A 57,671-nucleotide genomic window follows, 5' to 3' on the forward strand; every position below is an offset into this window, starting at 1 on the left:
AAGCGAAGCGACAGCAACAAATGTTTTAACTGTGCGAAAGCGAAGCGACAGCAACAAATGTTTTAACTGTGCGAAAGCGAAGCGACAGCAACAAATGTTTTAACTGTGCGAAAGCGAAGCGACAGCAACAAAGCGCCCAGCCGGAACGGAAATCACCCCCTTGTTTTGACCAAGAACTACACTTTATTTAATCATTTACAGTAGCGGAGAAATGAGTCGCATAAGAGATTCGAGCATGCGTTTTTGAATACTTCGCTTTTGAAATGTTGCCCATGTAGTTTCTATGGAGTCTTTAAAATCTTGTTCAAAATCATTTTTAATATCTAGAACCGTGTTAGATTCATATAAGACTGCAATGAGTTCATAATTTAGCTCAAAACTACGAATATCCATATTTGCTGTACCAATTGTTGCAACTTCATCATCAACAAGTACAATCTTAGCATGCATAAAAGCATCTTTAACGCGGTAAATGGAGACACCTGCTTTTAAAAGTGGTGCAAAGTATGATTGGGATGCTTGATCACTAATGATACTATCGCCTTTCCCAGGATATAAAATACGGACATCTACTCCAGAAAGTGCACTCAAACGTAATAATGTTAATGTTTCCTGATCAGGAATAAAGTATGGGGTAGCAATCCAAATGGATTTTTTTGCAGAGCCCATAATTTTCAATAAAGCATTCCGAATACTTGTATCTTCTGAGCTAGGTCCACTTGCAACGATTTGTACGGCACCTTCTGCCTGATGAGTTCCTTGACTTGGAAAGTATGAGTTATCCATAAATTGATTCCAAGACTCAGTATTTAAATTACTAGTGGCATAGAGAAAATCTTCTAGAAAAATGGACTGTAGTTTATATAATGCTTTTCCTTCAATTTTTAAATGGCTATCACGCCAAATAGGAAACTTCTTCGAACGACCAAGATATTCATCCCCGACATTGAGTCCACCTGTAAACCCAATTGCCCCATCTACAATAACAATTTTACGGTGGTTACGATAATTGACGGTTTCTAATAGCCAAGGTGAAAGAATAGAATCAAACTCGACTACTTCAATTCCTGCGTCTTTCATTGGTTGTAAGAAACTCCTACGTAATTTACTACTTCCAAGTCCATCGTAAAGAAAGCGTACAATTACACCAGATTTTGCTTTTTTTATTAAGGTATCTCGAATTGAAGTGCCGATTTCATCTGATCGATAAATATAGTATTGAATATGAATATGATGTGTAGCATTTTCAATCGCTTGTAGGATTTCAGTAAATGTTTCATCTCCGTTTGTTAAGAGTTTTGTTGCTGTACCATTAGCAAGAGGACCGCCGCCAAATTTTTGGATAACTTGTGCTAAATAGATGGATCGTTCATTTAAAGGGCAAGAGGATTCTAAATTAAAACTTCTTCCTGCTAAAAGTTCACGGAATAACTTTCTTTTTTCTTCTGAACGAGATAAATGTTTCTTTCTTCTCCAGCGACTTCTTCCGAATAGTAAGTACAGCAGTAAACCGATAACAGGGAGAATGGTTAATACTAAAAACCAAGCCAATGTACTTTGTGGGGAACGATTTTCAATAAAAATAATGAAGGCAATCCCAATAAGTGTGATAGGCCATAGTAAGCCAATTAAGGTAGATAAGGGAATAACGGACTTATTTAAAAATATGGGCATAATTGCTGCTATTGTAAATACAAATAGCAATTGGACAACGCGATTTTTCATATGTATACATCTCACCTATTCTTTCTTACATATAATAAGAGAAAGTTGTACTTTAATAGCTTTATGATAAAATGTTTTCTTTTTTTTTACAATATAGACATTTCTGCGCCAACGTATAGGTCACGTTTTTAGTATTATGAGCGAATCACATCGCTAAAATAAGGGGAAACAACCCTCAAGTATTAAAATTGGATATCCGAAATTACTTAATATAGTAATGCACGAAAGTGTAGACAGCGTTTAAAAGGACAATCATGATAAAAAGAAGCCAAAATATTAAATAGGGCTGTTTCAAAGTGTTGAACTTGCATTATTTAAAAGGGGCAAGAAAATAATCTTTGCGCTAGGGATAGTAAAGCTTTATTTTCATCAAATAAAAACGGAATCCAGAATTAAAATCTATTTTATACAAAGAAATTATTTATTTATTACATAAAAAAATTAAGAAGAAGTCCGTAAAAAAATCACTTGAGAAATTGGATTAAATTATTTTTCTGCGGTAACATTCTGTGCTTCAGGGAGTTAATGCGATAAATGAAAAAATTATACATTAATAGCAATTGGGTAATGAGGTTAAATATGGCAATTTATAAAAATTCGTTTAAATAGCTTTTATAATAAAGAAATTCTAATAAATTTAGATATTGAGAGGGAGATTAAAAATGAGTAAATAAATCATTTGCTATATTATGATAATAAAAAAATAATACTTTAAACCGATAAAGTGAAGATTGAACAAGTTTTCATTTAAGAGAAAAATAAATTTATTGAGAAAAATCGGAATAGTTGTATGGTTTATTTTGTATATAAGAATATAAGAAATGTAAAAATTCTCTTGATTATATGTGTGATTTCTATATAAAATGATAGCATGCTTAATTATCTGAATATTATATCATTTGGTACTTGTAAGAAAATCTTTATAAAGAAGAAATAATGTTTTTAAAAGTATTGTAAATTGATGATTTTTTATTTTGATATGATTGTGAAATAAGTTTATCGAAATAGACATTTTTTTCGGAATATTAAATCAATAAAACCTAAAAGTAATTTTTTGTAAAAAATCTTAGCGTGCCGTATCTAACTCACTACATTTGCAGCAATAGTTAAGTAAAAACTTTTAAAAGGTGTGATATAAAATGAGCTTAATGTTAGAAGTGAAAAACCTTAAGACTGGCTTTGATATAGATGGAGAAATATATCATGCAGTGGATGATGTTTCATTTTCAGTTAAATCAGGGCAGATCGTTGGGGTAGTTGGTGAATCTGGCTGTGGAAAAAGTGTAATGTCACTTTCTATTATGCAACTTCTTCCCAACGGAATTGGTAAAATCACTGGTGGAGAAATAAAATTCCATGGGAAAAACATAGAAAGTCATTCAATCGATGAGATGAATAAAATTAGGGGAAAAGATATAAGCATGATTTTCCAAGAACCTATGACATCTCTGAACCCAGTTTTTACCATAGGTTCACAAATTGAAGAGATTATGCTTAATCATAGTAAGATTTCTAAGGCTGAGGCTAAAGATAAAGCGATTGGATTATTAAAACAGGTTGGTATTCCAAGAGCTGAAAAAATTATAGATGAATACCCTCATCAATTGTCAGGCGGTATGAGACAAAGAGTAATGATTGCTATCGCCATCGCTTGTCATCCTAGACTTTTAATAGCAGATGAACCAACTACTGCACTTGATGTAACTGTACAGGCTCAAATACTAGATTTATTGAAAAATATTCAAGAAGAAAATAACATGTCTATTGTATTAATAACTCACGATTTAGGTGTAGTTGCGGAGATGTGTGATGAAGTAATTATTATGTATGCAGGGAAGATTGTAGAACGGACAAATGTTGATAATTTGTTTCACAATCCCAAACACCCATATACAAAACTCTTGATGGCGTCGATTCCGAGGATTGATATAGAAGTGAATGAGTTAACCACTATTAAAGGTATTGTACCTTCTTTAAAAAATATGCCTCAACTAGGCTGCCGTTTTATTGATAGATGCCCGTCAGCTATGCCTGAATGTAGCAAGGTTACGCCGCAACTTGCCTTCGTAGGTGACAATCATGAAGTATCTTGTTTACTTTTTGAAGGCTGTAATTCTAGAAAGGGTGTGAGCTGACAACATGGAGCAAACTACAATGAAACAAAATAACGAAAATTTATTGGAGTTAATTGATTTAAAAACTTATTACCCGATTAAAGGTGGATTTTTCAAACATACGGTTGGCTATGTTAAAGCTGTTGATAATATTTCTTTTTCCATAAAAAGCGGTGAAACATTAGGATTAGTTGGCGAATCGGGTTGTGGAAAATCTACAACAGGTCGCACTATTTTAAGATTGTTAGATTCAACGGATGGAAAAATCATTTTTAACGGCCAGGATATTACAAAATTACATGGGAAATCATTAAGGGAAATAAGGAAAGATATCCAAATGGTATTTCAAGATCCCTATGCATCGTTAAACCCGATGCAAATGGTAGGTAGTATCATAGCTGAACCGATCATGAATTTCCATAAAAAATCACTGAAATCTTTAAAAAATGAAGTGATGGAGCTCTTACAAAAAGTAGGTTTACCAGAAGATGCTTATTACAAGTATGCACATGAATTTTCAGGTGGTCAGCGTCAACGGATTGGTATTGCGAGAGCACTTGCACTTAGGCCAAAACTAATTATAGCGGATGAACCAGTTTCAGCCTTAGACGTATCTGTACAATCGCAGGTTCTGAATCTGCTAAAAGAGTTACAAGATGAGTTTGACTTAACATTTTTATTCATCGCGCATGATTTAAGTGTTGTAAAACATATGAGTGATCGAATCGGTGTTATGTATTTAGGAAATATTGTGGAGATTGCAGATAAGGCACATATTTATGAGGAACCACTGCACCCTTATACACAGGCATTAATCTCCGCAATACCGGTACCTGATCCAAGGAAAAAGAGTAGTCGTATAGTATTAGAAGGGGATATCCCTAGTCCGGCTAATCCACCAAAAGGGTGTCCTTTCCATCCACGGTGTCCGAAGGCAATGACAGAGTGTTCATTATCAAAACCAACTTTAAAGGAGGTGAAGCAGGGGCATAGAGTTGCGTGCCATTTATATTAAAAAATAACAAAAAGAATAGTGTAATAATTATTTTCAAAATAATATTCAAGGGGGATAAAGAATGAAAAAATCAGCATTATGGTCTTTCATGCTTATGCTAGTTATGGCTTTATTTTTAGCTGCGTGTAATAGCGACAACGCAACAACTGACAAAGATAAGGAAAAAGACAAGGGGGATTCCACGAAGACTAGTGAAACAGCAAAAGGTGGAGTTGTAACTTTTGGTACTGACCAAGCACCTGAAGGTGTATATGATCCGGCCTTTAGTGGAAGTATTGTAGATTCTTATATCCAAAATTTTACAACTGATGGTATTTATGATGTAAATGATAACTTAGAATATGTTCCTAATTTAGCAACTTGGGACATTAGCGAGGATAAGTTAACGTATACGTTTAACCTTAAGAAAGGTGTAAAATGGCACAATGGTGAGGAGCTAACTGTTGATGACTGGGTATTTGCATTAGAGACACTAGCTGATAAGGATTACGATGGCCCACGATACAATTATGTTGAGAATATCAAAGGTGCAGCAGCAAAAAAAGCAGGGAAAGCTGACAAAATCGAAGGAATTGAAGTCGTTGATCCATATACTGTGAAAATTAGTTTTGAAAAAGTGAAAATTAATAACCTAGAAAACCTTTGGCAGTATCCTATGCCAAAGAAACATTATGAAGGTATTGCTGTTAAAGATTTAAGCGAGTCGAAACAAGTTCGTGAAAATCCTGTTGGCGTAGGACCTTTTAAAGTGAAAAAGGTTGTAGACGGTGAATATTCTGAATTAGAGCGTTTTGATGATTACTGGAAGGGCAAGCCACAGCTTGATGGGATAATTGTAAAAGTAATTGACCCATCATTGGCAGCTGGTGCGTTCCAAAACGGAGAAATTGACATCATGGACATTAAACCACAAGCTGTAAAAGAATTGTCAGCATTAGATAATGTACGCATTGAAGAAACGAATGGTGTAAGTTACTCATATATCGGTCTTCGTTTTGGTCATCGTGATAAAGCTACTCTTAAAAATGTAGCAGATTTTGATAAGTTTAAATCAAAAGAATTGCGTCAAGCACTATTATACGCGATTAACCGTCCAGCAATGATCGATGCTTTCTTAGAAGGAAAAGCTGACGTTGCGAATACTGTAGTTCCACGTGCCTTCTGGACTGCTGCAAAGGAATCTGACTTAAATCTATATGAATACAATGCAGAAAAGGCTAAAGAGCTACTTAAATCTGCTGGTTATGTAGATACAGATGGCGATGGATTTGTGGAAGATCCTAAAGGTAAACCATTTAAAATTTCGTTTGGTCACTATGCAGGTCCTGCTGCCTTCGAAGGTCGCTCTCAAGCAATTATTCAAGCTTGGAATGATATCGGAGTGAAAACAGAATTAGCTACTGGTACATTAATAGAATTCAACTTATATAATGATATGAAAGATAATGACGATGCTGCACTAGAAGCATTCTTCGGTTCTTGGAGTACAGGGGCAGATCCTGACCCATCAGGATTATGGGGTAACGATGCAGAATGGAACTATGGTCGCTATGTAGATGCTAAGAATCAAGATTTATTGGAAAAAGGCTTAAATGAAGAAGCATTTGATAAAGATAAGCGTATGAAGACTTATGTGGAATGGCAAAAATACTTCAATGAAGAATTACCAGCCCTTCCATTGTGGGAAAATTTAGATTTATATGGCATTAATAATCGATTACAAGGTGTTCATATCAACGCTGTTGGTTTCCAAACAGATGTTTACAAATGGCACATTAAGGAATAAATTGTAAACTAACTAAACCTACTAACTAGGTCCACTTCATGAATTGGGCCTAGTTAGTAAATTTCTAGATAAGGAGACGTCATATGCTTCAATACACACTTCGAAGATTACTAGGCATGATCCCATTGCTACTCCTTATTTCGTTGGTGGTATTCTTTTTAGCTAAAATGATGCCAGGAGATCCGTTTGGTGGAGAAATCAATCCGTCTAATACGAATCCACAATACATCGAAGAAATGAGAGAAAAATTAGGCTATAATGATCCGGTTATCAAGCAATATGGTAGATGGATTTCTAATTTTGCACAAGGGGATTTTGGAAAATCGACTGTTTATAAAAAACCAGCAGCAGAGATTATTGCTCAGAGGATACCTAATACAATATTTTTGGCATTAACATCATTAATTTTCACGTACATTTTTGCGTTTCTTATGGGCATGTATGCGGGAAGAAAACCTTATACACTTGGGGATAATTTGATTGCGACTTATAACTATTTAGCTTTAGCAATTCCATCATTTGTTGCAGGGATTGTTGCTATTTACTTTTTCTCCTTTAAACTAGGATGGTTCCCTTTCAATGGCTCCGTAGGTGTAGGCATAGAAGCAGGAACTTTGGAATATTACCTGAGTAGGTTCCATCATGTTTTATTACCGGCACTTATATTAGGATTAATGGGAACAGCGTCCTATACACAATTTTTACGAAATGACATTATTGAAAATAGTAGAAAAGATTTTGTCAGAACTGCAAGAGCAAAAGGAACAAAGGAAACAAAAATTTATAACAAACATATTTTACGCAATTCAATCATTCCGATTATTACGTTTCTTGGTTTTGATATCGCAACATTGATCAGTGGCGCAGTAATAACAGAAACGATCTTTACTTATCCAGGAGTAGGAGCACTCTTCTTAGAATCAGTTGGAAGAAGAGATTATGCAGTGATGATGTCGATAACTATGTTACTTTCGTTTTTAACACTTTTTGGAAATTTGGTAGCGGATATATTATATGGTGTGGTAGATCCGCGTATTAGACTAGATTAAGGAGGGGGTATTATGACATTGGTAACTGATCAAGAAGTTATAACTCCAAAAACACCGAAAAAAAGCCCCTCGCCATGGGTGATAGCGAGACGGAAGTTCTTTAAAAATAAATTAGCGATGCTTAGTCTTATCTTTTTACTAATAGTTATCATTCTATCGTTTTTAGCTCCGTATATTACAACAAAAGATATTGTACGTGTCGACTTTATGAAAATTAGTCTACCTCCATCAAGCGAGCATTGGTTAGGGACAGATACGAATGGACGAGATGTTTTTACTAGAATGCTCTACGCTGGTAGATCATCTTTAACAGTTGGATTAGGCTGTATGATGTTTATTGTAGTGATTGGAACAGCTGTTGGCGCTATTTCAGGGTATTTTGGAGGAAAAATAGATCAAATGTTAATGCGATTTACTGACTTCATATTAATGTTTCCATTTTTAGTTTTCTGTATTGTTTTAAATACGATACTTTCAGGAAAAATATCTGGTCTATGGACATTAATAATTGTTATTTCACTTTTAATGTGGGGAAGCGTAGCTAGGATAGTACGAAGTAGGGTTTTAACTGAAAAGGAAAATGAGTATATATTAGCTGCTCAGTCAATTGGCTGTAAACCTTCAAAAATAATCATTAAGCACTTATTGCCTAACGTTGCATCGACGATTATTGTACAGGCAACATTATTGATGGCGGTGACAATTGTTGCAGAATCTAGTTTAAGTTTTTTAGGACTCGGGGTTCCGGCTGATACACCTAGCTGGGGCAATATGCTATTTGAGGCTAGAAACTCAGATGTACTAAAGGATAAGCTTTGGATGTGGGTACCACCTGCAACAGCTATTTCATTAGTTATTTTATCAATTAACTTTATTGGAGAAGGATTAAAGGATGCATTAAATCCAAAATCAAGAAGGTAATTGGCGCATATTGCTGCCACCTAGCGCAAGAAAATAGCGCACCAATATACGACAATTGTCTTTACGAGCTATATTTTCATCGCATGTTAAATGTGAAAAGAAGCGGATCCCAAAAGATTTGGCAATCTGTTTTATGAACACATAAGAAACATCGATTCCTGACAGCAAAATGAACAAATGGCTGGCTTTAACCTAGTTGTTTCAAGTAATGTCTGACCATTTCAGGATGCGAGAGTTGAGTATTAATTAAAGATATTTTTCATAGAATCAATTTTCTGTATATTCTAAAAGAAATAACTTGAAATCTATCTTCCTTTTTATTACAATTAAGTCATAGTTTTGTAATATCGTGTTTTTGAAGGAGGTGAATTGGTAAATGGAAAGAGATATTTTTGATTTAGATTTAAAAGTATCAGAAGTAAGCCCACAGATATCGCATCCAGAACAAGAACTACCAAGTTCTAAAGATGCTAACGCTAACCTTTCTTTTAAGCCACCTTGTCCAATAAGACCATAATTATAAATGCGGTGAAAAGTTATTTCTTTTCGCCGCTTTATATTTTTGCTAAATCTGAAATTTTAATAGAATAGGGAGGTTAAATTATGAAAAAGGACTGGAATATATTAGATTTAAGTGTTGTGAGAACCCCATTATTCCCACTTTCATTTTATATGAGTAAATTATCCTTAGAAACAAATCCAGAAAATATTATAAATTTAGTTCTGAATAATCAAATTATTAAAGAAGCAATATATTTTGCTAATCCAAATCTCTTAAATGAAATAGAAAAATATAACAATAAAAGTGATAAGAAAAAAAGAAATATTATAACCTCTTTATATAAATACCTTGCAAGAATTTCTACAAAATCAACTCCTTTTGGACTTTTTTCAGGAGTTCAAGAAGTTTCGCAAAAAAATACTTCATATACCTCATTTTATAATCAAACAGAAAAAAATAATAATAAATATATAAGAGTAGATTCAATGTGGTTACTAGGTGTAATAGAGAAAATAGAAGTTCAGGAACAATTGTGGGATTTTATAAATGTTAAATTTGTGGATATGTATTTATTTGAGGGAGATAGGATATTCTTCCCGTACAAAACGATGTACGGACAATTTGATAGATATAAAGAACAAGGTGAAAAAAATGGTTTCTCCATTCGGAATAACGAGCTAATTGGTAAAATAAGGTTAATTGCAACTGACTTTATTCCACTTTCTGTTTTGTTATTTGAGCTAAAAAATATTTATACGGATATTAATGTGATTGAAATTAAATCTTATTTGAAACAATTAATATCTCTTGAAATATTACATACAAATTTGCGTCCAAATTTAACAAATGCAAATAATCTAGATGATTTATTATTATTTTTTAAAAGATTTAATTTATCAGATCAGCCAATGTTTCAATTGCTTTATAAAATACAAGAATGTATTTCGGAATATTCCGATTTAGAATTAGGTAAGTTTGAAAGTATTGAGTTATTGAATGAAATAAAGGTGAAAATGGAGGATTTATATAAATGCAAAGATTACTTACATATAGATTTAAAATTTGAAAGTGATTATGAGCTTCCAAGAAACTTTAATGAGGATATAAAGAAAGCAATTGATATACTAAGTCTTTTTTTAATTCATCACAATCACAATCACAATCACAATCAAAGTTTAGAAACTTTTAAAAAAGTATTTATTGAAAAGTATGGTTACAATACAGAAATAAAATTAGTTGAATTACTATATTCTCTTGAAATTACTGATTATACGACAAAGAATATAACGACAAGAACTTTAGATGAGATAGAGGATCATACAATTTATAATTATATGGAAAGCTTAATCACTAGTGCTTTATTTCAAGGACTTGAAGAATTGGAGATTACTGATAACGAAATAATAAAGTTTAAACAGTATCAAAAAATAGACTTCTCTTATGTATATGAGTCATTTGATATGCTATTCTCAATAGTCAAAAATAATAATCATGTTTATTTGACAGTTAATAATGATAATTTTTCTGATAATGCAGGACAATTAATAGGAAGATTTTTCCCTTTATTAAGCGATAAATATACAAGGGAAATTGAAATATTAAATGATTTTGAAAAGAATATTTATGGAGATAATTATGAGATAGCTGAAGTTAGTTGTCAAAGTGTTTACGGAAGAGCTTCTAATATACGTTCAACTATAAATCCTAGGGATCATGAATTACCTATTCTTTCAGGTTTCTCTAAATTTAAAAATAATATTAAAATTGGTTCGATTCTTTCTGGAATTAATGATTATGGAGAATTATATTTGAAAAATTCTGATACAAACAACTATATCGTTCCTAAAACAACAAATATGTTAAATGGCGTAAATTATTTTCCTAAGGCATATAAATTTTTATTAGACGTAGGAAAAGAGGGGGAGATTCCTTTTCAAACTTTCTTTCCGATTTTTTATAATAAATTTGTATTTACTCCTAGAATCAGATATAAAAATATTGTTTTGTCTAAAAAACAATGGAGAATTGATATGTATATCCTGCAATTAGAGAAGCAGTTCAAATATGAGGATTGGGAATATGCAATTTCCAAATGGAGAGAAACGTACAAAGTTCCAAGAATAGTTGAAATGAAAAATTTAGATTCGACAATTTATTTTAATTTAGATAATTCATTACATTTAACAATTTTAAGAAAAGAATTTTCTAAATTAAATAAGCTTATTTTTACTGAAGTAGACTATGGAATTGATATTAACTCTATTAACGAAAATCAATTTAAAGAAGAATTAACAGTATCTGTATTGAATAAAAGGAGTATTAAAAAGAAATTTAGTACACTGCATAATAATTCGGAAATTAAGAGGAAGATTATTCCTGGTGATGATTGGATTTATTATAAACTTTATATTAAAGAAGATTATCAAGATGAGCTATTAATAAAGTCTATATTACCATCTATGAATAAATTATTGAAAGAAAATAAGATATATTCTTATTTCTATGTAAGATATATTGATTCTTGTCCTCATATTAGGCTGCGAATAAAAGTAGACTCAACAAATTTTAATTTTGTATTTTCATTTATGTATGATTGGATAAAAAAATATATTGAAGAAAATTTTATTGATAGTTTAAGTATTGATACGTATTATCCAGAATATATGAGATATGGTGGACATCGATTGGAAGAACAATTTCATGAAGTATTTTTTGCAGACAGCCAATATTGTTTAGAGTTATTAAATCTAAACAATAAAATTGGGGAACCTATTGAAAAAATAATTTTTTATTCGGTAAAGTGTTTATTACAGGATATTGGTTTCGAAAAAGATAAGCAAATTAAACTTCTAAATCGATATTTATACCTTCATAGGTTAAATAAAAAAATATTGAAATTGAATTTCAAAGATAATATTTTAGAAAACTCAAGGATAGATGTTTCTAATTTCGAAGCTGAAGAAGTTTCAAAATTTAGAGCATGTGCGCTTAAACAATTCTCTAAAGAGTTAGAAATTGCACAATTAGAGGGGTTTAACATAAATGATATTGTCCTATCAGTAATTCATATGAATGTAAATAGATTAATGATTGTAGAAAAAGAAAAAGAAAATCAACTAATGTATAGTTTATTAAAATTTCTTGAGAAAAATTAAAAACTTTACGTGTGAGTTATCTTCCAACATCATATTACATTTTTTCATAATCTTTATTATTTGGGGGTAAAACCAATGCATACTTCTTCTTTAGAGCTTCAAAAACAATGTTCAATACTTTTTGAAGAACATCTGAAAAACTTTGCTAACAATACTTTGAAAACAAATTTTGAAGATAAAAGTATTCACACCCTTAGTGATGGAATTCCGGGACTTTGTATTTTTTATGCAAGTTTAGATAAGTTGTATCCGAAAAATAATTGGGACTATTATGCACACAGGCATTTAGAAATATTAAATAAAAAGATAGACTTTAATAGTATAGATGTATCACTTTACAGTGGAATAAGTGGAATTGGGGCATCAGTTTTATCTTTAGCAAAAGAAGGTAGATACCAACAATACTTAAAATCATTAAATGAAGTTTTAGAAAATCGAATTAGAAAATTACTAAATGAATTCCCTTCAGAATATGACGTCTCAATATATGATGTATTTTCTGGAATAACAGGTGTAGTTAGATATATGATATTTTTTAAAGAAAATAATAATATGAATCAGCTAATAAAGGAACTAGTTAGTAAGATAATATTATTTGCAGAATATGAAATGGATAGACTTTCTGGTGATTCTGCAAATAAAAATGGTTCTGTTAACTTGGGAACCGCGCATGGTTTATCAGGCATGTTATCAATTTTATCAATAGTCAAACTAGAAAAATTTGAAGTTGAAAATTTGCATCAAACTATAGTTAATCTAGTAGCATTTTTAGAAAAAAATACATTCAAAACCTTAGGTGTACTTACTTTCCCTGAACGCTTACCTTTTATAAATACACCTAGACATAAAAAATATATTAATTCCTCTTGGTGTTACGGTATAACGGGGATTACTAGATCAATGATTTTAGCATCTAAGGCAATAGATGATATGTTACTTAAAGAAAAATATATTAATAATTACAACATGTTCCTCAACTCTTTAAATTTAGAGAAAGGAAAGGTTTCCACCGTATTTTGCCACGGTGTTTCAGGGATAATTTATGAAACCTTCTTGATATATAAAGAATCTGGAAATATCAAATTTATTGAACACATTTTAAAGTTACTAACTATATTACATGTCAATTCAGATTTTAATAATTTCAATTCATTTCCGGATCGCTCGTTAGAAGAAAACTATATTGAATACAAGGAGGGGATTGTAGACGGAACTATAAGTGTATACATAGTAATATTAGCTATTTTGCAAAATGAGAGAGAAAATATGGATTGGATTTTTTTGAAAAGTTAATTTTAATAATTAATACAAGATTGTAGGAGTTAAATCACGCATTCGGAAATTAAAGTGTGTATTAAACCCTAAATCAAGAAGGTAATTGGCAAGCTTAGAATTGGTTATTATAGAAAAAAAGGCACCTTTAAAAGTAATAAATCTCTTACTTTTGAACTGCAATCTGTCAAGTAGACAGTGGAAATAATAAGAAGCTTTTAAGCGGCTTGAGCCCTCGTATTCTAATGGGCTTAAGCCGTTTAATCTTTCTTGCTATCTATCGTTATTGTAAAACTGGATATAATTCTTTTATGTTTGTAGGTGGGGGAAGATGAGTTTCAGTTAAATCCTTGGATTGAATAATTTGCTACGTTAATGTTTGCGCTCAAATCTCTATCCAGCTTTAATCCAAAAATCAAATATATAATTTACATTTAAATGTTCCATAACAATACGAGATGGCCTGGTTTTCACAAACTCATTAGAACACGGATGTAAATGATTTGTTCGAATGTCGTAAAGCCCATGAAGCCAAATACTGATTTTTTTTCGCTCTCAGATAACTGATTATATAGCTGTAACAATCAGAAATCATCACTCATTAGCCATTCAAAACCTTTCTTATCTCCAAAATTTGAACTTTCTTAACTGGTTTCGCGCCTTTGTGAAGCTGATAACGTTCTCGTTTTTTTCTCAGTCTCTAATTCCGAACGATAATGTGCTATTTCCACATCAATTTCATCAACAGTAGCTGTAGTCTCTGCATGTTTTCCGAAAATCTGTTGTGCGGTGTTAAGAATGCTTTGACGCACTTCTTTATTTAAATCCATATAACTCTTAATGATATCCAGTTCTAATTCAGTGAGCTGGTTTTTTTGTGCGTATTCATCTAAGGAAAAAGTAGCGGATTGGACAAACATATCGCCTTCGCCAGTGTGTAGCCAATTTTTGTTTACATTGAATACTCGACAAATATCAGAAATTATTCTATCCGTTAACTCTCTAGCCCCGTTTTCTAAAGAAGAAATGTGCGTTTGTGAAAGTTTCAGTCTGTAGCCCATTTCTTTTTGATTTAAACCAAGACTCTTTCTTAGTGACTTTAAGCGCTTATTCAAAAATATTTCCCCTTTCTTACAGTTATCGTATATTACTTTTTAACTCATTGCAATATTTTTTTAATTGAAACACATTGACTTTTACCTCAATAGAATATATATTCAACCCAATGAGGTGATAAGGCGAAAACTTATTCAAGTTTAAAGCTTATGTGACGGTAGCAACGTCAATCGAATATGAAAGGGATGAGTGAAATGAGTGATCGAATCCTTGCAGTAGAAGAAAAAGAAGTTGTTGAACAAGTAGATGCTTATTTAAAAATGTTGACACCTCAACAAAAGCGTGAATTTGCATTGTTGATTAGAGGAGCAATGGTGGCTATGCAGTCAGTTGAACGGAAGGATAAACAATTTGAAACATTAACTTAATTTTATTATTAAGAAAGGGGGGATTGTTTGAATACAGCAAATGACTTATTAACAATTAAAAATCTCACTACAAGTTTTCGTATAAAAGAAACTTACTACGCTGCTGTAGAAGATGTCTCGCTTTCGCTTAAAAAGAATGAAGTATTAGCAATCGTTGGGGAATCAGGTTGTGGTAAAAGTACATTAGCAACTACTATTGTAGGTTTGAACGATGAAATTAACACAAAGGTAACAGGGGATATTCTTTACTATAATCAAAATTTAGCGCAACTAAATGAACAGAATTTTAATAGATTGCGTGGTAATGATATAGGTTTTATTTTTCAAGACCCACTTTCAGCTCTAAATCCATTAATGCGCATTGGAGAACAAATTGCAGAGGGGCTAATGTATCATACAAAGCTTTCAAAGCAACAGCGTGCGGAGAGAGTATTAGAATTATTGAATCAAGTAGGCATCGCTAAACCAGAGCGTGTGGCAAGACAATTCCCTCATCAATTGTCAGGAGGGATGAGGCAGCGTGTCATGATTGCCATTGCATTGTCATGTAAACCATCTATTTTAATTGCAGATGAACCGACAACGGCTCTAGATGTGACTATTCAAGCTCAAATACTTGATTTATTAAAAGCACTACAGTCAGAAACCGAAACAGGTATTATCTTAATTACACATGATTTAGGCGTTGTAGCAGAAATGGCTGATCGGGTTGCGGTAATGTATGCAGGTGAAGTAGTAGAAGAAGCACCTGTTCAAAAATTATTTACAAATGCTAAACATCCTTACACTCGTTCATTATTGAATTCTATTCCACAAACACATAGTGAAAATGAAAGGCTTGAAGTTATTCAAGGTATGGTGCCATCGCTGGTGAATTTACCTCGGAAAGGTTGCCGATTTTCAGCACGAATACCGTGGATTGATACATCTGCACATGAAAGAAAACCACAATTACATGAAATTGCACCAGGTCATTCTGTTAGATGTACCTGCTGGAAACACTTTCATCTTGAAGGTGAAGAAGGAGGCGGGGCTATATGAGCTTTATGCAAATTAATGATTTAAACGTTCATTACCCAATTCGAGGAGGCTTTTTTAATACAGTAATCGATAAGGTATATGCGGTTGATGGTGTCACAATGGAATTTGAAAAAGGAAAAACATATGGTTTAGTAGGAGAATCAGGTTCTGGAAAATCGACAACAGGGAAGGCCATTATAGGTCTAGAAAAAATCACCTCTGGTCAGATTCTCTATGAAGGTGAGAATGTTACAAACAAGCGTAGAAATCGTGATTCACCTTATAACAAAGATATTCAAATGATTTTTCAAGATTCTCATTCAAGTATGAATCCTAGAAAACGTGTATTAGATATTTTAGCAGAGCCTATTCGGAATTTTATGAAGCTTAGTGATCAAGAGGAACGTAAGCGCATTAAAGAGTTACTTGCAACTGTAGGTATGTCTGAAGATGTATTGTTAAAGTATCCGCATGAATTTTCTGGTGGTCAAAAGCAACGTCTTGGAATCGCGCGTGCTGTTGCCTGTAATCCAAAAATGATTATTGCTGATGAACCTGTATCTGCACTGGATTTATCCGTACAAGCACAGGTGCTAAACTTTATGAAAGATATTCAAAATGAGTATGGACTTACTTATTTATTTATTTCACATGATCTAGGTGTTGTAAAACATATGTGCGATCATATATCCATTATGTATAAAGGACGCTTCGTGGAAACAGGGACGAGAAGTGATATTTATATGGAGCCGCAACATATTTACACAAAACGTCTCTTGTCTGCCATTCCAAATATTGCGCCAGAGACACGCTTGGAGCGTAAATTAATTCGGCAAAAAGGAGAAGAGAACTATCAGAATGAGCAACATCATTATTATGATGAGCATGGAAAAGTATACCCGCTAAAATCCATTTCAGAAACGCATATGGTTGCGATGTCAGGGGGGATTTAAAATGTGGAAAACGATTGCTAGACGAACAATTTTAATGATTCCTCAAATGTTTGTGCTAAGCCTAATTATCTTTATTCTGGCGAAGCAAATGCCGGGTGACCCATTTACAGGGCTGATTACACCAGAAACAGATCCTACACGTATCGAAGAATTGCGAATTCAGGCAGGCTATTACGATCCTTGGTATGTGCAATACTACCATTGGATCACAAATGCTTTTCAAGGTGATTTTGGACAAAGCTATACATATAAAATTGCGGTATCCACGCTGATTGGTGAGCGCGCATTAAATACATTTTGGCTCGCTCTATTAAGTGCGATTCTAGTTTATACGATTGCTATACCATTAGGAATGATTGCTGGCCGCAAGCAAGATACTTTGTTCGATAAGTCGATTACACTATATAGCTTTATAAGCTACGCGATACCCACTTTTGTATTGGGGCTAATTTTTTTATATATTTTTGGTTATCGTTTAATGTGGTTCCCGACGAGTGGAACAGTTGATGTAGGTGTAGAACCAGGAACGTTTGAATATTACTGGAATCGTCTCTATCATTTAATTTTACCTGCAATGACATATGCAATTTTAGGTACAACGACGATTATTCAATATTTGCGTTCGGAAATTATCGATGCTAAGACACAAGATTATGTTAAAACCGCACGTAGTAAAGGTGTACCGATAAAAAGAATCTATAGAAGACATATTTTTCGCAATTCCTTATTGCCCATTGCAGCCTTTCTTGGCTTTACAATTACAGGTTTATTGGGTGGTTCGATTTTCATAGAAACAATTTTTGGCTTCCCAGGCATGGGACAATTATTCATCCATTCTATAACGAGTCGTGATTATAGTGTGATTACTGCTCTCGTTATGCTTTATGGCTTCTTAGCATTATTAGGTAGTCTACTGTCAGATATTATTATGAGCATTGTTGATCCACGTATCCGCATAGACTAACCGTTAAATTTAATGTTTAAGGAGAGGTGAATAAAAATGGAACAAAAAAATGACAAAATGACAGTTGAAAGTACCCCGCCAACAGGGATACAAGTTATCATACGTGAATTTCGAAAAGATAAGCTAGCGTTATTGTCATTCTTCGCCATAATTTTACTGATTATTGCGATATTAATTATGGCAATGTTTATGAACCAAGATGAAATATTAAAAATTAAATTATTAGAGCGTTTTACCAAGCCAGGTATAAATGGTTATGTTCTTGGGGCTGATGAAGCTGGTCGTGATATGTTTGGACAGCTTATAATCGGTGCGAAAAATTCCATTTTAATTGCAATAGCTATTACGCTTATCGCCAATACAATCGGGATTGTACTCGGTATTATAATGGGCTATTATGGCGGCTTTATTGATAATTTTTTTATGCGTATCATCGATTTTCTCATGACATTACCAACCTTAATGATCATCATCGTGCTAGTTACAATCATTCCTAAATATGATGTTGTTGAGTTGGTTCTGATATTAAGTGCGTTTCAATGGATAGGGACAGCGCGTTTAATCCGTAGTAAAGCCTTATCAGAAGGACGTCGTGATTATGTGAATGCCTCTAAAACAATGGGCACTAGCGATTTTGCCATTATGTTTAAGGGGATATTACCAAATTTGAGCTCGTTGCTTATTGTAGAATTAACCTTAAATTTTGCAGGGAATGTTGGTATTGAAACAGGTCTATCATTTTTAGGCTTTGGTTTACCCCCAACTACACCTAGCTTAGGGACTCTCGTAAGCTATGCAACGAATCCAATTGTGTTATCTACTAAGTGGTGGATATGGTTGCCTGCATCATTTTTAATTTTAATATTGATGCTTGGTATAAATTATGTCGGTCAAGCGCTACGGCGTTCGGCTGACGCAAAACAACGATTAGGATAAAAGGGAGGATTTACACATGAAGAAGAACTGGTTATTCTTGTCCGTGCTGTTTGCATTCATGCTTATTTTAGCGGCCTGTACGGGCGGCGGTGGGACTGATAAAAGCACAAAATCTGATGGCAAAGAGAAAACAGAAGAAAAAGAAACAACTAAAGAAAAGGAAAGTTTACTACCAACAGAAGTGACAAATGAAGGAGAGGCAATTCAGGGCGGTACATTGCGAGTAGGTCTTGTCACAAGTTCTCCATTCCAAGGGATTTTTAACAGAGAACTATATGAAGATGGATATGATTCAGAAATAATGGGTTATATGACTAACTCTATTTTTAATGTAGATGGTGACTTTATAATTAATGATGAAGGGGCTGCAAAATTAGAGGTTGATACGGAGGCGAAAACAGCAACAGTAACCATTCAAGGTGATTATAACTGGTCTGATGGTACACCATTAACTGCAGATGATTTAATATACCCATATTTAATTATCGGACACCCAGATTACCCTGGTGTACGTTATGATGGTGATTTCAAAAATATTGTCGGTGCAGAAGAATATCATAACGGTAAAGCAGATACAATTTCAGGTATTACAAAAGTAAACGATAAAGCAATTCAAATTCAATTAAAGGAAGTATCACCAGCCATTTATTATGGTGGTGATGGTTTATGGGGAGCTGCGGAACCGAAGCATCAATTAGAGTCTATTCCAGTAAAAGATTTAATTTCTTCCGACGCGGTACGAAAAACACCTGTAACGCTTGGACCATTTAAAATAGATAAACTTGTTAATGGTGAGTCTGTACAATTTGTAGCAAATGAGCATTATTTTAAAGGAAAGCCAAAAGTTGATAAAGTTGTGCTTGAGGTTGTACCACCAGCTTCAATTAGTGAAGCATTACGAACAGGGAAATATGATTTTGCATCAAGTTTCGATACAACCCAATATGATAATATTAAAGATTTAAACAATTTAGCTGTACTAGGCCGAGCGGAACTAGCTTATGATTATGTCGGTTTTAAATTAGGGAAATATGATAAAGAAAATAAAGTTAACATATTTGATGAAAATTCAAAAATGAACAATGTAGAGTTACGTCAAGCAATTGCTTATGCAATGGATATTGAGGGTGTTGCAGAGAAGTTCTATCAAGGTTTACGTGAGCGTGCGAATTCTTTAATTCCGCCAGTATTTTCATTCTATGATGAAACGTTAGAGGGCTACCATTATGACCCTGAAAAGGCTAAAAAATTATTAGATCAAGCTGGCTTTAAAGATGTGGATGGCGATGGTATTCGTGAAGATAAAGATGGCAAAAAATTCACAATTCGTGTAGCTACAAAGGCTGGTTCTGAAACGGACGAGGCGATTGGTGAATATTTCCGTCAAAACTGGAAAGAGGTTGGCTTAGATGTGCAATTAACAACAGGTCGTCCAATCGAATTTAATGCTTTCTATGATAAAGTCCGAGCGGATGATCCAGAAATCGATATGTTTATGGCAGCGTGGGGCACGGGGACAAACCCATCTCCAGCAGGTTTATATAGTGTCGATGCTGAATTTAACTTTAGCCGTTTCGTATCTGCCGATTTAACAAAATTATTAAAAGATATCGACTCTAAAGAGTCGATGGATTTAGAAAAACGTACAAAAGCATTCCGCGCTTGGCAAGAATATATGAGTGAACAAGCGATGGTATTCCCAACATTCTTCCGCACTGAAGTTATTCCGGTGAATAAGCGTGTAAAAAATTATAATGTTGAGTATGGAAATTCGACAGAGCTGCAAGAAATTGAATTAACAGCAGATGCACCATTGAAATAATTGAATGGAAGGAACAGTCTTTCTTTATATGAGAAAGAATATTTTTCATAAAGCAAACATATATACAATTCTAGGCGTAACATATGGCAGAAAAGGTAAAACCAAATGACAGCCATAATAAAAATTAACGTAGCATTATTATCAAGCATAATTAATATCTATTAAAATAGTCCATTCTATGAAACAAAAAAATCCGCCCATTGGAAAATACTAATGGGTGGATTTGTAAGTTATTATCGACTAGCAATCCAAGTTTTCACAAGATCGGCAGTACCATAAACGTAATGCTGCTCGCCTACTTCGTGGTAAGATGCGCTATCGTCAACTTCCGTATGCTTGTACGGAATACGTTGACGGCGTTTTTCTGACAATGGATCAGGAAGTGGAATTGCTGATAATAATGATTTTGTATACGGATGAACAGGGTGATTGTAAATATCATCTGCTTTACCGATTTCCATAATTTTACCACGGTACATAACAGCGATACGGTCGCTGATATACTTAACCATCGATAAGTCATGGGCAATGAAAAGATATGTTAGGCCACGTTCTTTTTGTAGTTGCTTTAATAAGTTAACAACTTGCGCTTGGATCGATACGTCAAGTGCTGATATCGGTTCATCGGCGATAATAAACTTAGGATCTAAGCTAAGCGCACGAGCAATTCCAATACGTTGACGTTGGCCGCCAGAGAATTCGTGTGCATAACGGTTTGCGTGCTCTTTGTTTAAGCCAACAGCCTCTAACAGCTGATTAACTTTTTCACGACGCTCTTTTTTATCTTTGTAGAGACCGTGAATCGTAAAGCCTTCACTAATAATTTCTCCAGCTGTCATACGCGGATTTAATGAAGCGTATGGATCTTGGAAAATCATTTGCATTTCACGATTAAATTTCTTTAAATCATTTTTAGATTTTTTCCCTTGGACGCTTTCACCATCGAAAATAATTTCACCATCTGTAATGTCGTACAGGCGGATAATGGAACGACCAGTTGTCGATTTACCACAGCCGGATTCTCCAACAAGACCAAGTGTCTCACCTTCGTATACATCGAAGCTAATACCATCGACAGCTTTAATAGGGTTACCTGCTGAACCAAAATGCTGCTTTAAATTTTTAATTTCAAGAATTTTTTTTGTGCCTGATTTAGTCATCTGAATGTGCCTCCTTTGCTAAATATCCTTCAATACGTTTAGCAACCGCATCAGGAAGCGGGATTTTTGGTGCGTCAGGATGCATCAACCAAGTTTTTGCAAAGTGTGTTTCACTTACTTGGAACATCGGTGGTTCTTGCTCATAGTCAATAGCCATTGCAAATTCGTTACGAGCGGCAAACGCATCGCCCTTTGGAGGGTTAGTAAGATCTGGTGGTGAACCAGGAATCGTGCGTAGTAGCTCATCAGTATCGTTATCTAAGTCTGGCATTGAACCAAGCAGCCCCCATGTATATGGATGCTTAGGATTATAGAAAATATCATTAACAGTACCATATTCGACGATTTGACCTGCATACATAACTGCAACTCGGTCGGCAATGTTTGCAACGACGCCTAAATCGTGAGTAATGAAAATGATAGATGTTTTCGAATTTTTTTGGATTTCTTTCATTAGCTCTAAAATTTGCGCTTGAATTGTAACGTCTAACGCTGTTGTTGGTTCATCGGCAATTAGAAGCTTTGGATCAGCTGCAAGTGCGATGGCAATAACAACACGTTGACGCATACCGCCTGAAAATTCATGCGGGTATTGGTTATAACGTTTTTCAGGGAAGGGGATACCTACCTGCGTTAAAAGTTCGATTGCACGTTTTTTAGCCTCAGCTCTTGATACTTTTTTATGTTGTAAAATAACTTCAGTTATTTGACGTCCGACCTTCATCGTCGGGTTTAAGCTTGTCATTGGATCTTGGAAAATCATTGCAATTTCATTTCCGCGTACTTTTGACATTTCTTTATCACTTAAAGGAACCAAATCACGACCGTTAAATAAAATTTGTCCTGACTCATAAATACCAGGTGGCTGTGGAATTAGTTTCATCAATGCGTTACTCGTAACACTCTTACCAGAACCGGATTCACCAACGATAGCTAGTGTTTCACCTTCTTTTAAGTCAAAGTTTACACCACGAACAGCATGAACAAGTCCTGCGTACGTTTTAAAGTTTATTTTTAAGTCTTTTACTTCTAAAATTGTTTTACTCATTTTCGGCCACCTCCTTATTTACGTAGTTTTGGATCTAATGCATCACGTAAGCCGTCACCAACTGCGTTAAACGCAAAGATTGTTAGTGAAATGAACAATGCAGGGAATATTAAACGCCAAGGAGCATTTGCAATTGCACCATTACCTTCAGAAGCCATTGTTCCCCAAGATGCAAGTGGAGCAGGAACTCCAAGCCCTAAATAACTAAGGAAAGACTCTGTAAAAATAGCGGATGGTACTGTTAATGTCATTGTTACTAAAATTACACCAAGTGCATTTGGCACTAAATGTTTTAAAATTAAATGCCCTGTGCGTGCACCTAAAGTACGTGCAGCAAGTACATATTCTTGGTTCTTAATAGCTAAAACTTCACCGCGAACAATACGAGCCATTTGAATCCAACCTGTAATAGATAATGCGATAATCATTGGTACAATACCTGGTTTTAATACTACTAAAAGTACAATAACAACTAAAAGATAAGGTATAGCTGTTAGAACATCTGCAATACGCATCATTATATTATCAACACGACCGCCTGCTAAACCAGAAATACTTCCCCATAATACGCCAATAATCAAATCAATAATGGCAGCAGCAAAACCGATGAGTAAAGAAATACGAGCGCCAGCCCATACTCGAACGAAAATGTCTCGACCTAAATCATCTGTACCAAACCAAAATTCTGCCGATGGTGGAGCATTATACGAACCTAATTGCTCACTATAGTGGTATTGTGAAAACATTGGCACAAAGGTAGCCATTAAAACAATACCTATTAAAGCGATTAAGCCAAAAATCGCCATTTTATTATGGGAAAAACGAAGAAATACTTCTTTCCAAAAGGAGACAGATTTATCAGCTAATTTATCAGTTGCTTCATGATTTCCGCCAACGATTTTAAACTTATCTTTTTCGATTTGTTGTTGTGTCATTACTTTTTCGCTCCTTTCAGCTTAATTCGCGGATCGATTACACTATATAAAATATCTACGATGAATACCGCAAATAAAAGAATGATTGCGTAGAACACGGTTGTCCCCATAACAACTGTATAGTCACGGTTCGTAATACTTTGTACAAAGTGCTTACCTAAACCAGGAACCGCAAAAATTTGCTCTACAATGAAGCTTCCTGTAACAACACCGGCTGTTAATGGACCTAAATGGGTAACAACTGGTAAAAGGGCGTTGCGTAAAGTATGGCGGAAGACGACTGTCCATTTGCCTAAACCTTTTGCACGAGCCATTTTTACATAATCGCTATTGTTTTGTTCAAGCATACTTGAACGTGTCAGTTTAGCGATAAAGCCCATATGCGAAAATGCAATAGCTAAGGCTGGCAATATACTATAACTAAAGCCTTTCCATCCACTAATCGGGAATAACTGGAGTTTGTATGCAAGGAAATACTGCATGAGTCCAGCTAAAATGAAAGATGGAACGGAAATTCCGAGCACCGCAAAGGTCGTTGCCAAATAATCTGGGAACTTATTATGATAAAGCGCTGCCACTACACCGATTAATACACCAAATCCAATAGCTAGCAGCATAGCTTCAATCCCTAAAGTTAAAGATACCGGGAAGCCTTCTGCAATCATATCATTAGTAGAACGCGCTTTATATTTCATAGATTCACCGAAATCAAAAGTGGCCGCATCGATTAAATAATCTTTGTACTGAATATACCAAGGGTTATTTAATCCATACGTTTCGTTTAACTTTTCCTCTATTTGAGGAGGGAAATTACGTTCAGATGCAAATGGGTTACCAGGAGCAAGACGCAAAAGGAAAAACGTAGCCGTTACGATGACGAAAAGCGCGAGAAGTATATACATCAGCCTTTTCAAAATATATTTAATCACATAAAACTCCTCCTTCTACTTGTCAATTATCTGACAAATAAGTGCCTTCGTATTTTAAAAAGAGCTGACTCGCGCCGAAGTGGCCACGAGGCAGCTCTCCGCTTAGAGCTTAAAAAGAAATTATTATTTCATCTTTACATATTTAAGATGAATATCACCAGTTGGATTTGGATCTAAGTTTTCGATACCATCTTTAACTACTGACAAGTTAGTGTAGTAGTAAATAGGTGCAACTGGAAGTTCCTTCATAATGACTGCTTCTGCTTGTTTTAAGTAGTCAATACGTTTAGCTTCATCTACTTCAGCAATAGCTTTATCTAAGAAGCCTTTGTATTCAGCGCTTTCCCAACCTGTATCGTTATTACCGTTTTTAGCCGTATCGAACATTTCAAGGAATGTATATGCGTCTAGATAGTCAGCTACCCAACCCATACGAGCTACTTGGTAGTCACCAGTGTTGATTTTTTCTAGATAAACTTGCCATTCTGAATTATCTAACTGAGAAGTAATACCAAGTTTTGTTTTCCATTCTTCTTGAATATATTGAGCGATTGCAGCATGCGCTTCAGAAGTGTTGAATGAAATATTTACTTGAATATCTTTAGCATCTTTAATGCCAAGTTCTTTCATACCAGCTTCAAGAGCAGCTTTTGCTCCTTCAACATCGTTATCTTTCATGTAACCACGGTCATCTTCAAAATTAGGAACTGCTATAGGAACCATACCTGTAGCCGGTTTTTGCTCACCTTTAGTTACGTTATCAATAAGTTTTTGACGATCGATTGCTAGAGTAAGAGCTTTACGGATATTTGCGTTAGACATAACTTTGTCTTTTGTATTGAATTTGTACCAATAAATAGATGCTTGGTCTTTGATTCTTAAAGATTTATCTTTTTTGAACCCATCAATTGCATTAAGATCTACTGTTTGGAATGGTGCACCGATATAGTCAAGCTCGCCACCTTTATACTTAGTAGCAACAGTTGCTTCTTTTTCAACCATATCAATATTTACAGTATCAACATCAACATTTGATGCATCCCAATAATCTGCATTTTTTGCAAGAACGATAGATTCATTATGTTTCCAATCGCTTAATTTATAAGGTCCATTTGTTACGAAGTTTTCACCTGCGTCTGTGTACCATTCTTTATTAGCTTCAGTCACTTTTTGGTTAACTGGTAAATAAGTTTTGAATCCTGTTAATTCTAAGAAATACGGAGTTGGATTTTCTAAAGTAACGACTAAAGTTTTGTCATCTTCAGCTTTGATACCAACAGCATCAATAGAACCTTTTCCTTCGTTGTATGCTTGAGCCCCTTTAATTGGGTAGAAAATAGAAGCATACTCAGAAAGATTTTCTGGATTTAGCGCCCATTTCCAAGAATATTCGAAGTCACCTGCTACAACTGGATCACCATTTGACCATTTTGCATCACGTAAATTGAACGTATAAGTCTTTTTATCTTCACTTATAGTCCATTTCTCAGCCATACCTGGAGTAGGTTTACCCTCAATGTCTGAAACAGTCAGACCTTCAAGAACGTTAATTAAGATTGCGCTAGATGTAGTATCTGTTGCAAGTTGTGGGTGTAAAGATGGTGGTTCTGAAGTGATTGCTAAGTTAATTTCTTTAGCTTTTGAACCAGAATCTTTTTTGCCGTCTGAAGATGAAGAATTATCAGACGAATCACCACCGCCGAAGCCACATGCAGCTAATACCAGTGAGAATACTGCAAGGACAGTTAATAATAAAAACTTTTTGTTTTTAATCATGTGAATCCCCCTTATATAATTTTAAGCCTTTTGTGAAGCTCTTATTTAATATACCAAAAAATCATTGTGTACAAAATAAAAAAGATTCAAATTTATATAGTATTATCTGACATTTAAGAAGATAATAAATTTTTTCTATTCATCACACTAAAGAATAAAAGCGCTTTCATAACAAAAATTTGATATTAATTCGTTCTGAATATCAAAAATAAAATAAAAATATAGAAATTACTTACTATACCGAATATTCGTATTGTTTAGATAATAATATTGTTATAGTAAAAATGAGTCAAAAGTCACAGGGGTGTGCTATGAGTGGTTTGTGTGGATTTGTAGAAAATTATCGCAAAATCGAGTAATTTTGATTCTTGGGAAGGTGTTTTTTTGCAAATTATAATCTCGAAAGATGAATATTTTTATCTATTAATGATATATAAGAAACTTGTTTTGTATTTTTTTAAGAATATCCGGTATAAGAGAGAACAAAGAAGAAGAAGAGTATATATATGACAAAATGTGCCGCTCTTAAAGAATAAATGTACGTTGGTTAATGCAAATATGTTTTTTTGAAATAATTTACACATTACTTGTATATTCAATATTGTATAAATAAAACGTTGCATGGAATCAATTATATGTGTGTAGGGTTGAATTCATACTAAATGAAAAAAATACATAATTATCATTACTTTTATGCTGTTGTTTTATGGAGAAGTCCATTTGTCTTGCTTAGGAGGAAAGCTTCTACATATAGTTACTAAAAATTACGTAAGTAGAACTTAATGCGTAGGAAATTACTTCGTCTATATACGTGGTTAATCCTACCATATTTTAATTGCTAAATGGAGATTTTCCTAAAAATAAACAGTGAAGTAATTAGAATCAACAGTTATAGGTGGACGATTTCTTAAGTAAGTAGGGGGTTACCTAAGTGCTAAACGATATTAGTCTCTACTGTTGTCCTCTCGTTACACTCACGCTTTTGATCAGAAATGCGAACTAGGGACAAAAACAAGCAGAGAATAAAGAACTCTCTGCTTGAATGTTTAAAGCTTAAACTGATTAATTTGGGTTTGTAAGTCTGAGGATTTTTCACTTAAATCTGTAGCAACGTGATTTATTTGTTGCATTGTTGCTGCTTGTTCTTCACTAGCTTCGGCTATGATCTGTGTATTAGCAGCACTAGAAGAAGCACCATGAGCAATTTCTGAAACAGAAGCTGCTACTTGCTCAGCGCTTGCAGAGATTTCTTCAGAAGTAGCTGAAATGTCTTCTATTTGATTTGTCATCATATTGATCGCTTTTACGATTGCTTCAAAAGAGTTGCCAGCATCCCCAATGATTTTTACACCATCTGTAACAGATTGTAGCCCATCTTCGACAGCTTTTTCTACATTTTGGGTATCTTCCTGGATTTCTTGTGTTAAGGTAACAATTTGATTGGCTGATTGCTTTGATTCTTCTGCTAGCTTGCGAACTTCGTCAGCTACGACAGCGAAGCCTTTGCCATGTTCACCTGCACGTGCCGCTTCGATTGCAGCGTTTAACGCTAATAAATTCGTTTGATCTGTAATGGCTGTAATGACTGTAGTAATATTGCCTATTTCTTCTGATTGCTTACTTAATTTTTGAACGAGATTGTTAATCGTTTGTGTAGAATCATAAATCACGTTCATTTGTTGTTGAGCCTCATCAACTGTACTATTACCGTTATTCGCCAATTCAGTTGTTGTCACTGCGTTTTGGTGGAGTTGTTGAGTAGCCTCTGCTATTCGCTGTACACCTACGGCTGTTTCATCCATAGCATGTGCACTCTCATTGGCAGCAATTGTAGCAGTAGATGCCGTATTTGCCGTCCCGTTAATTCGTACAGTAATTTCATCAGCAGAAGCAGAAATCTCTTCGATAGAAGCGGATAGTTCTTCCGCAGAAGCTGATAAATGTTCCGCATTACCTTGAATATGTGTTAATAAACCTCGTAGGCTACTTTTCATTACGTTAAATGCTGTAGATAGCTGTCCAATTTCATCTTTAGATTGATGGGAAATATCTTGATGATATAATTCACCATTCGCAATATTATTGGCAGCAAGAACGACGGATTTTAAAGGTCGTGAAATTGTACGCTGTACATAAAACATTAAGGATATTCCAAGTATTACACCAATGATGATAGCAATGATTGAGATTATTTGTGAATTTGATACTGCTTCTTTAGATTCTTTCGTGACAATATCAAGTTGATTTTTTTGATAACTTACAATTTTCTCTGATACTGCTAACAAACCTGTATTTGCTTGTTGGACATCTCCATTAACTTTTTGTATTGCTTCTTTTAATTTTTTGGCATCATAAAGTGCTAGTGCTTCTTCAGCGGCTTTGTTAAAAGCTTCATTATATGTATTTAAATCTTTTGCATAAGTCTCCATTTCGGATGAATCAGATTTTTCCATCGTCTCAATTACATACGAATCTAGCATTTTAGCATACTTTGTAAAGTTATCTTTATTAGCTGCTGAGTCTTCGATGAGTATTGCCCGAATGTAAAGACCTTGCATTGCTCGAGCAGTTTGAATATTATTAGCTAATTCTACTAGAGCTACACGATTTTCTAGCGCATTTTCTACCTTCTTATCAATATTTGAGAATTGAATAAACATAATTACTAATGAAATAATTAAGGTCAGGATGATGGTGATAAATCCAAAGCTTAATTTTTTACCTACAGACATAGAAATACGCCCTTTCTAAAATACCATTTATAGTTTATTTAAATTTAGCCATTAAGAGAGGAGGAAGTCAATAACGCTCGGAATAAACAGTTCGGATTATTCACGAGTTTTTTAGCGTTATTACAATAGGAAACAATAGCTATAAAGTCAATCAAGTTAAAAGGGGAATTAATAGATGTATAGTCCAGATTACGTGGTCATCGCCATTAAAAAGGAATACGATACAATTCGTATCGTATTCCAACTATTAAGACTGTTTTTTTAATTGTAAAATGACAGCTTCATCTGGATCGATGTATAAAGTTTTTTGTTCAAAGTAAATAACAAAACCAGGTTTAGCACCATTTGGTTTTTTTACTTGACGTATTTCTGTGTAATCTACTGGAACAGAGGAAGAGTCTCTTGCTTTTGAAAAATAGGCAGCAAGCGTTGCGGCTTCTCGTAATGTTGTTTCGTCAGGTTCACTTGTATGGATGACAACATGTGAGCCAGGAATATCCTTCGTATGCAACCAGGTATCTGTACGCTTAGCAATTTTAAATGTAAGCATGTCATTTTGTTTGTTATTTTTCCCAACAGAAATCGCTACACCTGTAGAAGAGACATAACGTTCAGGCTCTGGTTTCGTTTGTTTTTTCTTTTTTCTTGCATGACGTAATTTCAAGTAACCTTGTTCTGCTAATTCTTCGCGAATTTCTTCAATATCTCCAGGAGCAGCTTGTTGTACTTGCTGAGCAAGCATTTCAAAATAAGCTATTTCTTCCTTCGTTTTTTCTAACTGTTCTTGTACCATAATAAGGGCATTTTTTGCTTTTGTGTATTTAGTGTAATAGCTTTGAGCATTTTCAATAGGTGTTTTACGTTCACTCACTGGAATGGTGATTTCTTCATCTCCAGATTCGCTATAATAGTTAGTGACAGTTACTTCCTTTACACCTTTTTCAAACGCGTAAACATTCGCCATCAGTAACTCCCCATATAATTGGAACTGATCTAACTTTGATGCGCGTTCGTAGTCTTTATTTAACTTTTTAGTTTTTAATATAAGTTTGTCAATTTCATTTTGCAACCATCGTTCCAAATCACCAGCCTGCTGTTTGACACGATCACGCTCAGCTCGAGCAAAGAATACGCGGTCAAGTAGCTCATGGACATTCGGATAAATCGTTACATCTCCTTGTAAATGAGTTAGAGCGATTGGGGAGAAGTAAGTTTTATTATTAGCGACTACATACATTGGCTTTGCCTCACCATTAGTAAAGGAAGCTATAAAATTTTTAAAGCAAATTACACGATCATCTGTGTCTGTAAATCTGAATAATAATTCCTCAGCATGTATAGGTGAGAAACCTGTAAATTGTGAAACAATTTCCTTAGCCGTTTTTGGTTCTGAGAAAAATAGTGTAATTTGTTCGTCGGATACTGCTAAAGGGTGCCATTTATTTTGTGCGGGTGGTGCGATATAAGGTTGACCAGGTAATACTGTACGGAAGCTATTTACGGATGGTGGTAAATGCTTTAAGCTGTCGACTATTTTTCCCTGCTCTTTATCTATTAATAATAGGTTACTGTGACGGCCCATAATTTCAGCATGTAACTCCCTTACAATCGGGTCGCCAATTTCATTTTTACTTTCGATTTCTACTATTATAATACGATCAAAATCGTGCTGTTTAATAGAAGAAATAAAACCACCCTCTATATGCTTTCTCAACAGCATACAAAACATTGGGGGTTCTGCTGGATTTTCAATAGAATGCTCAGTAAGGTGAACACGTGCGTATGAAGAATGAATCGAAAAAAGTAATTTATGATTGCTTCCGTTTGCACGAATATGTAGAACAACCTCTTGAGCGTTTGGTTGATGTATTTTAGTAATTCGACCTGTTACTAATTGTTGTAGGTCGGCTGTCATTGAATAAGTAAATAAGCCGTCAAATGCCATGTGAATTCCTCTTTCCAACGATATAAGCATCCTTGGTCTTTCGTATTTATTATTTTAATGGTGTATTAGCTTTGCACTCTAAATTTCGTGTAGTAGTCACTGCTATAGAGTAGCAGGCTTTTCTACCATGTTGTGTGGTTGATTTCCGTTCCAGCTTGCCGCTACGCTTTCGCGCAGAGCAGAGCTTCCTGGGGGCGTCCGATGAGCCGCTTCACTCGCGTTCCTCTATCGCCGATCCCTGAGGAGTCGCCTGTTCTTCACTTTAATCAACTTCTAGACATGGCATACATTTTAACAAATGCCATCTCTAAGCTTTGCTAATGAGTTTTTTCTTATGTTTATCATAGCATTTTTTAGGTGAATATTAAAATATAGCTTCAATTGTGGTAGAATTAGCTTTTGCTCTATCTTCATTCAGCAGAAAATTCTCACCTCTGAAGGCGGTGAGATGAATGCGGATGTGGTTCCTTTTCAGTGAAAGTCCAAACACCTGTAGCTGGCGCTTCGCTTTCGCTACAAAAAAACACTTGCTGAATGAAGATAGAGCCTCCGGCGGATGTCACGGATATTGAAAGGAATGAATAAAGGATGTTAGCCTAAAACCTTCGCATCCTGCGAAAACGGCTAACTGACCTGCGTCGTGCAGGCCTGGGCACAATTCAAAATACGGACGCATTGTTTATCTGTGCGAAAGCGAAGCGACAGCAACAATTACGCCAAGGCGAAATTGATCTATTTTTTTACGTCATAAATGACAGAGCTTATGTTATAATAATCCCAGTATGCAAAGAAGGGTGTGACGAACCTTGGTGCGTAGTATGACTGGTTTTGGCAGAGGTGTCACAACAACAAGAGACTTTCAATTAACAGTAGAAATGCGCTCGGTCAACCATCGATTTTTAGAAATTAATGCGAAATTCCCGAAAGAATGGCTTGAAGCAGAAATTTTCGCAAAGAAATTAATTTCGAAAGCTTTGTCACGTGGCAAAATTGATGTGATGGTTTATGTTAAGGACTTAGATAACGTCGAGCAATCTATTGAAATTAATTGGTCATTAATTGAAGCGTATCGTAAGGCAAAAGAGCAATTAGCAAATAAAGTACCACTAGAAGAAAAATGGACGATGCAAGAGCTACTATCGCTTGAACAAGCGCTTGTACAGGAAAAGCCACAGCTTACACCTGAGGATTTACTTTGTGTTGTTGAAAAGGCTATTATGCAAGCACTGGAACAGCTCATTCAAATGCGTGAGCGTGAAGGGCAAGAATTGCATGATGTTGTTGTACAATATAAAGAACAGTTAAAAGAACAAGTGAACCAGATTCGTTCTTGTGCTTCCCTAGCTGTAGAAAAATATCGTACCCGATTATTGGAACGAGTTACTGAAGTGGCGAACGGAGCATTGTTAGAAGATCGCCTACTTGCCGAAGTAGCGATATTTGCAGAACGTGTGGACATCACCGAAGAATTGGACCGATTAGATAGTCACTTTAATCAACTAGAAGAAACATTACAAGAAACGATTTCGGTTGGCCGTAAATTAGACTTTTTAATGCAGGAAATACACCGCGAGATCAATACGATTGGGTCAAAAAATCAATCAACAGAGGCGGCCATTGCGGTAGTTCAGGCGAAAACAATTTTAGAAAAGATGCGCGAGCAAGTTCAAAATATCGAATAGCTTGCATGTATCTGTTATAAATTAAGGGAGATATAGAGAATAAATGATAAAAGAACGTGGATTATTAATTGTTCTGTCTGGCCCATCTGGTGTAGGTAAAGGGACAGTGCGAAAAGAATTATTTTCTCAGCCGAATACGAATTATGAGTATTCCATCTCGATGACAACACGAAATCCTCGCGAAGGTGAAGTAGATGGTGTAGACTATTTTTTCAAGAAGCGTGAAGAATTTGAAACGTTGATTGAACAGGGTGGCTTATTGGAGCATGCTGAATTTGTAGGGAATTATTACGGAACACCGTTAGCCTACGTAAATGAAACACTGGATGCAGGGCGTGATGTGTTTTTGGAAATCGAAGTGCAAGGTGCTGCACAAATCCGCCAAAAGGCACCAGATGCCTTATTTATTTTCTTAGCCCCACCAAGCTTAACGGAATTAAAGGACCGTTTAGTTGGTCGCGGGACGGAAACAGCAGAGGTTATTGCAAAACGTATAGCAACTGCAAGTGAAGAGCTTGAAATGATGAGCCTTTATGATTACGTAGTTGAAAATGATGAAGTGACAAATGCTTGTGATCGTATAAATGCGATTATTAAAGCCGAGCATTGTCGTAGAGAACGTGTTGAAAAAAGATACTTGTCAATGTTGAGAGGAGAATAAATCTATGTTATACCCATCAGTAGATACATTAAAAAAAGAAATCGATTCAAAATACTCGTTAGTGAGTTTAGCATCTAAACGTGCTCGTCAAATGCAAGAGGAACAAGACACTGAACGTTTACACAAGTATGTTTCTCATAAGTACGTAGGGAAAGCACTTGAAGAAGTAGCGGCAGGTGTACTTACGAAGGTATCACAGGATGAGTCAACTGTGTACGAAGACGAAATCTAACATTAATGTAAATAAGCTTTTGCGAAAATGTTAACGTCTGCAGTGGATTTTTGATTATACAGAATGCCGAGAGCTCCCGAGGAATTTTCCTTTGGGAGCTTATCATTTGAAAGGACGATTGTGCATGAATAAAAATATTTTACTTTGTGTTTCAGGTGGTATAGCGGTTTATAAGGCTGTCGCTCTAGTTAGCAAGCTATCTCAGGCTGGGGCAAATGTAAAGGTCATCATGACAGCATCAGCAAGACAATTTGTAAATCCATTGAGCTTTCAAGTTATGTCCAAAAATGATGTTTTTTTCGATACTTTTGATGAAAAGGATTCAAGTGTTATTGCCCATATTGATTTGGCAGATTGGGCAGATTTAATTTTAGTTGCACCAGCTACTGCAAATGTTATAGGGAAGCTGGCAAATGGAATTGCGGACGATATGGTAACGACGACCTTGCTTGCAGCAACTGGTCCTGTATGGCTTGCACCTGCGATGAATGTACATATGTATGACCATCCAGCGGTAAAACGGAATTTGGCTCAGCTACAATCTGATGGCTATCAATTTATTGAGCCTTCAGAAGGATTTTTGGCATGTGGCTATGTTGGTAAAGGTCGTTTAGAAGAACCTGAAAAAATAACAGCAATCGTTCAAGATTTTTTTTCAGAGAAAGCAAAGCCGTTAGCTAGTAAAACAGTAGTGGTCACAGCTGGAGCGTTTTATGTACCATTAGATGAGCGTCATGTTATTAGCACACAGTCGAATAGTAGAATTGGACAGGCGATAGCTAAAGAGGCACAAGCACTTGGAGCAAATGTAATCCTACTAGATGAGAAAGCAACAAGCGTGTATAAGCTTTTTGAACAGCTTGAGGATTATAAAAAACAATATCCATCCGCATTTTTTATCCATGCAGCAAATACGCCTACAACTGAAGAGGCACCGATATTATCCGTAGAAGGAATGACCGCAATAACTTTTGGACAAAAGGTTATAGGTGAACCGATGGTAACAATTATGTCAGACAAGTGGATTGATTTTAGTGACACGGCAGAAGTAAATGGTCAAATGTGGGATGCGACAGATGCCAAGCAATTTGCCCAAGCATTTTGGACATATATATTACAGGGTGAGAGGCAATGAGTTTTTTGATTGCAGAAGTTATAGTGGATGTTTCGACTTACCATGTAGATCGTCCGTTTGACTATGAAGTTCCTACAGAATGGGCACATGTTATAGAGATGGGCTGTCGTGTAAAAGTACCGTTTGGGCCAAGAAATGTTCTCGGCTTTGTAGTCGGATTAAAAAATGAAACAGATGTACCATCTAACAAAATAAAGTCTATTGCACAAATTTTAGATATTGAGCCTGTATTGACCGAAGAAATGCTGTTAATGGCTAAATGGCTGAAAAACGAAACGATTTGCTATGAAATTGATGCCTTACAGGTTATGCTTCCGTCAGCGCTTCGGGCGAAGTATGAAAAAATCATCACGCTACAAGCGGAAAAAGATGTTTTACCAGATGAGGTTAATGCTATTTTTGGCAAGCGACAACAGGTTAATTTCAAAGAATTCGAACGTGCTGAATTACTTCCTTTATTAAAGCAGCTTATAACTGATAAAATCGTAAAAATTGAAAATGTTGTGAAGCAGCAAGGAAATGTAAAAGAAGTGCGTATGGTCAAAATTTCCGATCTTCAGCAAGATATCGACAAGGCTATGGAAGGTGCAACGAGAGCAGCCAAACAGCGCCAGTTGATTGAATGGATGGGCAAACACCTTGGAGAGGTTCTTTTGCCGCAAAAAATCTACGAGGAAACAGGTGCATCTTCCACGGTATTACAGTCAGTTATCGAAAAAGGAGCCGCTCACTTTATACAAGAAGAGGTGTATCGAGATCCCTTTACGAAGGAGGTTTCTCGTACTCAATCTTTACAATTGACGGAAGAGCAGCACATAGCATTAAAGGCTATTACTGGATCGATGGAAGAACAAACTGCGAAAACTTTTTTACTACACGGCGTTACCGGGAGTGGTAAAACGGAGATTTATTTGCAAGCAATTCAAAAGGTGTTAGATGAAGGTAAGGAAGCCATTATGCTAGTACCTGAAATATCATTAACACCTCAAATGACAGAGCGTTTTCGTAGTCGTTTTGGTGAGATGGTAGCTGTCATGCATAGTGGCTTATCTGTCGGTGAAAAGTATGATGAATGGCGTAAAATTCAACAAGGTAAGGTAAGCGTTGTTGTTGGAGCTCGTTCGGCAATTTTCGCACCTTTTACAAATATAGGTCTTATCATTTTAGATGAAGAGCATGAAACAACATACAAGCAAGAAGATTCCCCACGTTATCACGCTAGAGATGTGGCAATATGGCGAAGTGAATTTTACAAATGTCCTGTTATTTTAGGCAGTGCAACGCCTGGACTGGAATCATTTGCGAGAGCAAAGAAGGGCGTGTATGGATTGCTATCATTAAAACAACGTGCTTTGCATCAAGCATTACCGACAGTTTTTATTGCGGATATGCGAGAGGAGCTTCAAAATGGAAATCGTTCCATGTTTTCCGAGCAACTTGTTGATGCAATACGTGTAAGACTAGAGAAAAATGAACAGATGGTCATGTTTTTAAATCGTCGTGGCTATTCTTCTTTTGTGCTTTGTCGTGATTGTGGAACGGTTGTACAATGTCCGAACTGTGACATCTCGTTAACATATCATCGGACAACAGAGAAATTAAAATGTCATTATTGCGGTTATGACGAGCGTGTTCCTCAAATATGTCCACAATGCCAGAGTGAGCATATACGTTATTTTGGAACGGGAACGCAAAAAGTCGAGGAAGAAATTTATAAGCTATTTCCTGAGGCAAGGGTTCTCCGAATGGATGTTGATACAACCAAGCAAAAAGGTGCACATGAAGAAATTTTGCAGGCGTTTGGGGAAGGACAGGCAGATATTTTATTAGGTACGCAAATGATTGCTAAAGGTCTTGATTTTCCTAATATTACGCTTGTTGGTGTACTTAGTGCTGATACATCTCTGCATCTGCCCGATTACCGTGCAGCAGAGCGTACATTCCAGCTATTAACGCAGGTTAGTGGTAGAGCGGGACGTCATGATAAGCATGGTGAGGTTATTATTCAATCGTATACACCAGAGCATTATGCAATTGAGTTAGCAAAAATTCAAGATTACGAACCGTTTTACGAACGTGAAATGTTTTTACGTCGTCGCTCTAGCTATCCACCGTATTATTATGTAGCGCTTGTTCAAATATCTCATGAAGATGTCATGATGGCTGCAGAGTATGCTGGACGTGCGGCAGATTGGCTAAAGGGAAATTTATCAGACCGAGTTGCCATTATAGGTCCAACGACTGCTAGCATCAGCCGTCTCCAAAATAGATATCGTTATCAATGTTTGATAAAATATAAAATTGAACCAAATCTCATTCCAGTATTACAACGGCTTCTTGCCATGTATCGCTCGGAATGGATAAAACAGGGTATTTTAATGACGGTAGATTTAGATCCGTCAACTATATAAAATGATTCAAAATCGCCTAAATTTGAGCATAGCTTTTTGTTGAAACGTATGTCATGGGGATAAGTTGAGTGGAGGCTGGGCGACTCCTCGGGGATTAGCGATAGAGGAACGGAGGCTAAGAGCATCACATCCTGTGATAACGCCTCCGTGACCAATATCCTGCTGCCGCCGCTACGTTAGCACTACGCTTTCGCGCAAAAAACATCTGTCGGCCCGAGACCCTGCAACGAAGCGAAGCGGCAGCAACAAAGCGCCTAGCCGGAACGGAAATCAACCCCACATTATGATGTAGCGTTACAATTAGATAAAGAATAAGCCTTAAATATAGAAATGAGGAACATAACATGGCAATTAAAAAAGTTGTAGAACATCCAGCAAAGGTATTATCAACACCATGCGCGGAAGTAACAGAAATTAATGAAGAAATTATTACATTACTAGATGATTTATATGACACAATGGTTGAATACGATGGCGTTGGTATTGCAGCACCTCAAATAAATGTAGGATTACGTGTTGCAATTGTCGAGCTTGGCGAAGAACGAGATGTTTTAGAAATGATTAATCCAACTGTTATTGAAACGGATGGAGCTGAAGTAGATATTGAAGGCTGCTTAAGCTTCCCGGGATTATACGGTGAAGTTGAACGACCTGATTATGTGAAGATTGAAGCATGTGATCGTGAAGGGCGTGTATATGAGTTAGAAGCGGGAGGCTTTGATGCACGAGCAATTTTACATGAAATCGACCATTTAGATGGCGTGCTATTTGATTCGAAAATTAAACGCATTTTAACTGAAGAAGAGCTTGAAGCAATGTACGCTGAAGAGGAGGAATAATATGACTTCAATTATTTTTATGGGGACACCTGATTTCTCCGCGCCAATTTTGCGTATGCTACATCATGAAGGTTTTGATATTAAAGCTGTAGTTACACAACCAGATCGTCCAGTTGGACGCAAGCGTGTGTTAACACCACCTCCTGTAAAAGCAGCAGCGATGGAGTTAGGTTTACCTGTTATTCAGCCTGAAAAGCTACGTGGTTCTGAAGAATTACAGCAAATTATTGATTTACAGCCAGACCTAGTCGTAACAGCTGCTTTTGGACAAATTTTACCGAAAGAATTGCTAGATGCACCACCGCTTGGTTGTATTAATGTCCATGCGTCACTTTTACCGAAGTATCGTGGTGGGGCACCTATTCACCAAGCGGTTATTGATGGTGAAAAAGAAACAGGTGTAACGATTATGTATATGGCGCAAAAGCTAGATGCTGGTGATATCATTTCCCAAAAGGCTATCCCAATTGAACAGGAAGATCATACAGGTGGACTATTTGATAAACTAAGTGCTGTAGGCTCTGATTTATTAAAAGCTACACTTCCTTCTATTATAAATGGAACAAATAACCGTACAGTGCAGGATGAAGCACAAGTAACCTTTGCAAGCAATATTTCACGTGAGCAAGAACGTATCGATTGGACAAAGGATGCTACTACTTTATACAATCAAGTGCGTGGTCTTCACCCGTGGCCAGTTGCCTATACAACATTTGAAGATGGCAACTTTAAAATTTGGTGGGCACAGGTTGGTAACTCAAAGCATGATACTGTTCCTGGCACAGTCGTTGCGATTTCAAAGGATCATTTTGAAGTTGCTTCAGGAAATGGTACAACACTTGCCCTGTATGATGTACAACCAGCTGGTAAAAAACGTATGACAGCAGAGGATTATTTACGTGGTACAGGTTCTAAATTACAGATTGGGGACCAATTTAAATGAGTAAAAAAAGTGTAGTAATTTGGGATGGAAATGTGCGTGACGCCGCACTTTCTATTCTGTTAGCAGTAGATAAAAATCAAGCCTATAGTAATTTGCTTTTAAACGAAACGATTAAGCGACATAAAATTGAAGCGAAGGATCGTGCGCTTTTAACAGAAATTACGTATGGCACTCTCCAATATAAAATGACACTTGATTACTATTTAGAGCCATTTATTCGTGGTTCAGTAGATCATGGGGTGCGCTGGCTTTTACGTTTATCTTTATATCAAATGCATTATTTAACACGTATACCACCTCATGCTGCGGTGAATGAGGCTGTCGAAATTGCTAAGCGTCGAGGTCACAAAGGGATAGCTTCAATGGTCAATGGTGTTTTGCGATCTATTTTACGTCAAGGTGTAGCTTCTACTGATGACATTAAAGATCCGATTGAGCGCCTTGCTATTGAAACGAGTCATCCGGAGTGGTTAGTACAACGCTTTGCCGATAACTATGGTATTGAAGTAGCGGCTCAAATGTTACATGAAAATAATATACCTCCAGTGCAAACTGTCCGTGTAAATACGACGAAAGCAAGCGTCGATCAAGCGATTGCCAGTATAGAAGCGGAAGGTTTAACAGCGAAAAAAAGCGATCTAATGCCTGAATGCTTACATGTAACAAATGGTCAGCCAGCTAGAACAAAGGCTTTCCAAGAAGGGCTTATTACTATTCAGGATGAAAGCTCCATGATTCCAGCAAATGTGTTAAATCCATCTCCTGGCATGCGCGTTTTAGATATGTGTGCAGCGCCGGGTGGAAAAACTACACATATAGCTGAGATTATGAAGAATGAAGGTTCGATTTTAGCGACCGACCTTCACCCTCATAAATTAGATTTAATCGACCATAATACGGATCGTCTAGGGATTGATATAGTAGAGACTGCTCCTATTGACGGACGTAAGGCACCGGATTTTCTACAACTAGAATCATACGACGCTATTTTAGTCGATGCCCCTTGTAGTGGTTTAGGTGTTATGCGCCGCAAGCCAGATATTAAATATACAAAACGTGAAGAAGATTTAGAAAACCTTCAAAAAATACAATTGGCGCTATTAGATGCTGCAACAAAAGTATTGAAAATAGATGGCAAGCTTGTGTACAGTACATGTACAGTAGATAAAAGAGAGAATGAAGGTACTGTAGAGGCCTTTTTATCAACGCATCCAGAAATGGAAGCTATACAACTAGAATCTTTACCAACAAAATTAGCGGAAAAGCAAGCAAATGGCATGCTTCAAGTCTTTCCACAAGACTTTGGCAGTGACGGTTTCTTCGTTGCCGCCTTTCGTAAAAAAGGAGAATCCAACTAATGGTGGATCAAGAGAAATTTAATGAGCGTATAAGCGACTTAGTTGAAGAAGCAGAAGACAAGCCTGTTCGACGCGCAAAAAAAGAAAAACCAAATTTAAAGGAATCGGTATACTCATTACAGCCGAAACAACTAGAAGAATGGTTAAAGGAAAATGGTGAAAAACCGTTCCGTGCAGCACAAATTTTTGATTGGCTTTATAATAAACGCGTTAAAACGTTTGAAGAGATGTCTAACCTTTCAAAAGGATTACGTGACAAGCTTGAAGCAAGTTTTTCATTAACGACATTATCAACAATTATTAAACAGGAATCTAAAGATGGTACAATCAAGTTTTTATTCCAATTACAAGACGGCTATTCTATTGAAACTGTATTAATGCGTCATGAATATGGGAACTCTGTTTGTGTAACAACACAAGTAGGCTGCCGAATTGGCTGTACGTTTTGTGCCTCAACTTTAGGTGGTTTAAAGCGACACTTATTAGCAGGGGAAATCGTGGAGCAAGTTGTAAAAGTACAGCAGACTTTAGATGAAGTGGACCAACGTGTATCACATATCGTCATTATGGGTATTGGAGAACCTTTCGATAATTATGATGCGATGATGAACTTCTTAAAAGTCATCAACCATGAAAAAGGGTTAAACATTGGTGCTCGTCACATCACTGTATCAACATCAGGAATAGTTCCGAAAATTTATGAATTTGCTGATGAACAGCTACAAATTAACTTTGCGGTTTCCTTACACGCACCAAACCAAGAGAATCGTCAAAAACTAATGCCAATTGCACGTGCTTATAAGTTAGATGAATTAATGGAAGCCGTTCAATACTATACTAAAAAAACAGGCAGACGTGTTACTTTTGAGTATGGTTTAATGTCTGGTGAAAATGATTCAGTTGAAATTGCAGAAGAATTATCTGCTTTAATAAAAGGAATTAAATGCCACGTGAACTTAATTCCTGTAAACTATGTACCAGAACGTGATTATGTTCGTACATCTCGAAGTCAAATTTTTGCCTTTGAAAAAACATTAAAGAAGAATGGTATTAACGTAACGATCCGCCGAGAGCAAGGTGCTGATATTGCAGCAGCGTGTGGTCAATTACGTGCGCAAGAGAGATCTGAAGAGACGAGGTGACCAGTGTTGGAATACACAGTCGAAAGTGATATTGGGCTAAAACGGGCAATTAATGAAGACCGTGCGGGATTTTTTAATCGTCAAGACGGGTTTGCACTAGCACTTGTAGCGGACGGCATGGGTGGTCATAATGCTGGCGATGTAGCGAGTGATATGGCGATGAAACAGATGGAAACCGTTTTTTTACAGGCAGAGGCACATCGTTTTGCGTCAACAACATCAAAAAAAGAGTGGTTATTACAAGCAGTCAAGCAATTGAATAAAAGTATATATGACTATTCTTTATCACATGAAGACTGTAAAGGAATGGGCACGACGTTTATTGCAGTGTTAATTGAAAAAAATCATTGCTTTATCGCACATGTTGGTGATAGTCGTGTGTATTATTTCTTTGAGGATGGTGCACAACAAATAACAAGAGATCACTCCTATGTAAATGTTCTGGTTGAAAATGGTGAAATTAGTGAAGAGGAAGCGTTAACGCATCCTAAGAAAAATTTCATCTTAAAAGCTGTTGGTACAGAAGAAACGATTGAACCAGACTTTTATGAAGTTGATTTAGCATCAGAATCGTATTTACTCATTTGCTCTGACGGTTTAAGCAATAAACTTACAGTGTATGAAATGGCATCAATTATTACGTATCCAGATTCAGTAGAAGAAAAAGGACGAAAACTTGTGGAATTAGCAAATGCAAGCGGGGGGGAAGACAACATCTCCCTCGTGCTACTCACAAGGCAAGATGAGGAGGTGTAAGTATGCTTGTAGGTAAACGAATTAGTGACCGCTATAAAATTATAGGTCTTATTGGTGGCGGTGGTATGTCTAATGTTTATTTAGCGCATGACATGATTTTAAACCGTGATGTAGCGATCAAAATATTGCGCTATGATTTTACCAATGAGGATGAATTGTATCGCCGTTTCCAACGTGAAGCACTTTCTGCTACAAGCCTTACACATCCGAATATCGTTAGTGTTTATGATGTAGGTGATGATGGTGATCTACATTATATAGTGATGGAGTATGTCCAAGGAAAAACATTAAAGCAGTACATACAGGAATTTGCACCAATTTCTCCTGCCAGATGTGTGCATATTATGAAGCAGTTAACGTCAGCAATTGCCAATGCCCATGAAAATCATATTATCCACCGTGACATTAAACCTCAAAATATTTTAATGGATGCGGAAGGGAATGTGAAAATAACTGATTTTGGTATAGCGATGACGCTTAGTGCAACATCATTTACACAAACGAACTCCGTGCTTGGAACAGTGCATTATTTATCACCGGAGCAGGCTCGTGGTGGTACGGCAACAAACCGATCTGATATTTATGCACTTGGCATCGTTTTATATGAATTGTTAACGGGGGAATTGCCATTTTCAGGCGAGTCAGCTATTTCTATCGCGCTTAAACATTTACAATCAGAGACGCCATCAGTTCGCGCCTTTGATGCTACAATTCCACAAAGTGTGGAAAATGTTGTGCTAAAAGCTACAGCAAAGGATGCTTCTCACCGTTATTCGACTGTAGAGGAAATGCAAGCAGATTTAGAAACAGTTTTATCGCCGAATCGTATGAATGAACCGAAGTTTGTTATACCGGTAGATAATGATGTGACAAAGGCTATTCCGATTATAAAAGAACCAATTGCACGTCAAGACGAAGATTTAATGCAGACAAGGGCAATCGAACCAATTCTACATTCAACGCCGAAACCCGAAGCGAAGAAGCCTGTTGAAAAAACAGTACCTGTAAAGAAAAAGAAAAAGAAAAAATGGCCAATAGTTGTTGCTGGGTTAGCAATAGTAGCCATCGCCATTTTCCTATTCGTTTTTTTTGGAACAGATGCATTTAACCCAAAAAAGATACCTGTACCTAGTGTTGCTAATATGACAGTTGAAGAAGCTACTAAGAAATTAGAGGCTGAAGGCTTTACGGTTGGTCAGTCGCCGCAGGAGCGTTATGACGAGGACGTCGAAAAGGATAAGGTTATAGAAACTGACCCTACAGAGGGTACGGAGCGTGTAAAAGGCACAGAAGTAGACTTAATCGTGAGTCTTGGGATAGAAACGACGAAAGTGGAAGATTATAGAGGCCAGCAAATCAGCCAAGTTCAATCAATGCTAAAGGATAAATTTTTAGATTCTGAAGTTAGCTATGTGAATTCAAAAGAGCCTGAAGGACGAATTATTGAACAAGAGCCAGCACCACAAGAAGAGGTAGTCGCTAAGAATACAATAATGAAATTTACGGTAAGCGCAGGTGTAAAAATGATCACCGTAGATGATGTTGTGAATTACACTAAAGCTCAAATGGATGAGTATGTAAGAAGAGAAGGCTTGACATGGCGTATTGTTCGTGAAGAAAATGATGATACAATACCAGCTGGAAGTGTTAAATCACAATTGACAAGAGCAGGAACGCAGGTTGAAGCGGGTACTGCAATCCCTGTTATTTTAAGTAAAGGACCTGCAGCAAGGCCTGATAAAACTTGGGTGAAAACTGTGAAAATTGAATATAAACCAAATGAGGAAGGTTTAGAGCAAACTATTCGAATTGATATTCAAGATAAAAACCATAAAACGTTAACAACAGTTGAAACATTTACTATTACGGCTGATCAAGAGCACCGAATCCAGCTTGTTATTGCAGATGGTCAGGATGCAGCCTATAAAATTATTCGTGATTCAGAAATTATTGCTGAAGAAACATTCAACTACGATGATGTCAAATAAGGGGGAATTGGATGGCGCAAGGCCAAATTCGTAAAGCATTAAGCGGTTATTACTATGTATATGATGGAGAAGAACTAATTCAATGTCGAGGACGTGGGGTATTTCGCAATCGTGGGGAATCCCCACTCGTTGGCGACATCGTAGAATATACTCTAGAAACAAAAGGCTCGGACGGTACTATTCAAAAAATTATGGAACGCCAAAATGAATTAGTACGTCCCCCTATAGCCAATATTGATCAAGGCATTCTTGTGTTTTCTGTAAAAGAACCTAATTTTAATACAATTTTACTCGATCGTTTCTTAGTTGTTTTAGAGTCATTTCATGTTCATCCGATTATTTGTTTAACAAAGATGGATCTGCTAGAAGACCATGGACGTGAGGAATTGCAAGGCTATATAGCAGATTATGAGCGTATGGGTTATACCGTGCTACAAACCTATAAGGGTGAGGAAGAATTAGTTGAACGTCTACAACCTATTTTAAAGGAGAAAACCTCCGTATTAGCAGGGCAATCTGGAGTTGGAAAATCTACACTACTAAATACATTGATTCCAGATTTAAATTTAAAAACAGGCATTATTTCACAAAGCTTAGGGCGTGGTAAACATACAACTCGCCATGTTGAACTAATCGAAGTATGTGACGGTTTATTAGCAGATACTCCAGGATTTAGTTCATTTGATTTTGATGAAATAGAAAAAGAAGAATTAGGCGCATGTTTCCCCGAAATGGCCCGTATGGCAGATGATTGTAAATTTAGAGGCTGTTTACACTTGAAGGAACCGAAATGTGCAGTAAAAGCAGCGGTGGAGACGGGGGAAATTCGTGACTACCGCTATAAACACTACGAACAATTTTTACAAGAAATTATGGATCGAAAGCCGAGGTATTAATGATGATACAAATAGCACCATCAATTTTAGCAGCCAGCTTTGCTAAATTAGGAGAAGAAGTTAAGGAAGTAGAAAAAGCAGGTGCACAGCTTATTCATATCGATGTTATGGATGGTCATTTTGTGCCAAATATTTCATTTGGCTCTATCGTATTAGATGCCATTCGTCCTTTAACGGATTTACCGTTAGATGTACATTTAATGATCGAAAATCCTGATCAGTATATTGAACAATTCGCCAAAGCCGGGGCCGACTATATTACGGTGCATGTAGAAGCTTGCCGCCATTTACACCGTACAATCCAATTAATTCGTTCATTTGGAGTCAAACCGGGTGTTGTATTAAATCCACATACACCAATAGAATCCATTCAACACATATTAGAGGATATTGATATGGTGTTGTTCATGACTGTGAATCCAGGGTTTGGTGGGCAAAAATTCATTCATTCTGTAGTGCCAAAAATTGAAGCGTTAGCAGCTATTATTAAAGAACGTAATCTTGATATTGCTATTGAAATCGATGGTGGAATTAATGCAGAGACTATTGTTCCTTGTGCAAAAGCAGGAGCAACTATTTTTGTAGCTGGTTCAGCAATTTATAGTAAAGAAGATCGTACAGCGGCACTTCAAGAAATTTTAGCTGCTGGTGAGGCAGCGATTCAAGGATGACCAAAGTCGTTGTTTGTGCAGGTGGACCAAAAGAGGAACTCTGTTCATTTAGTCCGTTTAAAGAGCAAAGTGATGTATTATTTATCGGAGCTGATCGAGGAGCGCTATATTTAATCGAGCAAGGCATCACACCACATGCCATAGTAGGAGATTTTGACTCTTTATCAAAAGAGGAATACGAACTGGTGATGGCACATACAAATGATAGACAACGATTCCAAGAAGAAAAAGATGAAACAGATACGGACTTAGCGTTATTAAAAGCCTTGACCTATACACCACTAGAAATTGTTCTTACAGGTGTTACGGGTGGACGTTTAGATCATTATGAGGCGGCAGTTCGTTCGATTTATCGTTTACAAAAAGAGTATCCGCACGTAGTATTGAAGATTATTAATCATGCAAATATGTTGCAATTTTTAATGCCAGGCAAGCACATCATAGAAGCAGATAAGCAATATCGTTATTTATCTTTCTTTGCACATGAAGAGCCGATTAAAGATGTGACATTAAGGCAAGTAAAATATGAAACAACAAATGAAGAAATTTCTCTTGGTACATCCCGCTTTACAAGTAATGAAATAATAGATAATTCAGGGTCTATATCTTTCTCACAAGGCATATGTTTAATGATAAGAAGCATAGATTAGCGTAAGGGGGAGAGAGTCCTGAAAGTATATACATTCCAGCTGCCGAAATTTGTAAGCAGTATTACGCGTACGTGTATCAACATTTTCAAAAAAGATAAGAAAGTAAAAAAATCCGACTAATACTAGTCGGATTTTTTACTGTTTTAGAAAAATAAATGTGCCATGAAATTAATTGGGAATGTGAAAAATATGGTTCTTCGGCAAAGCGAGGGACTGATTTCCGTTCCTCTATCGCTGATCCCCAAGGAGTCGCCCAGTCGTAACGAAGATCAACCACTTCACATAGTATGTATCTTCTAGCATGTCACTTTATAATGATAAAACGAAACATCAAAAGTAACTGTATTATGTGCGAAAGCGAAGCGACAGTAACAATAGATGGACAATCTCATTGCTGCCAGAAGTTTTTCTGTATAAAATGTTTCTCATAAAACTGATAAAAGTTGAAGATTCTTATTTTCTACAGATAATAAGCTTATTTGTTGAGCTGGACAGCTAAATATAAGGCTGTTTTTCGAAAAGATTGTTGCTATTTATGCAAGAAGTAACTGTTTCTAGTTGTAAAATTGTTCAAAAGTAAGGTGGAAAGGAGAAAGGATGCAAAAAACTTTTAATAAGTTAGATAAGATCCAAATCGTTATTGCTATCGTCGCATTACTTCTAGCTATACTTGGGTTTATTTACGATAATTTAACAGAAACTGCATTCATATTAATAGCAATAAATTTACTTGTTAATCAAATTCGAAGTTTTAGAAAAGACAAAAAATCCATTTTTTCATATTTGATAATAGTGATGGCGATACTAATCATCATCCTTTCAATTCATAAGTTATTGTACTAACTGTGGCTTACTTTACACGTTTTGTAGATTAAATCTGCCTTTTAATTTTAACAGCAACAAACTTTGGGAAAATAGCTATATGTAAAGAGAACCGCTAGCAATTCCGTTTCCTTGTCATTGCTAGCGGCTTAGTCATTTTATTGTATTTATGGTTGGTCAATCCACTAGTAGGATGATTAATTACATCTTTTACATTTAAATAAATATTTACAAAGGCGGTTGGAGCTTGCCTCGTTATTAAGAAAGAAAAAAATCGATTTGCGCCAAATGCGAAATCGATTTTTTGGAAGCGACGATTAAACGCGCTCGATTTTACCTGATTTTAATGCACGAGCAGAAACCCATACACGTTTTGGTTTACCGTCTACTAAGATACGAACTTTTTGAAGGTTAGCACCCCAAGAACGTTTGCTAGCGTTCATAGCGTGGGAACGGTTGTTACCAGTACGAGCTTTACGCCCAGTGATTACACATTGTTTTGGCATGTTGTATTCCCTCCTTACTGTCAATGCTGAAAGATTATTATTTCAGTTCGGTATTTCACATACCATAATAATTTAACATACGATGACGTTCAGTGCAATAGTTTTCACATAACCTTTCAAGAAAAAAACCTTTACAGTCTAAAAACACTTGTTAAATAATGGGTGTAAATTCCTAGTTGAAACAATTATTAGGAGAAATAATTGGAAGTTTTCAATTATCCCGCCTGGTTTAGAGAAGCCTCTTAATCAGTAGGGGATAAAGAAAACCCACTTCCATCTCGTTTTATTTTCCTCGGTAGCCAAGCTTCATGGAAATACGTTTACCAGTTTCCACTAAACGCTCTGTAAGCGTATTAGTATGTTCTGCTGAAACGTTAAAGCTAACAAAACCTATACTTATCGCACCGACTATTTCATTGAAACCATTTACAATGGATACTGCGATTGAGGATGTTCCAGCTGTTCTTTCCCCATGACTAATGGCAAACCCTTGTAGTCTTATTTGATCAAGCTGTGACTCTAATTCAGAGATTTCTTCATGAGGAATAAGCTGTTCAATAATTTCCCTTGCTTGAGAAATAGGCATTGTGGCTAAAATTGCTTTATTTGCAGCCCCGATATTCATCGGAATACGAATACCTAACTGATCGTAAATTCGAATCGGGTTAGTTGTACTGTCAATTCTTTCAATGATAATTGTATCTAAACCAGCGGGCTTACTTAAATAGACGCTTTCCTCGACTTCTCTTGCTAAACGTTCTAGTTCGGGCCTAATTTTACTAATGTAGTCCATCGTATCATACACTTGTAAGCCAAGTTCCATCCATATTGTACCGAGACGATATTGTTTAGTTTGATCGTCTTGTTCAATCATTCCCTCTTTAATCATCGCTTTTAAAATTCTATGTAGTGTGCTAAGTGGTAAATTGCATTTTGCCGAAAGCTCTGAAATGGACAAACTGTTTTCATTTGCTTCAGAAGCCAAAACTTTAGCGATTGTCATAGCTCGTTCTAATAATTGCATTCATACCCCACCTCTCTTTCATTTATTTTATTTTTATTCATTGTCTACGTCTAGCTACATAATCGTGGATATTTGTTTTGTTCCCTTTGAAAAGAACGAATATATAAATTTTTCTAAATATATTGACATTATACCTTAAAGCACATATATTTTTCATATAAACTTTCCTCTTAACGGAAACGTTTTCCACTACGCGGAAAAGAGGTGAAAGGAATGCAATATTGTTCATCAATGTATGCACCTTTGAGACACGTAATAGTAAAACATCCAAAAGATGCTTTCCGAAACCAAGAATATCTTAGCGATGAATGGAAAACATTTAACTACTTATCGGAACCTAGCTATAATGAGGCTCTTAAAGAATATGCACAATTTATGAGCATTCTAGAAAAGTATGTTGAAAAAATTGATTTTTTACCAGAATCAGATGAAGTAGGGCTTGATTCGCTGTATGCGCATGATCCTGTAAAATTCACACCAAATGGTGCTATTATCTTAAAATCCGGCAAAAAATCAAGACAGCCAGAAGCAGCTGTTTATAAAGAGTTTTTACAGGAAAAGGGTATTCCGGTTATCGGAGAATTGACTGGAGAGGCTGTATCAGATGGTGGCGATATTGTTTGGCTTGATGATCGTACACTTGTTGTAGGTCGAGGCTATCGAACGAATGATGAAGCTATTCGTCAGCTAAAAGACATGACGAAGGATTTTGTTGATGAATTCATTGTTGTGCAACTACCCCATGATTTAGGTGAAGCAGAATGTTTACACTTAATGTCTTTCATTAGTATGGTAGATAAGGATTTAGCGGTTGTACATTCACGATTAATGCCAGTTTTCTTTCGTCAGCTTCTAATCGACCGAGGTATTCAATTAATTGAGGTCCTGAAAGATGAATATGATGCGCTAGGCTGTAACGTTCTAGCACTTGCGCCTAGAGTATGTATTGTCCCAATTGGAAATCCAATGACCAAGCAACAATTACTTCATGCAGGTGTAACAGTTTATGAATACAAAGGAAATGAAATTTCGATAAAAGGGACAGGTGGACCAACATGTTTAACCTGCCCAGTAGTAAGAGAAAAAAGGGAGATGAAGTAAAATGTTTAAAAATGTAATTGTAAAAAACCCAGGAAATAATTATGTAAATGGTTTAACGACTAGCGACTTAGGAAAACCAATTTTAGAAAAATTATTTGAACAGCATGAAAAATATGTTGAGGCCTTAAAAAGATGTGGAGTGGAGGTTACACAGCTTCGAGCGAATGAAGCCTTTCCAGATTCAACATTCGTAGAGGATACGGCTGTTTTAACATCTGAATTTGCCATTATTTCAAATCCAGGGGCTGAAGCTCGTAATCGTGAGATTGAGGAGATCGTACCTGTAGTTCAAAAGTTCTATGAAAAATTATATTATATCGATGGCCCAGGAACACTTGATGGCGGAGATGTATTGCAGGCAGAAAAGAAATTTTATGTCGGCATCTCTGATCGTACAAATGAAGAAGGGGCTCGACAATTTAAAGAAATCGTAGAAAAAGAAGGCTATGAGGCAACGATTGTTCCGCTAAAAGAATTTTTCCATTTAAAGACGGGCATCGCGTATGTTGGAGAAAATCGTATGGTAGTAGCAGGGGAGTTTATCGATCATCCTGCATTCGAATCCTATGAAAAAATTATTATTCCAAAAGAAGATGAGTATTCTGCAAACTGTATTCAAGTAAATGATTATGTCATTATTCCAGCAGGCTATCCAGAAACAAATCGTAAATTAAATGATCTAGGCTACCAAACAATTGAGCTTGAAATGTCGGAATTTAGAAAACATGATGGTGGGCTAAGTTGTTTGTCATTACGTTTTTAGTTCAATAAAAAAATACCCAATCAATATCAATTATGACTTAGCATAATTCCATGACACCCGCTGAAAGAAGTCAAATAGGATAAATTGATTGGGTACTTTAGTAGAGTTGATATCAGAATATTCGATATATTGATTACAACTAGAGAGTGGGGATGGATGATGAGTAAAGGAGAACAACGGCAAGATCATCAATTAAACCGTTCAATGAAGAGTCGTCATTTATTAATGCTATCGCTCGGAGGAGTTATTGGAACAGGGCTATTTTTAAATGTTGGCTTTACAATTAATCAGGCAGGTCCTGGAGGGGCATTAATTGGTTATTTATTTGGTGGCTTAATATTGTACATGGTTATGAATTGTCTTGGAGAATTAGCGGTTTATATGCCTGTAACGGGTTCTTTCCAAACCTATGCAACACGTTTTATCAGTCCTTCAGCAGGATTTTCTTTAGGATGGATGTATTTTGTCGGCTCAGCTGCCACAGCAGGGGTGGAATTTACAGCAGCGGGAATTTTGATGCAGCATTGGTTCCCGCATGTCCCTATTTGGATTTGGTGTGCCGTATTTATGGTCCTGTTATTTACTTTAAATGCATTAACAACAAGAGGCTTTGCGGAAGCGGAATTTTGGTTTGCAAGTATTAAAGTCATTGCGGTGATAGCATTTATCGTTATAGGGGTGGCAGCAATCTTTGGAATGATTCCGTTAGCTGATCGTCCGACACCACACTTTACGAATTTAGCACCGTATGGTTTATTTCCGGCAGGTATTTCAATCATCTTCGTCACAATGATGAATGTTATCTTTTCTTATCAAGGTTCTGAGCTTGTTGGTATTGCTGCAGGAGAAACTGAAAGTCCGGAAAAAAATATTCCTCGGGCAATAAAGACAATTCTTTTTAGGATTATTGTTTTCTATATTGCTTCTATTATTGTTTTATCTGCGATATTCCCTTCATCGGAGCTTGGACTATTGGAAAGTCCATTTGTCACATTGATGAATTTAGCAGGTGTTCCATATGCAGCTGGCATTATGAACTTTGTTATTTTAACGGCGATATTATCAGTAGGTAACTCATGTCTATATGCGTCCACACGTTTATTATGGTCGATGTCAAAAGAGGGAATGGCGCCAAAACTATTTGGACGACTAACGAAAAATAAAGTGCCATTCAATGCACTTGTTTTTACGATGCTTTTCTCGCTGCTTTCTTTATTAACGGGCGTGATGGAAGCAGATGCAGTATTTGTTTTACTCATGTCTATTGCAGGAATTTCTGTAACAATTTCATGGATGGGAATTTGCGCATCTCAATTGATGTTCCGGTATCGTTATGTGAAAGCAGGGGGGGATGTGGCTAATTTAAAATTTAAAACGCCATTTTATCCATTGATTCCGGTGTTCTGTATTATTTTTTGTATGCTAATTCTTGTCTTTTTAGCATTCGATCCAACACAAAGAGCGGGTTTATTATATGGAGTTGGGTTCTTTATTGCTTGCATGATTTTCTATAAATTGAAATTGAGTAAATCAAATACAGTTTCTTCTGAGATTAGCTCATCGCCATAATATGGTGTTGATTTCCGTTTCGACTGGGCGCTTTGTTGTTGCTGTCGCTTTGCTTTCGCACAGATAAAACATTTGCTGCCGCTACGCTTTCGCACAGATAAAACATTTGCCGCTGACGCTTCGCTTTCGCGCAGAGCAGAGCTTCCTAGGGGCGTCCGATGAGCCGCTTCACTCGCGTTGCTCGCTCCAAGTTCTCGGGACAACAGATGTCTTTTGCGCGAAAGCGTGAGTGCAACGTAGCGACAGTAGCAGGATGTTGGTCACGAAGGCGTTATCACAGGAAGTGATGCTTTTAGCCTTCGTTCCTCTATATCGCTGATCCCCAAGGAGTCGCCCAGTCTCCACTCCAATCAACTTATATTTATGGTATATGTTTTTTAAAAATGTCATTCCTAATTATTGGTGATGAAATTGAAATGAAAAAAGAGGAATCATTTGATATACATTTAAATGCAATTGATTTTGAGGAAATAAAGGAGAGTTTTTATGAATGTTTATCTTTGGAATACACCTGAAAAGCTACGTGCATTATTATGTGAAATTGTCAGTTGGGAAAGTAGGACATTAACTAAAGGTGAACATGAATTTGCCTATAAATTAAAAAATAAATTGCAAACGCTTTCTTATTTTCAGGAAAACCCGGAATTTATTGAATTACATGATGCGGGCCTTGAACGTAATGCTGTAACTGCCTTGTATAAGCACCCATCTGCAACCGAAACGGTTGTGCTAATTAGTCACTTTGATACGGTCCATACTGAAGAATATGGCGAGCTGGAACCATTAGCCTTTTACCCTGAAGTGCTGACAAAAAAGCTAATGGAACCTAAATACAAAAAGGATTTACCTGAAGCGGCAAGAATTGATTTGGAATCAGGTAACTATTTATTCGGTCGTGGGACGATGGATATGAAAATGGGGCTTGCTTTGCATATGCAGTTGATTGAAAAGGCAAGTATCGAAGAATGGCCCATCAACCTTATTTTAACGGCAGTGCCAGATGAAGAAGTGAATTCTGCTGGGATGCGTGCAGCAGTTGTAGAGCTTGTCAGACTTCGCGAACAGCACGGACTCTCTTATAAACTATTTTTAAATAGTGAGCCTTCTTTTTCACAAGGTCCGGCTGATATTAATGAATATATTTATTCAGGAACTATCGGTAAAATTATGCCTGCTGCCTTATTTTACGGAAAAGAGACACATGTGGGTGAGCCATTAAAAGGAATGACCGCAAATTTTATTGCTTCCTACATGACGCAGCATATGGAGTGGAATCCTGTTTTTCGTGAGACAGATCTCGGTGAAAGTACGCCATTACCTGTATCCTTACAATTAAAAGATTTAAAAATGGAGTATTCTACACAAACACCATATCGTGCAGCAGCCCTTTACAATGTGTTTTTATTAAAGCGCACAGCATCGCAAGTAATGGATATTTTTGAACAAGTTGCATTGGAAGCAATGTCAGCTTGTAATGAACAATATAAGCGAATTTGTGAGCGTGAAAAGGTACAAGGTGTAGGCGAAGTAAACGTACTTCGTTATGAGGCACTTTTAGAGTATGCGATTAATAAATTAGGCGCCCAGGAAGTAGATTTAATTAAAAGTCAAGTTATTGAAAATAGCGCATGGGATGATCGAGAGAAATCTATTCGCATTGTGGATCAGCTAATGATTCGTTGCCAGGAACTATCACCAGCGACAGTGTTGTTATATGCACCACCTTACTATCCGGCAATCAATTCATCCAATGATCCTCTTGTTATTCGATCCATTGAATTGATGAAGAAGACAGCCCAAACATTTAATATTGAAGTGGAGCAAATTCATTATTTTAATGGAATTTGTGATTTGAGCTATGTCAATTATTCGGATAACTCTAATGAATGGATAGCATTCGAACGCAACACACCTGTATGGGGAGAAACGTATAGTATTCCGTTTGAGGCAATGTCTGCATTACAGGGCCCTGTTTTAAATGTTGGACCGTTTGGGAAGGACGCTCACCAAAAGACGGAAAGACTACATGTGGATAGTGCATTTAAGGAAATGCCAGTGATGCTTGATTCGCTTATTAAAAGCCTGTTTTAATTGAAGGAATAGAATGGCATCAAGGGTTGTACAATCGAAGCGTTGTTATAAAGTTATTCTGTTCGAATATATGGTGAGGAGCCGTAATATTCACTTTGAACTTTTGGGAGTTTATAAAAATTATAATCGTTCAATTTTTTAAAAAAAGTTGGTGTATATAAACATCAGCTTTTTTGTTGTTTCGAGATTTTATGCAGCGAAAGTGGAATGTCGGATTTAGAAGTTTTGTTTTTGACTACGAAAATCAGCCACGGTAGAGTAGTTCTTTTTTCACCAATTTTGTAAAGACTACTTGTATTTTTCGTTATTTAGACGATAAAAATAGAACAAATTATCTTCATTCAGCAATGTTTTCTGTGCGAAAGCAAAGCGACAGCAACATGGTTTTAACTGTGCGAAAGCGAAGCGACAGCAACATGGTTTTAACTGTGCGAAAGCGAAGCGACAGCAACATGGTTTTAACTGTGCGAAAGCGAAGCGACAGCAACAAAATGTTTTTGCAAGTTTGTTTTATTAGGAGCGGACATTATGGAAAATCAAGAAAAGCTAGTTCTCTCTATACAGAAAGAAATGATTCAATTTAATTTAAAACGGATGCGAGCGGTAGCATGGACATTGATGTATATATCAGCCATCATTACGATTATTCATTATGGTGAGGTCTTCTTTTCGAATTCAGAAAGAGCGATGGTGTCAGCATATATAGCTATTCACACAATAATGTTTTATATAGATTTAGCGGTGTTAGTATTTGTAAAAGAGAAGAAATTTCAGGTTACAACGCTTAATATGCGAAAATATGAATCTATCTTACTTGCTTATATCTATACGATATTGTTATTGATTACTGTAATAACTGTAATGGACGTTTATTTCTTTAAACATGCAGCTCTTTATGAGGTACTATTTTTAATGATTTGCACTGTTTTTTCCATACCTTTTCGGAAAATTTTTCGGATTATGGTAATAACAGTACCACCGATTTTAATAAGTGCTTATCTGAGTGTTGGGGTATCAGGTGAAGGTATTAAAATACTTTTACCGATGTCCCTTATTATTCCTATAGGGCTAGTTATTCAGCGACATATTTATAAAATGCAAAGACAATTTACGAAGGAACATATTTTATTGCAAGAAGAAATGACAAAATCCAAGAAATTGTCAAAATTATTAGCTGAGAAAAATAATGAGCTATCAGAGCAAGCGCTTCGGGACACGTTGACCAATTTACCAAATCGACGGGCTTTAAATAATAAATTGACACATATAGGGCAACAACTTAGTAAACCAGAATCTTTATCTGTCATGATGATTGATATTGATTTCTTTAAAAATTTTAATGATTATTACGGTCATTTACAAGGTGATGATGCATTAATAAAAGTGGCGACTCTTTTAGAGGAAATTGCAGAAAAGTATAATGCATTTGCAGCACGTTGGGGAGGCGAAGAATTCGTAATCGTTAGCCAACATACGGCCAAGTTTTCAGAGCATGTTTGTGAGGAAATTTTAGAGGAAGTACGCAACTTAAACATTCGTCATGAGCATTCGATAGTAGCTGATATTGTAACGGTCAGCATAGGGATGTGTCATGTTAAACTTACAAATAGCGAGCAATTGAAAACATGCTGTGAATTAGCTGATCAAGCATTATACTCAGCAAAGCAACAAGGTCGTAACAACTTTTACAGCAAAAGTGGAAATTTCGATGAAGATGTATGTTTGCCTTTGTAATGTCAGAAAAACGTTGATACAGTGCGCTTTCATGCCTTCCAAGGTTGCTTAATGTATAACGAAAGTGTTACAATATCATTTAGTCAAAAAGAGCCAAGGGGGCATTTCTATGTCAATTGAGTTAAACAATGAATTCGGCCAAATTGATATTTCAACAGATGTACTTGCACAAATAGCTGGTGGCGCTGCTGTTGAATGCTACGGTATTGTTGGCATGGCATCTAAACATCAAATTCGTGATGGTCTAACTGATATTTTACGTAAAGAAAATTTTGCAAAAGGTGTTGTAATTCGAAAACAGGGCGACGATTTACATATTGATATGTACATTATTGTTAGTTACGGGACAAAAATTTCGGAAGTTGCTTATCAAGTACAATCGAAAGTGAAATATACAGTGGATAAAACATTAGGTATGAGCGTAAAATCTGTCAATATCTTTGTGCAGGGCGTTCGTGTAGCGAATGATTAAGAGGAGGAACTAAATCTAATGCAGTCTTTAGACGGAATAAAGTTTGCAGAAATGGTGCAAATGGGTGCCCATCACCTATTCCAAAATGCAAATTATGTTGATTCATTAAATGTATTTCCAGTACCAGATGGTGATACAGGAACGAATATGAACTTATCGATGACATCTGGAGCAAAGGAAACGGAGCAATATGTTTCAGAACATATCGGCAAAACATCCCAAGCTTTATCAAAAGGTTTACTTATGGGAGCACGCGGGAATTCTGGCGTTATTTTATCGCAGTTATTCCGTGGCTTTGGTAAATTTATTGAAAAAGAAGCGACAATTGATGCTAAGGGCTTAGCGGATGCTTTCCAAGCTGGCGTTGAAACTGCCTATAAAGCAGTAATGAAACCGGTTGAAGGTACAATTTTAACAGTTGCACGTGAAGCGGCGAAAAAAGGCGTGGAAGTGGCAGAAACTGAAACCGATATCATTGCAGTAATGGAAGCATTTACTGCTGAAGCACAGGCTTCATTAGAGCGTACACCTGATCTTTTACCTGTTTTAAAAGAAGTAGGTGTTGTAGATAGTGGCGGCCAAGGTCTATTGTTTGTGTATGAAGGATTTTTAGCATCCTTAAAAGGTGAGCCATTACCGGTGAAAAATGAAGCAACTTTAGATGATTTAATTAATGCAGAACATCATAGAGCGCAAGATTTCATGGATACTTCGGATATTGAGTTTGGGTATTGTACAGAAATCATGGTACGTTTTGAAGAAGGAAAAGAGCCGTTTAGCGAGGATCAATTCCGTAATGAATTAAACCCACTAGGTGATTCTTTACTTGTTATTTCAGATGAAGAGATCGCAAAAGTGCATATTCATTCTGAGCAACCAGGCTCTGTTTTAGCAATGGGTCAAAAATATGGTAGTCTTATTAAAATTAAGGTCGACAATATGCGTGAACAGCATTCTGCCATTGTTGGTGAGGATCATAAAG

Annotated in this window: 47 protein-coding genes (1 of these 47 running past the window's edge); 36 read left to right on the plus strand and 11 right to left on the minus strand. The window is 36.2% G+C overall.

Annotated features, from left to right (window positions below):
* Positions 1–195: 195 nt before the first annotated feature.
* Complete coding sequence (locus B1B04_RS05775) at positions 196–1,725, minus strand: cardiolipin synthase (protein ID WP_079560384.1); 1,530 nt, start codon at positions 1,723–1,725, stop codon at positions 196–198.
* Between the two features lie 1,139 nt (positions 1,726–2,864).
* Between B1B04_RS05775 and B1B04_RS05780 the strand changes: the two genes are divergently transcribed.
* From B1B04_RS05780 to B1B04_RS05810, 8 genes are all read left to right on the plus strand, one after another.
* Complete coding sequence (locus B1B04_RS05780) at positions 2,865–3,860, plus strand: ABC transporter ATP-binding protein (RefSeq protein ID WP_079560385.1); 996 nt, start codon at positions 2,865–2,867, stop codon at positions 3,858–3,860.
* 4 nt (positions 3,861–3,864) lie between these two features.
* Positions 3,865–4,854 (plus strand): ABC transporter ATP-binding protein, encoded by a 990-nt coding sequence (locus B1B04_RS05785; protein WP_079560386.1) that lies wholly within the window; start codon positions 3,865–3,867, stop codon positions 4,852–4,854.
* 61 nt (positions 4,855–4,915) lie between these two features.
* Positions 4,916–6,640 carry an oligopeptide ABC transporter substrate-binding protein gene (gene opp4A / locus B1B04_RS05790; protein ID WP_079560387.1) on the plus strand — a complete coding sequence of 575 codons (1,725 nt, stop codon included), beginning with the start codon at positions 4,916–4,918 and terminating at the stop codon, positions 6,638–6,640.
* An 83-nt stretch (positions 6,641–6,723) separates the two neighbouring features.
* Positions 6,724–7,689: an oligopeptide ABC transporter permease gene (opp4B, locus tag B1B04_RS05795; RefSeq protein ID WP_079560388.1), complete on the plus strand. Its 966-nt coding sequence runs from the start codon at positions 6,724–6,726 to the stop codon at positions 7,687–7,689.
* Between the two features lie 12 nt (positions 7,690–7,701).
* On the plus strand, positions 7,702–8,610 hold the full coding sequence (gene opp4C, locus B1B04_RS05800) for an oligopeptide ABC transporter permease (RefSeq protein WP_079560389.1): 909 nt from the start codon (positions 7,702–7,704) through the stop codon (positions 8,608–8,610).
* Between the two features lie 376 nt (positions 8,611–8,986).
* On the plus strand, positions 8,987–9,127 hold the full coding sequence (locus B1B04_RS25565) for a hypothetical protein (protein ID WP_170938911.1): 141 nt from the start codon (positions 8,987–8,989) through the stop codon (positions 9,125–9,127).
* A gap of 86 nt (positions 9,128–9,213) precedes the next feature.
* Positions 9,214–12,267, plus strand: a complete 3,054-nt coding sequence (locus B1B04_RS05805; protein ID WP_079560390.1) for a lantibiotic dehydratase — start codon at positions 9,214–9,216, stop codon at positions 12,265–12,267.
* 75 nt (positions 12,268–12,342) lie between these two features.
* A complete protein-coding gene (locus B1B04_RS05810) occupies positions 12,343–13,560 on the plus strand; it encodes a lanthionine synthetase C family protein (RefSeq protein ID WP_079560391.1) in 1,218 nt (405 codons plus the stop codon).
* Positions 13,561–14,183: 623 nt separating this feature from the next.
* Here the strand turns inward: B1B04_RS05810 and B1B04_RS05815 are convergent.
* Positions 14,184–14,654: a helix-turn-helix domain-containing protein gene (locus B1B04_RS05815; RefSeq protein ID WP_079560392.1), complete on the minus strand. Its 471-nt coding sequence runs from the start codon at positions 14,652–14,654 to the stop codon at positions 14,184–14,186.
* 195 nt (positions 14,655–14,849) lie between these two features.
* Between B1B04_RS05815 and B1B04_RS25570 the strand changes: the two genes are divergently transcribed.
* From B1B04_RS25570 to B1B04_RS05840, 6 genes are read left to right on the plus strand one after another with little or no spacing between them, the layout of a single operon-like run.
* A complete protein-coding gene (locus B1B04_RS25570) occupies positions 14,850–15,023 on the plus strand; it encodes a hypothetical protein (RefSeq protein WP_170938912.1) in 174 nt (57 codons plus the stop codon).
* 27 nt (positions 15,024–15,050) lie between these two features.
* Complete coding sequence (locus B1B04_RS05820; RefSeq protein WP_079560393.1) at positions 15,051–16,064, plus strand: ABC transporter ATP-binding protein; 1,014 nt, start codon at positions 15,051–15,053, stop codon at positions 16,062–16,064.
* Positions 16,061–16,996 (plus strand): ATP-binding cassette domain-containing protein, encoded by a 936-nt coding sequence (locus tag B1B04_RS05825; RefSeq protein WP_079560394.1) that lies wholly within the window; start codon positions 16,061–16,063, stop codon positions 16,994–16,996. Before B1B04_RS05820 ends, B1B04_RS05825 begins: the two co-directional genes overlap by 4 nt.
* A 1-nt stretch (position 16,997) precedes the next feature.
* Positions 16,998–17,960 (plus strand): oligopeptide ABC transporter permease, encoded by a 963-nt coding sequence (opp4B, locus tag B1B04_RS05830; RefSeq protein ID WP_079560395.1) that lies wholly within the window; start codon positions 16,998–17,000, stop codon positions 17,958–17,960.
* Between the two features lie 36 nt (positions 17,961–17,996).
* Positions 17,997–18,896, plus strand: coding sequence for an ABC transporter permease (locus tag B1B04_RS05835; protein ID WP_079560396.1), 900 nt, complete (start codon positions 17,997–17,999; stop codon positions 18,894–18,896).
* A 16-nt stretch (positions 18,897–18,912) separates the two neighbouring features.
* The gene (locus tag B1B04_RS05840) at positions 18,913–20,718 is read left to right on the plus strand and encodes an oligopeptide ABC transporter substrate-binding protein (RefSeq protein ID WP_079560397.1); all 1,806 of its coding nucleotides are present in this window, start codon (positions 18,913–18,915) and stop codon (positions 20,716–20,718) included.
* Positions 20,719–20,951: 233 nt separating this feature from the next.
* Here B1B04_RS05840 and B1B04_RS05845 read toward each other — a convergent pair whose 3' ends face one another.
* The 7 genes from B1B04_RS05845 to B1B04_RS05875 all read right to left on the minus strand — a co-directional run bounded on the left by B1B04_RS05845 (position 20,952) and on the right by B1B04_RS05875 (position 31,243).
* Positions 20,952–21,878 (minus strand): ABC transporter ATP-binding protein, encoded by a 927-nt coding sequence (locus tag B1B04_RS05845; protein ID WP_079560398.1) that lies wholly within the window; start codon positions 21,876–21,878, stop codon positions 20,952–20,954.
* Entirely contained in the window at positions 21,871–22,926 is a 1,056-nt protein-coding gene (locus B1B04_RS05850; RefSeq protein WP_079560399.1) for an ABC transporter ATP-binding protein, read from the minus strand. The genes B1B04_RS05845 and B1B04_RS05850 overlap by 8 nt, the downstream gene beginning before the upstream one ends.
* 14 nt (positions 22,927–22,940) lie before the next feature.
* A complete protein-coding gene (locus B1B04_RS05855) occupies positions 22,941–23,861 on the minus strand; it encodes an ABC transporter permease (RefSeq protein ID WP_079560400.1) in 921 nt (306 codons plus the stop codon).
* Positions 23,861–24,790, minus strand: coding sequence for an ABC transporter permease (locus tag B1B04_RS05860; protein WP_079560401.1), 930 nt, complete (start codon positions 24,788–24,790; stop codon positions 23,861–23,863). Before B1B04_RS05860 ends, B1B04_RS05855 begins: the two co-directional genes overlap by 1 nt.
* A gap of 123 nt (positions 24,791–24,913) precedes the next feature.
* Complete coding sequence (locus B1B04_RS05865) at positions 24,914–26,566, minus strand: peptide ABC transporter substrate-binding protein (protein WP_079560402.1); 1,653 nt, start codon at positions 26,564–26,566, stop codon at positions 24,914–24,916.
* A gap of 1,046 nt (positions 26,567–27,612) precedes the next feature.
* Positions 27,613–29,298: a methyl-accepting chemotaxis protein gene (locus tag B1B04_RS05870; RefSeq protein ID WP_079560403.1), complete on the minus strand. Its 1,686-nt coding sequence runs from the start codon at positions 29,296–29,298 to the stop codon at positions 27,613–27,615.
* Positions 29,299–29,545: 247 nt separating this feature from the next.
* Positions 29,546–31,243: an Rqc2 family fibronectin-binding protein gene (locus tag B1B04_RS05875; RefSeq protein WP_079560404.1), complete on the minus strand. Its 1,698-nt coding sequence runs from the start codon at positions 31,241–31,243 to the stop codon at positions 29,546–29,548.
* An 806-nt stretch (positions 31,244–32,049) separates the two neighbouring features.
* On the opposite strand from B1B04_RS05875, the gene B1B04_RS05880 reads away from it, so the two are divergent.
* The 15 genes from B1B04_RS05880 to spoVM all read left to right on the plus strand — a co-directional run bounded on the left by B1B04_RS05880 (position 32,050) and on the right by spoVM (position 46,727).
* Positions 32,050–32,925, plus strand: coding sequence for a YicC/YloC family endoribonuclease (locus tag B1B04_RS05880; RefSeq protein ID WP_079560405.1), 876 nt, complete (start codon positions 32,050–32,052; stop codon positions 32,923–32,925).
* Between the two features lie 43 nt (positions 32,926–32,968).
* A complete protein-coding gene (gene gmk, locus B1B04_RS05885; protein ID WP_079560406.1) occupies positions 32,969–33,586 on the plus strand; it encodes a guanylate kinase in 618 nt (205 codons plus the stop codon).
* A gap of 4 nt (positions 33,587–33,590) precedes the next feature.
* Complete coding sequence (gene rpoZ, locus B1B04_RS05890) at positions 33,591–33,818, plus strand: DNA-directed RNA polymerase subunit omega (RefSeq protein ID WP_053483349.1); 228 nt, start codon at positions 33,591–33,593, stop codon at positions 33,816–33,818.
* A gap of 124 nt (positions 33,819–33,942) precedes the next feature.
* Positions 33,943–34,953 (plus strand): bifunctional phosphopantothenoylcysteine decarboxylase/phosphopantothenate--cysteine ligase CoaBC, encoded by a 1,011-nt coding sequence (coaBC, locus tag B1B04_RS05895; RefSeq protein ID WP_079560407.1) that lies wholly within the window; start codon positions 33,943–33,945, stop codon positions 34,951–34,953.
* Positions 34,950–37,364, plus strand: coding sequence for a primosomal protein N' (gene priA, locus B1B04_RS05900; RefSeq protein WP_079560408.1), 2,415 nt, complete (start codon positions 34,950–34,952; stop codon positions 37,362–37,364). The genes coaBC and priA overlap by 4 nt, the downstream gene beginning before the upstream one ends.
* A 344-nt stretch (positions 37,365–37,708) precedes the next feature.
* Complete coding sequence (def, locus tag B1B04_RS05905) at positions 37,709–38,203, plus strand: peptide deformylase (RefSeq protein WP_079560409.1); 495 nt, start codon at positions 37,709–37,711, stop codon at positions 38,201–38,203.
* Between the two features lies 1 nt (position 38,204).
* The gene (gene fmt, locus B1B04_RS05910; protein ID WP_079560410.1) at positions 38,205–39,146 is read left to right on the plus strand and encodes a methionyl-tRNA formyltransferase; all 942 of its coding nucleotides are present in this window, start codon (positions 38,205–38,207) and stop codon (positions 39,144–39,146) included.
* Complete coding sequence (rsmB, locus tag B1B04_RS05915) at positions 39,143–40,504, plus strand: 16S rRNA (cytosine(967)-C(5))-methyltransferase RsmB (RefSeq protein ID WP_079560411.1); 1,362 nt, start codon at positions 39,143–39,145, stop codon at positions 40,502–40,504. The genes fmt and rsmB overlap by 4 nt, the downstream gene beginning before the upstream one ends.
* Positions 40,504–41,646, plus strand: coding sequence for a dual-specificity RNA methyltransferase RlmN (gene rlmN, locus B1B04_RS05920; RefSeq protein ID WP_094075075.1), 1,143 nt, complete (start codon positions 40,504–40,506; stop codon positions 41,644–41,646). Before rsmB ends, rlmN begins: the two co-directional genes overlap by 1 nt.
* Positions 41,647–41,652: 6 nt before the next feature.
* Entirely contained in the window at positions 41,653–42,402 is a 750-nt protein-coding gene (locus B1B04_RS05925) for a Stp1/IreP family PP2C-type Ser/Thr phosphatase (protein WP_079560412.1), read from the plus strand.
* A 2-nt stretch (positions 42,403–42,404) separates the two neighbouring features.
* Positions 42,405–44,390, plus strand: a complete 1,986-nt coding sequence (gene pknB, locus B1B04_RS05930) for a Stk1 family PASTA domain-containing Ser/Thr kinase (RefSeq protein WP_079560413.1) — start codon at positions 42,405–42,407, stop codon at positions 44,388–44,390.
* Between the two features lie 11 nt (positions 44,391–44,401).
* Positions 44,402–45,286, plus strand: coding sequence for a ribosome small subunit-dependent GTPase A (gene rsgA, locus B1B04_RS05935; protein WP_079560414.1), 885 nt, complete (start codon positions 44,402–44,404; stop codon positions 45,284–45,286).
* Between the two features lie 2 nt (positions 45,287–45,288).
* Positions 45,289–45,957, plus strand: a complete 669-nt coding sequence (gene rpe, locus B1B04_RS05940) for a ribulose-phosphate 3-epimerase (RefSeq protein ID WP_079560415.1) — start codon at positions 45,289–45,291, stop codon at positions 45,955–45,957.
* Positions 45,954–46,607 carry a thiamine diphosphokinase gene (locus B1B04_RS05945; protein WP_079560416.1) on the plus strand — a complete coding sequence of 218 codons (654 nt, stop codon included), beginning with the start codon at positions 45,954–45,956 and terminating at the stop codon, positions 46,605–46,607. The genes rpe and B1B04_RS05945 overlap by 4 nt, the downstream gene beginning before the upstream one ends.
* 18 nt (positions 46,608–46,625) lie before the next feature.
* Positions 46,626–46,727, plus strand: a complete 102-nt coding sequence (gene spoVM / locus B1B04_RS25315; protein WP_139376952.1) for a stage V sporulation protein SpoVM — start codon at positions 46,626–46,628, stop codon at positions 46,725–46,727.
* Between the two features lie 1,019 nt (positions 46,728–47,746).
* On the opposite strand, the gene rpmB is transcribed toward spoVM, so the two are convergent.
* Positions 47,747–47,935 carry a 50S ribosomal protein L28 gene (rpmB, locus tag B1B04_RS05955; RefSeq protein ID WP_079560418.1) on the minus strand — a complete coding sequence of 63 codons (189 nt, stop codon included), beginning with the start codon at positions 47,933–47,935 and terminating at the stop codon, positions 47,747–47,749.
* 283 nt (positions 47,936–48,218) lie between these two features.
* On the minus strand, positions 48,219–48,959 hold the full coding sequence (locus B1B04_RS05960) for an IclR family transcriptional regulator (RefSeq protein ID WP_079560419.1): 741 nt from the start codon (positions 48,957–48,959) through the stop codon (positions 48,219–48,221).
* Between the two features lie 213 nt (positions 48,960–49,172).
* On the opposite strand from B1B04_RS05960, the gene B1B04_RS05970 reads away from it, so the two are divergent.
* From B1B04_RS05970 to B1B04_RS06000, 7 genes are all read left to right on the plus strand, one after another.
* Complete coding sequence (locus tag B1B04_RS05970; RefSeq protein WP_079560421.1) at positions 49,173–50,060, plus strand: dimethylarginine dimethylaminohydrolase family protein; 888 nt, start codon at positions 49,173–49,175, stop codon at positions 50,058–50,060.
* A gap of 1 nt (position 50,061) precedes the next feature.
* On the plus strand, positions 50,062–50,823 hold the full coding sequence (locus B1B04_RS05975; protein WP_079560422.1) for a dimethylarginine dimethylaminohydrolase family protein: 762 nt from the start codon (positions 50,062–50,064) through the stop codon (positions 50,821–50,823).
* A gap of 156 nt (positions 50,824–50,979) precedes the next feature.
* Positions 50,980–52,392, plus strand: a complete 1,413-nt coding sequence (locus B1B04_RS05980; protein ID WP_079560423.1) for an amino acid permease — start codon at positions 50,980–50,982, stop codon at positions 52,390–52,392.
* A gap of 486 nt (positions 52,393–52,878) precedes the next feature.
* On the plus strand, positions 52,879–54,483 hold the full coding sequence (locus B1B04_RS05985; RefSeq protein ID WP_079560424.1) for a M20/M25/M40 family metallo-hydrolase: 1,605 nt from the start codon (positions 52,879–52,881) through the stop codon (positions 54,481–54,483).
* Between the two features lie 528 nt (positions 54,484–55,011).
* Entirely contained in the window at positions 55,012–56,217 is a 1,206-nt protein-coding gene (locus B1B04_RS05990; protein WP_079560425.1) for a GGDEF domain-containing protein, read from the plus strand.
* A gap of 109 nt (positions 56,218–56,326) precedes the next feature.
* A complete protein-coding gene (locus B1B04_RS05995; RefSeq protein WP_079560426.1) occupies positions 56,327–56,689 on the plus strand; it encodes an Asp23/Gls24 family envelope stress response protein in 363 nt (120 codons plus the stop codon).
* Positions 56,690–56,707: 18 nt separating this feature from the next.
* On the plus strand, positions 56,708–57,671 hold the 5' portion of the coding sequence (locus B1B04_RS06000; RefSeq protein WP_079560427.1) for a DAK2 domain-containing protein. 686 nt of this gene lie beyond the right edge of the window; the window shows 964 of its 1,650 coding nt (coding positions 1–964); its start codon is at positions 56,708–56,710; the stop codon falls past the right edge of the window.

Source organism: Lysinibacillus sp. KCTC 33748 (genome assembly GCF_002237755.1).
In the GTDB taxonomy this organism is placed as follows: domain Bacteria; phylum Bacillota; class Bacilli; order Bacillales_A; family Planococcaceae; genus Lysinibacillus.

Bases quoted from the DNA above. Each gene is read 5' to 3' on its own strand.
- B1B04_RS05775 (WP_079560384.1), bottom strand. From the start codon at position 1,725: ATGAAAAATCGCGTTGTCCAATTGCTATTTGTATTTACAATAGCAGCA.
- B1B04_RS05780 (WP_079560385.1), top strand. From the start codon at position 2,865: ATGAGCTTAATGTTAGAAGTGAAAAACCTTAAGACTGGCTTTGATATA.
- B1B04_RS05785 (WP_079560386.1), top strand. From the start codon at position 3,865: ATGGAGCAAACTACAATGAAACAAAATAACGAAAATTTATTGGAGTTA.
- opp4A (WP_079560387.1), top strand. From the start codon at position 4,916: ATGAAAAAATCAGCATTATGGTCTTTCATGCTTATGCTAGTTATGGCT.
- opp4B (WP_079560388.1), top strand. From the start codon at position 6,724: ATGCTTCAATACACACTTCGAAGATTACTAGGCATGATCCCATTGCTA.
- opp4C (WP_079560389.1), top strand. From the start codon at position 7,702: ATGACATTGGTAACTGATCAAGAAGTTATAACTCCAAAAACACCGAAA.
- B1B04_RS25565 (WP_170938911.1), top strand. From the start codon at position 8,987: ATGGAAAGAGATATTTTTGATTTAGATTTAAAAGTATCAGAAGTAAGC.
- B1B04_RS05805 (WP_079560390.1), top strand. From the start codon at position 9,214: ATGAAAAAGGACTGGAATATATTAGATTTAAGTGTTGTGAGAACCCCA.
- B1B04_RS05810 (WP_079560391.1), top strand. From the start codon at position 12,343: ATGCATACTTCTTCTTTAGAGCTTCAAAAACAATGTTCAATACTTTTT.
- B1B04_RS25570 (WP_170938912.1), top strand. From the start codon at position 14,850: ATGAGTGATCGAATCCTTGCAGTAGAAGAAAAAGAAGTTGTTGAACAA.
- B1B04_RS05825 (WP_079560394.1), top strand. From the start codon at position 16,061: ATGAGCTTTATGCAAATTAATGATTTAAACGTTCATTACCCAATTCGA.
- opp4B (WP_079560395.1), top strand. From the start codon at position 16,998: ATGTGGAAAACGATTGCTAGACGAACAATTTTAATGATTCCTCAAATG.
- B1B04_RS05835 (WP_079560396.1), top strand. From the start codon at position 17,997: ATGGAACAAAAAAATGACAAAATGACAGTTGAAAGTACCCCGCCAACA.
- B1B04_RS05840 (WP_079560397.1), top strand. From the start codon at position 18,913: ATGAAGAAGAACTGGTTATTCTTGTCCGTGCTGTTTGCATTCATGCTT.
- B1B04_RS05845 (WP_079560398.1), bottom strand. From the start codon at position 21,878: ATGACTAAATCAGGCACAAAAAAAATTCTTGAAATTAAAAATTTAAAG.
- B1B04_RS05850 (WP_079560399.1), bottom strand. From the start codon at position 22,926: ATGAGTAAAACAATTTTAGAAGTAAAAGACTTAAAAATAAACTTTAAA.
- B1B04_RS05855 (WP_079560400.1), bottom strand. From the start codon at position 23,861: ATGACACAACAACAAATCGAAAAAGATAAGTTTAAAATCGTTGGCGGA.
- B1B04_RS05865 (WP_079560402.1), bottom strand. From the start codon at position 26,566: ATGATTAAAAACAAAAAGTTTTTATTATTAACTGTCCTTGCAGTATTC.
- B1B04_RS05870 (WP_079560403.1), bottom strand. From the start codon at position 29,298: ATGTCTGTAGGTAAAAAATTAAGCTTTGGATTTATCACCATCATCCTG.
- B1B04_RS05875 (WP_079560404.1), bottom strand. From the start codon at position 31,243: ATGGCATTTGACGGCTTATTTACTTATTCAATGACAGCCGACCTACAA.
- gmk (WP_079560406.1), top strand. From the start codon at position 32,969: ATGATAAAAGAACGTGGATTATTAATTGTTCTGTCTGGCCCATCTGGT.
- rpoZ (WP_053483349.1), top strand. From the start codon at position 33,591: ATGTTATACCCATCAGTAGATACATTAAAAAAAGAAATCGATTCAAAA.
- coaBC (WP_079560407.1), top strand. From the start codon at position 33,943: ATGAATAAAAATATTTTACTTTGTGTTTCAGGTGGTATAGCGGTTTAT.
- priA (WP_079560408.1), top strand. From the start codon at position 34,950: ATGAGTTTTTTGATTGCAGAAGTTATAGTGGATGTTTCGACTTACCAT.
- def (WP_079560409.1), top strand. From the start codon at position 37,709: ATGGCAATTAAAAAAGTTGTAGAACATCCAGCAAAGGTATTATCAACA.
- fmt (WP_079560410.1), top strand. From the start codon at position 38,205: ATGACTTCAATTATTTTTATGGGGACACCTGATTTCTCCGCGCCAATT.
- rsmB (WP_079560411.1), top strand. From the start codon at position 39,143: ATGAGTAAAAAAAGTGTAGTAATTTGGGATGGAAATGTGCGTGACGCC.
- rlmN (WP_094075075.1), top strand. From the start codon at position 40,504: ATGGTGGATCAAGAGAAATTTAATGAGCGTATAAGCGACTTAGTTGAA.
- pknB (WP_079560413.1), top strand. From the start codon at position 42,405: ATGCTTGTAGGTAAACGAATTAGTGACCGCTATAAAATTATAGGTCTT.
- rsgA (WP_079560414.1), top strand. From the start codon at position 44,402: ATGGCGCAAGGCCAAATTCGTAAAGCATTAAGCGGTTATTACTATGTA.
- rpe (WP_079560415.1), top strand. From the start codon at position 45,289: ATGATACAAATAGCACCATCAATTTTAGCAGCCAGCTTTGCTAAATTA.
- B1B04_RS05945 (WP_079560416.1), top strand. From the start codon at position 45,954: ATGACCAAAGTCGTTGTTTGTGCAGGTGGACCAAAAGAGGAACTCTGT.
- rpmB (WP_079560418.1), bottom strand. From the start codon at position 47,935: ATGCCAAAACAATGTGTAATCACTGGGCGTAAAGCTCGTACTGGTAAC.
- B1B04_RS05960 (WP_079560419.1), bottom strand. From the start codon at position 48,959: ATGCAATTATTAGAACGAGCTATGACAATCGCTAAAGTTTTGGCTTCT.
- B1B04_RS05970 (WP_079560421.1), top strand. From the start codon at position 49,173: ATGCAATATTGTTCATCAATGTATGCACCTTTGAGACACGTAATAGTA.
- B1B04_RS05975 (WP_079560422.1), top strand. From the start codon at position 50,062: ATGTTTAAAAATGTAATTGTAAAAAACCCAGGAAATAATTATGTAAAT.
- B1B04_RS05980 (WP_079560423.1), top strand. From the start codon at position 50,980: ATGATGAGTAAAGGAGAACAACGGCAAGATCATCAATTAAACCGTTCA.
- B1B04_RS05985 (WP_079560424.1), top strand. From the start codon at position 52,879: ATGAATGTTTATCTTTGGAATACACCTGAAAAGCTACGTGCATTATTA.
- B1B04_RS05990 (WP_079560425.1), top strand. From the start codon at position 55,012: ATGGAAAATCAAGAAAAGCTAGTTCTCTCTATACAGAAAGAAATGATT.
- B1B04_RS05995 (WP_079560426.1), top strand. From the start codon at position 56,327: ATGTCAATTGAGTTAAACAATGAATTCGGCCAAATTGATATTTCAACA.